General features: G+C 53.6%; 50 protein-coding genes and 1 riboswitch (2 of these 51 running past the window's edge). Of the genes, 20 read left to right on the top strand and 30 right to left on the bottom strand.

The features are described from left to right. The 5 genes from moaC to ytfE all read right to left on the bottom strand — a co-directional run. Positions 1-324, bottom strand: the 5' portion of a protein-coding gene (moaC, locus tag QWY20_RS12965) for a cyclic pyranopterin monophosphate synthase MoaC (protein ID WP_330129435.1). The gene continues 210 nt to the left of window position 1, outside the view; 324 of the gene's 534 nt are visible here — the first part of the coding sequence; its start codon is at positions 322-324; its stop codon lies off the left edge, out of view. After that, a complete protein-coding gene (gene moaB, locus QWY20_RS12960) occupies positions 324-866 on the bottom strand; it encodes a molybdenum cofactor biosynthesis protein B (RefSeq protein WP_330129434.1) in 543 nt (180 codons plus the stop codon). Before moaB ends, moaC begins: the two co-directional genes overlap by 1 nt. Further along, positions 859-1443 (bottom strand): molybdenum cofactor guanylyltransferase, encoded by a 585-nt coding sequence (gene mobA, locus QWY20_RS12955; RefSeq protein ID WP_330129433.1) that lies wholly within the window; start codon positions 1441-1443, stop codon positions 859-861. The genes moaB and mobA overlap by 8 nt, the downstream gene beginning before the upstream one ends. Positions 1444-1484: 41 nt before the next feature. After that, positions 1485-2456, bottom strand: coding sequence for a GTP 3',8-cyclase MoaA (gene moaA / locus QWY20_RS12950; RefSeq protein WP_330129432.1), 972 nt, complete (start codon positions 2454-2456; stop codon positions 1485-1487). Then, a riboswitch (molybdenum cofactor riboswitch) is annotated at positions 2445-2587 on the bottom strand. (Overlaps the previous gene by 12 nt.) A gap of 90 nt (positions 2588-2677) precedes the next feature. Beyond that, positions 2678-3358: an iron-sulfur cluster repair protein YtfE gene (ytfE, locus tag QWY20_RS12945; protein ID WP_330129431.1), complete on the bottom strand. Its 681-nt coding sequence runs from the start codon at positions 3356-3358 to the stop codon at positions 2678-2680. A gap of 161 nt (positions 3359-3519) precedes the next feature. Between ytfE and norR the strand changes: the two genes are divergently transcribed. The 3 genes from norR to QWY20_RS12930 are packed head-to-tail and all read left to right on the top strand — an operon-like array spanning position 3520 to position 6327. Continuing rightward, a complete protein-coding gene (gene norR / locus QWY20_RS12940) occupies positions 3520-5133 on the top strand; it encodes a nitric oxide reductase transcriptional regulator NorR (RefSeq protein WP_330129430.1) in 1614 nt (537 codons plus the stop codon). Continuing rightward, positions 5130-5555: a YbaN family protein gene (locus QWY20_RS12935; protein ID WP_330129429.1), complete on the top strand. Its 426-nt coding sequence runs from the start codon at positions 5130-5132 to the stop codon at positions 5553-5555. Before norR ends, QWY20_RS12935 begins: the two co-directional genes overlap by 4 nt. Then, positions 5539-6327 carry a HesA/MoeB/ThiF family protein gene (locus QWY20_RS12930; RefSeq protein ID WP_330129428.1) on the top strand — a complete coding sequence of 263 codons (789 nt, stop codon included), beginning with the start codon at positions 5539-5541 and terminating at the stop codon, positions 6325-6327. Before QWY20_RS12935 ends, QWY20_RS12930 begins: the two co-directional genes overlap by 17 nt. A 20-nt stretch (positions 6328-6347) precedes the next feature. On the opposite strand, the gene QWY20_RS12925 is transcribed toward QWY20_RS12930, so the two are convergent. The 3 genes from QWY20_RS12925 to QWY20_RS12915 all read right to left on the bottom strand — a co-directional run bounded on the left by QWY20_RS12925 (position 6348) and on the right by QWY20_RS12915 (position 9339). After that, positions 6348-6749, bottom strand: coding sequence for a putative zinc-binding protein (locus QWY20_RS12925; RefSeq protein WP_330129427.1), 402 nt, complete (start codon positions 6747-6749; stop codon positions 6348-6350). A 120-nt stretch (positions 6750-6869) separates the two neighbouring features. Continuing rightward, the gene (locus QWY20_RS12920) at positions 6870-8069 is read right to left on the bottom strand and encodes an NnrS family protein (RefSeq protein WP_330129426.1); all 1200 of its coding nucleotides are present in this window, start codon (positions 8067-8069) and stop codon (positions 6870-6872) included. After that, positions 8056-9339 carry an MFS transporter gene (locus tag QWY20_RS12915; protein ID WP_330129489.1) on the bottom strand — a complete coding sequence of 428 codons (1284 nt, stop codon included), beginning with the start codon at positions 9337-9339 and terminating at the stop codon, positions 8056-8058. Before QWY20_RS12915 ends, QWY20_RS12920 begins: the two co-directional genes overlap by 14 nt. 319 nt (positions 9340-9658) lie before the next feature. On the opposite strand from QWY20_RS12915, the gene QWY20_RS12910 reads away from it, so the two are divergent. The 8 genes from QWY20_RS12910 to QWY20_RS12875 all read left to right on the top strand — a co-directional run bounded on the left by QWY20_RS12910 (position 9659) and on the right by QWY20_RS12875 (position 19397). Then, complete coding sequence (locus QWY20_RS12910; protein ID WP_330129425.1) at positions 9659-11140, top strand: NarK family nitrate/nitrite MFS transporter; 1482 nt, start codon at positions 9659-9661, stop codon at positions 11138-11140. An 11-nt stretch (positions 11141-11151) separates the two neighbouring features. Then, the gene (locus QWY20_RS12905; RefSeq protein ID WP_330129424.1) at positions 11152-12882 is read left to right on the top strand and encodes a protein kinase domain-containing protein; all 1731 of its coding nucleotides are present in this window, start codon (positions 11152-11154) and stop codon (positions 12880-12882) included. 236 nt (positions 12883-13118) lie between these two features. Then, on the top strand, positions 13119-13643 hold the full coding sequence (locus QWY20_RS12900) for a hypothetical protein (protein ID WP_330129423.1): 525 nt from the start codon (positions 13119-13121) through the stop codon (positions 13641-13643). Positions 13644-13748: 105 nt separating this feature from the next. After that, entirely contained in the window at positions 13749-14600 is an 852-nt protein-coding gene (locus QWY20_RS12895) for a hypothetical protein (protein WP_330129422.1), read from the top strand. Positions 14601-15241: 641 nt separating this feature from the next. Continuing rightward, positions 15242-16732, top strand: a complete 1491-nt coding sequence (locus tag QWY20_RS12890) for a PGAP1-like alpha/beta domain-containing protein (protein WP_330129421.1) — start codon at positions 15242-15244, stop codon at positions 16730-16732. Positions 16733-16931: 199 nt separating this feature from the next. Beyond that, positions 16932-17465, top strand: a complete 534-nt coding sequence (locus QWY20_RS12885) for a hypothetical protein (protein WP_330129420.1) — start codon at positions 16932-16934, stop codon at positions 17463-17465. 279 nt (positions 17466-17744) lie between these two features. Further along, positions 17745-18665, top strand: a complete 921-nt coding sequence (gene bla / locus QWY20_RS12880; protein ID WP_330129419.1) for a class A beta-lactamase — start codon at positions 17745-17747, stop codon at positions 18663-18665. 12 nt (positions 18666-18677) lie between these two features. Beyond that, positions 18678-19397: a hypothetical protein gene (locus QWY20_RS12875; protein ID WP_330129418.1), complete on the top strand. Its 720-nt coding sequence runs from the start codon at positions 18678-18680 to the stop codon at positions 19395-19397. A gap of 45 nt (positions 19398-19442) precedes the next feature. Here QWY20_RS12875 and mog read toward each other — a convergent pair whose 3' ends face one another. The 3 genes from mog to ubiU all read right to left on the bottom strand — a co-directional run bounded on the left by mog (position 19443) and on the right by ubiU (position 21991). Continuing rightward, positions 19443-19973, bottom strand: a complete 531-nt coding sequence (gene mog / locus QWY20_RS12870; protein ID WP_330129417.1) for a molybdopterin adenylyltransferase — start codon at positions 19971-19973, stop codon at positions 19443-19445. A 111-nt stretch (positions 19974-20084) separates the two neighbouring features. Further along, a complete protein-coding gene (locus QWY20_RS12865; RefSeq protein ID WP_330129416.1) occupies positions 20085-20957 on the bottom strand; it encodes a U32 family peptidase in 873 nt (290 codons plus the stop codon). 41 nt (positions 20958-20998) lie between these two features. Then, entirely contained in the window at positions 20999-21991 is a 993-nt protein-coding gene (ubiU, locus tag QWY20_RS12860; protein WP_330129415.1) for a ubiquinone anaerobic biosynthesis protein UbiU, read from the bottom strand. Between the two features lie 139 nt (positions 21992-22130). Here ubiU and ubiT point away from each other — a divergent pair, with 139 nt between their 5' ends. Beyond that, positions 22131-22646: a ubiquinone anaerobic biosynthesis accessory factor UbiT gene (gene ubiT, locus QWY20_RS12855; RefSeq protein WP_330129414.1), complete on the top strand. Its 516-nt coding sequence runs from the start codon at positions 22131-22133 to the stop codon at positions 22644-22646. Positions 22647-22666: 20 nt separating this feature from the next. Here the strand turns inward: ubiT and QWY20_RS12850 are convergent, their stop codons facing one another. The 13 genes from QWY20_RS12850 to QWY20_RS12790 all read right to left on the bottom strand — a co-directional run bounded on the left by QWY20_RS12850 (position 22667) and on the right by QWY20_RS12790 (position 37817). Then, positions 22667-23143 (bottom strand): DUF6644 family protein, encoded by a 477-nt coding sequence (locus QWY20_RS12850; protein ID WP_330129413.1) that lies wholly within the window; start codon positions 23141-23143, stop codon positions 22667-22669. Between the two features lie 22 nt (positions 23144-23165). Then, positions 23166-23546, bottom strand: a complete 381-nt coding sequence (locus QWY20_RS12845; RefSeq protein WP_330129412.1) for a hypothetical protein — start codon at positions 23544-23546, stop codon at positions 23166-23168. Positions 23547-23728: 182 nt separating this feature from the next. Next, the gene (locus tag QWY20_RS12840; protein ID WP_330129411.1) at positions 23729-24256 is read right to left on the bottom strand and encodes a hypothetical protein; all 528 of its coding nucleotides are present in this window, start codon (positions 24254-24256) and stop codon (positions 23729-23731) included. Then, positions 24256-25134 carry a hypothetical protein gene (locus tag QWY20_RS12835; RefSeq protein WP_330129410.1) on the bottom strand — a complete coding sequence of 293 codons (879 nt, stop codon included), beginning with the start codon at positions 25132-25134 and terminating at the stop codon, positions 24256-24258. Before QWY20_RS12835 ends, QWY20_RS12840 begins: the two co-directional genes overlap by 1 nt. 366 nt (positions 25135-25500) lie before the next feature. Then, on the bottom strand, positions 25501-25902 hold the full coding sequence (locus QWY20_RS12830) for a ribonucleotide reductase subunit alpha (RefSeq protein WP_330129409.1): 402 nt from the start codon (positions 25900-25902) through the stop codon (positions 25501-25503). A gap of 112 nt (positions 25903-26014) precedes the next feature. After that, a complete protein-coding gene (nrdD, locus tag QWY20_RS12825; protein WP_330129408.1) occupies positions 26015-27850 on the bottom strand; it encodes an anaerobic ribonucleoside-triphosphate reductase in 1836 nt (611 codons plus the stop codon). Positions 27851-27865: 15 nt separating this feature from the next. After that, positions 27866-28315, bottom strand: coding sequence for an anaerobic ribonucleoside-triphosphate reductase activating protein (gene nrdG, locus QWY20_RS12820; protein ID WP_330129407.1), 450 nt, complete (start codon positions 28313-28315; stop codon positions 27866-27868). A gap of 424 nt (positions 28316-28739) precedes the next feature. Next, positions 28740-29948: an alginate export family protein gene (locus QWY20_RS12815; protein ID WP_330129406.1), complete on the bottom strand. Its 1209-nt coding sequence runs from the start codon at positions 29946-29948 to the stop codon at positions 28740-28742. A 205-nt stretch (positions 29949-30153) separates the two neighbouring features. Next, on the bottom strand, positions 30154-30921 hold the full coding sequence (locus QWY20_RS12810) for a peptidylprolyl isomerase (RefSeq protein WP_330129405.1): 768 nt from the start codon (positions 30919-30921) through the stop codon (positions 30154-30156). Between the two features lie 178 nt (positions 30922-31099). Further along, a complete protein-coding gene (gene narI, locus QWY20_RS12805; protein WP_330129404.1) occupies positions 31100-31798 on the bottom strand; it encodes a respiratory nitrate reductase subunit gamma in 699 nt (232 codons plus the stop codon). Next, positions 31795-32535 carry a nitrate reductase molybdenum cofactor assembly chaperone gene (narJ, locus tag QWY20_RS12800; RefSeq protein ID WP_330129403.1) on the bottom strand — a complete coding sequence of 247 codons (741 nt, stop codon included), beginning with the start codon at positions 32533-32535 and terminating at the stop codon, positions 31795-31797. The genes narI and narJ overlap by 4 nt, the downstream gene beginning before the upstream one ends. Positions 32536-32538: 3 nt before the next feature. Next, entirely contained in the window at positions 32539-34074 is a 1536-nt protein-coding gene (gene narH / locus QWY20_RS12795) for a nitrate reductase subunit beta (RefSeq protein WP_330129402.1), read from the bottom strand. Between the two features lie 20 nt (positions 34075-34094). Next, the gene (locus QWY20_RS12790) at positions 34095-37817 is read right to left on the bottom strand and encodes a nitrate reductase subunit alpha (RefSeq protein WP_330129401.1); all 3723 of its coding nucleotides are present in this window, start codon (positions 37815-37817) and stop codon (positions 34095-34097) included. 337 nt (positions 37818-38154) lie between these two features. Here QWY20_RS12790 and QWY20_RS12785 point away from each other — a divergent pair, with 337 nt between their 5' ends. Beyond that, positions 38155-39948, top strand: a complete 1794-nt coding sequence (locus QWY20_RS12785; protein ID WP_330129400.1) for a histidine kinase — start codon at positions 38155-38157, stop codon at positions 39946-39948. Here the strand turns inward: QWY20_RS12785 and QWY20_RS12780 are convergent. Beyond that, positions 39945-42485, bottom strand: a complete 2541-nt coding sequence (locus QWY20_RS12780) for an EAL domain-containing protein (protein WP_330129399.1) — start codon at positions 42483-42485, stop codon at positions 39945-39947. The two genes, QWY20_RS12785 and QWY20_RS12780, sit on opposite strands and share 4 nt — an antisense overlap. A 149-nt stretch (positions 42486-42634) precedes the next feature. Continuing rightward, on the bottom strand, positions 42635-44251 hold the full coding sequence (locus tag QWY20_RS12775; RefSeq protein WP_330129398.1) for an MFS transporter: 1617 nt from the start codon (positions 44249-44251) through the stop codon (positions 42635-42637). Positions 44252-44556: 305 nt separating this feature from the next. Here QWY20_RS12775 and narL point away from each other — a divergent pair, with 305 nt between their 5' ends. From narL to QWY20_RS12750, 5 genes are all read left to right on the top strand, one after another. After that, positions 44557-45210 carry a two-component system response regulator NarL gene (narL, locus tag QWY20_RS12770; protein WP_330129397.1) on the top strand — a complete coding sequence of 218 codons (654 nt, stop codon included), beginning with the start codon at positions 44557-44559 and terminating at the stop codon, positions 45208-45210. Continuing rightward, positions 45207-46424 carry a molybdopterin molybdotransferase MoeA gene (gene moeA / locus QWY20_RS12765; protein ID WP_330129396.1) on the top strand — a complete coding sequence of 406 codons (1218 nt, stop codon included), beginning with the start codon at positions 45207-45209 and terminating at the stop codon, positions 46422-46424. Before narL ends, moeA begins: the two co-directional genes overlap by 4 nt. 142 nt (positions 46425-46566) lie before the next feature. After that, on the top strand, positions 46567-47931 hold the full coding sequence (locus QWY20_RS12760) for an amidohydrolase family protein (protein ID WP_330129395.1): 1365 nt from the start codon (positions 46567-46569) through the stop codon (positions 47929-47931). A 1-nt stretch (position 47932) separates the two neighbouring features. Continuing rightward, positions 47933-48433: a gamma-glutamylcyclotransferase family protein gene (locus QWY20_RS12755; protein ID WP_330129394.1), complete on the top strand. Its 501-nt coding sequence runs from the start codon at positions 47933-47935 to the stop codon at positions 48431-48433. An 84-nt stretch (positions 48434-48517) separates the two neighbouring features. Then, on the top strand, positions 48518-48934 hold the full coding sequence (locus QWY20_RS12750; RefSeq protein ID WP_330129393.1) for a GFA family protein: 417 nt from the start codon (positions 48518-48520) through the stop codon (positions 48932-48934). A 6-nt stretch (positions 48935-48940) separates the two neighbouring features. Here the strand turns inward: QWY20_RS12750 and QWY20_RS12745 are convergent, their stop codons facing one another. From QWY20_RS12745 to QWY20_RS12735, 3 genes are all read right to left on the bottom strand, one after another. After that, complete coding sequence (locus QWY20_RS12745) at positions 48941-49933, bottom strand: AraC family transcriptional regulator (RefSeq protein ID WP_330129392.1); 993 nt, start codon at positions 49931-49933, stop codon at positions 48941-48943. Between the two features lie 85 nt (positions 49934-50018). Further along, complete coding sequence (locus QWY20_RS12740; RefSeq protein WP_330129391.1) at positions 50019-50972, bottom strand: alpha/beta hydrolase; 954 nt, start codon at positions 50970-50972, stop codon at positions 50019-50021. Next, positions 50972-53254: a TonB-dependent receptor gene (locus QWY20_RS12735; protein WP_330129390.1), complete on the bottom strand. Its 2283-nt coding sequence runs from the start codon at positions 53252-53254 to the stop codon at positions 50972-50974. The genes QWY20_RS12740 and QWY20_RS12735 overlap by 1 nt, the downstream gene beginning before the upstream one ends. A 241-nt stretch (positions 53255-53495) precedes the next feature. Between QWY20_RS12735 and trhP the strand changes: the two genes are divergently transcribed. After that, positions 53496-54839 carry a prephenate-dependent tRNA uridine(34) hydroxylase TrhP gene (trhP, locus tag QWY20_RS12730; RefSeq protein WP_330129389.1) on the top strand — a complete coding sequence of 448 codons (1344 nt, stop codon included), beginning with the start codon at positions 53496-53498 and terminating at the stop codon, positions 54837-54839. A 3-nt stretch (positions 54840-54842) separates the two neighbouring features. Beyond that, entirely contained in the window at positions 54843-55049 is a 207-nt protein-coding gene (locus tag QWY20_RS12725; RefSeq protein WP_330129388.1) for a YfhL family 4Fe-4S dicluster ferredoxin, read from the top strand. Here QWY20_RS12725 and QWY20_RS12720 read toward each other — a convergent pair. Next, positions 55019-56916 carry the 3' portion of an EAL domain-containing protein gene (locus QWY20_RS12720; RefSeq protein WP_330129387.1) on the bottom strand. Its footprint extends 565 nt past the window's final position, so 1898 of the gene's 2463 nt are visible here — the last part of the coding sequence; its start codon lies beyond the right edge, outside the window; the stop codon is at positions 55019-55021. The genes QWY20_RS12725 and QWY20_RS12720 overlap by 31 nt on opposite strands.

Raw genomic sequence — 56916 nt, 5'->3', positions numbered from 1 at the left:
GCCACTTGCGGCATTGAGTTCAAAATCGATGCTGACTTTGGACAGCGGCAATGGATGGCACAGTGGGATCACATCGCTGGTCTTTTTTGCCGCCATAATGCCGGCAATGCGGGCGGTGGCCAGCACATCGCCTTTTTTTACCAGCGCCTGCTCAATCAGCGCAATCACATCCGGCCGGGTTTGCACGCTGGCACTGGCAATCGCCTCGCGCATGCTGCTGGCTTTGCCGGAAACATCCACCATCAGTGCGCTGCCATCGGCATTCACATGGGTGAGCTGGGTTTCTTTGCTTGGGTTTTCTTTGTTTGGGTTTTCTGCAGACATCAGGCAATTCCTTCACAGCCAGTTGCTGTGCTGTTTTTAAGATGAGGCACAAAATTACAGGGGCCGGTGGCAGCATTAAGCTGCGGTTCGATCAACTGTTGCCAGGCCAGTTCACAGGCCGAGCCAGAGCCTGGCATGGCAAAGATCAGCGTCTGGTTGGCAAGGCCAGCGCAGGCACGCGATTGCACACTGGCACTGCCAATGCGTTGAAACGACAACTGGCGAAACAGCTCGCCAAAGCCATCGATGGGTTGATCAAACAGCGGCGTTAGCGCTTCGACGGTGCAATTGCCGGCGGCAAAGCCGGTACCGCCATTGACCAGCACCACCTGAATTGCCGGGCTGGCGATCCACTGGCTGATTTGGGCGCGCAGCTGATAACGATTGTTTGGCAGCAGTGCCCGCTCAGGCACCTGATGGCCAGCTTGCTCTGCCAGATGCTGCAGCAAATCGCCGCTGCTGTCATTGGCGCGGCTGCGGCTATCGGAAACCGTGAGAATGGCCAGTTGCAGTGATTGAAAAATACGGGGGGCTTTAGCCATGGCAAGACTCCTTCGAAGCCAACTGCTGGGCCTGCTGCCAGTCGGCCGGGGTATTGGTATTGCTCAGTGCGGCGACATGGCTGGGCTCACAGCTTTCCACGCCAATGGCACTAAGCAGCGCCTGCACCGAGCGATTGCTATGGGGCCTTGACAGCACCTGCTGCAAGTATCGGTGCACCGACAGCGTGTTGGGCAACACACAGGGCAGGGCATGGCCGGCAAAGCACACCGCTTTACGGGTATTTGTGGATACCAGTTGCTGAATGTCGCTGACGCTGAGCAGCGGCGTATCAATAGCCAAAACCAGCACCCGATCGCGGCGGCAGCGGTTTAAGCCGGCTTCGATGCCGGCCAGCGGCCCGGCTTTGGCAAAGCGATCGGCAATAAAGCCCGAGGCATTGCGACTGACGAACACGTCTGAGGCACCAGCCTCCAGCGCCAGCGCTCGCATGTACTGCCACAGCGGTTGGCCTTGCCAGTTTAGTTCGGCTTTATCGGTGCCCATGCGGCTGGATTTACCACCGGCCAGCAGGATGGCATCAAAGGGCATGGGCGTTGTTTTTTGCGGTACGGACATCAAAATCACCTCCAGCTAGCTACCAATCTCAACCGCCAATCTCAGCCACCAATCATGGCCAAATGACGGGTTGAGCCGCTGTTGCCCTGATGCAGCTCGTGGCTTGCGGCCTTGCCCAGCACCGCGCGCTGCAGGTAGTGCATCAAGGGCTCGGGGTTATCGTCTTGCAACAAGTGGCGCAGGTTCTGGTGCTGCTTGGTAAACAGGCACAAAAACAGCTGGCCACGGCTGGACACCCGCAGCCGGTTGCAGTCGGCGCAAAAATCCTTGCTGTAGGGCATGATCAGGCCAATCTGGCCCTGATAATCCGGGTGGCTGTACTCCAGCGCCGGGCCGGCGCTGCGGCCTTTGGCTTCGAGCTGCCAGCCTTGGTTCAGCAATTGCTGCTGAATGCTGGCACCGCTTAAATGTTGCTGTTGATAGTAGCTTTGATTGTCGTTGGTGCGCATCAGCTCGATAAAGCGCAGCGAGACGGCTTTATCGCGGACAAACTCCAGAAAATCGGGCAGTTGCAGCGCATTGTGCTGGCGCAGCAGCACGGTATTGAGCTTGACTTTGCCAATGCCGGCAGCCATGGCCTGATCGATGCCAGCAAGAATGGCTGGCAGGCGGTTCTCACCGGTCACCAGATGAAAGGTAGCCGCATCCAGGCTATCGACGCTGACATTGATGGCATCCAGCCCAGCCTGTTGCCAGCTGCTCAGATCGCGCTGCAGCCGGTAGCCGTTGGTGGTCAGCGCTACCTGCTCAATGCCGTCGGTTTGTTTGCAGGCAGCGATGATGTCGGTTAAATCTTTACGCAGTGACGGCTCACCGCCGGTGATACGCACCTTGCGGGTGCCGAGCAGGGCAAAGGCTTTGACCAGACGTTTGATTTCCGGTAGCGTCAGCTCGTCCTTGCGGGAGCTGCAATCCGGCCCGTCGGGCAGGCAGTAGCTGCAACGAAAATTGCAGCTTTCGGTAATGGACAGCCGCAAATAGGTAAAACGGCGCGCATAAGCGTCGATCAGCATAATTCACCTTTCCAAATCGGGAGGTAGGGCCGTTTCCCGCCATACCCGGTGGCCTGATTGCCACGGCATGCTGTTCATGGCTTGCTGCGTGCAGAAGCGGTAGAGCCAGCAGCTCGGTGTGTTTTCTGTGTAAAGCTTAAGAGGTTTCGCCCGGCATTGTTATTGCTCTGAAGGAAGGGGAATGCTACCTACAGAGAGGTAGCCGCTCCTGAAATTAGCTGCTACTGGCAGCTGCCACAGCAGAGGCCATCGCCATGGCTGGGTTGCATAAATAAAATCTCGTTTTCCAGCAAAATGTGCTCCATCAGATCCTCTTTTAATTCGCGCAGCCCCAGATACAGGGCGGTCCAGGTGTTGCAGGCACCCGGCGGCAGGCGAATGCCATCGGTCAGGCTATCCAGTTTTTCCAGTTCATCGCCGTGCTGCAAGTGCTCCTGTTGCATCACATGGATGGGGCCGGCCGGGTAGATGCCCTGGCGCAGCATCGGAAACAGGATTTGCTCTTCTTTTTGCATATGGCTTTCCAGCTCCTGCAGCATCGCATCCAGCTGATCGGCCAGGCCGGTCGGGCAGTCCGGGCTGTCGCCATGCACGTGTTCAACCCGGCGCGCCAGCCGGATCAATTCCGGCAGCTGCTGACGGTGTTTGTCGTGGTAGCGCTGCAAAATGTAGTCAATCAGCTCATGGGCCGGGGCTTGTCGCCAGTCTTTTGCCAGTGGCTTTTGCTGCAGCGCCTCCAAAGCTGCCAGTACCGGGCCGGTTTCCAGGCCACGCTTGTGCAGAGCTTCGGCCAGACTTTGCTGTCCGCCGCAGCAAAAATCCAGTTTGTACTGATGAAACACCCGGGTGGCACCACTGATTTGGGTGGCCAGTTTGCCAAGGGGTTGGGTTAGTAATTGCATGGGTACTCCTGCTATCGATTGGGTTGTCAGCTTGCTATGTGCTACTTGCTAAGAGCAAGCGCCATGCCAGCAACTACCACCTTTGATTCCTATAGCTTTTCTTAAGCGCATGGTATATTTCACCCAGTTCATAATGGTTTTATTTACCCTAAGTGGTGAACATGACGGTATTACCAACCATCTTACTGGCCGATCTGGTGACCGAGTTGCCGGCACCGGTCCGGCTGCAGCGGCTGGTCAGCAATCTGATGGCTGAGTTTGGCGGCGGCGCTGTGGTGTTGCTCCAAAAGCAGCAGGATTATTTGAAGCCGGTGGCGATGCAAGGGCTGGCTCGCGAAGCGCTGGGCCGGCACTTTGTGGTGGCGCATCATCCAAGGTTAGCGACCATTATGGCCAGCCGGCAACCGGTTCGGTTTGCACCGGACTCCAGCCTGGCCGATCCCTACGATGGTTTGCTGGACGCCCAGCCGGAGCAGCCCTTGGCGGTGCATGATTGCATGGGCATGAGCCTGTACCTCGAAGGAGAATGCTGGGGCGCCATTACCCTGGATGCGCTGGAAGCCGGCACCTTTGATGCGGCCAGTGAAGCACGTCTGCAGCACTACAGCTTTTTGATTGAGGCCATAATCCGGCTGTGCCGGCTGGAGCGGGACAACCGAGTGCTGCGGCAAAGCCGCAGCGACAGCGAACCCAGACTTGTCGCCAGCCAGGCCGACAGCGGCATTATTGGCCAGAGCAAAGCGCTGCAGCAGGTGTTGCGACAGCTCGATGTGGTGGCCGACTCCGAGCTGCCGGTACTGCTGCTGGGGGAAACCGGTACCGGCAAAGAGCTCTTTGCCAGACGTTTGCACCAGTTATCTCCCCGCAGCAAAAAGCCGCTGGTGTACATCAACTGCGCGGCCTTGCCGGAAACCCTGGCCGAGAGTGAGCTGTTTGGTCATGTCAAAGGGGCGTTTTCCGGTGCTGGCCAGGACAGGGCCGGGCGTTTTGAGGCTGCCGATGGTGGCACCTTGTTTTTGGATGAAGTGGGCGAGTTGCCACTATCCATTCAGGCCAAACTGCTGCGGGTGCTGCAAAACGGCGAGGTGCAGCGCCTTGGCACCGATAAGCCCTGCCAGGTCAATGTCCGTATTGTCGCTGCCACCAACCGTCAACTGGCTGAGCGGGTGCAGCAAGGCGAATTTCGGGCCGACCTGTACCACCGGCTGTCGGTTTATCCATTGCCTATTCCGCCACTGCGCGAGCGTGAGCTGGATATTTTGCTGTTGGCCGGTCATTTTCTGGAGCAAAACCGGGTGCGGCTGGGGTTTCGCAGTCTGCGCTTTGCGCCGGAGGCGGAGCAATTACTGCTGCAGTACCACTGGCCGGGCAATGTGCGGGAGCTGGAGCATGTGCTGAGCCGGGCAGCCATTCAGGCGCTCAGTCAGGGCGCCAGCCGACAAGACATTGTGACGCTGCAGGCCGACTGGTTGGGGCTGGCTGATACTCAGCAAACCGCCGCCACCGCGCTAACAGAGGTGGCAGCTCCAGCCGACTTGAACGGTTTAACGCCGAAACAAACAGTCTTGAACGGTTTAACACTAGAACAAACAGTCTTGAACGGTTTAACACTGAAACAAGCACTACAATGCACCCAGCGCCAGCTGATTCAGGCAGCTTTGCAGCAGCATCAGCAGTGCTGGGCCGATGCGGCCCGCAGCTTAGGGGTGGATGCCAGCAATTTGCACAAACTGGCGCAAAAGCTGGGCCTGAAAGCGAACCGGGGGCAGCCATGAGTACTGCAAAAGCCTGGCATTCGCTAAAGGTATTGCTTTGGCGCTTGCTGGCTATTAAAGCCTTGCTGCTGGGGCTGCTTGGGATCCCATTGCCAGGCCTGCCCACGGTGCCTTTTTTATTGCTGTCGGCCTGGGCTGCGGGCAAAGGCTGGCCGGCGCTGGAGCTGTGGCTGCTGCAGCACCCGCGTTATGGGCCGCCTATTTTAGCCTGGCGTCAGCACGGCGCTGTGTCGCGCCGTGCCAAATGGCTGGCCAGTCTGATGATGACTGGCTCGGTGCTGCTGCTGTGGTTTTCGGCGGCGCCTGTGCTGTTAAAAATTATCCTGCCTCTGTTTTTAGCCGCTGTAGCCACCTGGTTATGGTTGCGGCCAGAGCCGGTATCGGTCAATCCGATGGAGAACCCCCATGACCAAAGCACGTAGAGAAGCGCTTAAAGAACTGACCACCGCACAAAGCCTGCGCTACAGCCGCCACCTGATGCTGCCGGCGATGGATTTTGCCGGCCAGGAAGCCTTGCTGGCCTCGCGGGTTTTGCAAATTGGTGTCGGCGGCCTGGGCTGCGCGGCGGCACCGTATCTGGTTGCCAGCGGCATCGGCGCTTTAACCCTGGTGGATGATGATAGGATTGACAGCAGCAATCTGCAGCGGCAGATCCTATTTCGTGAAAGTGATTTGGGCCAGTTTAAAGCCGAGGTGGCGCTGCGTCATCTCAGCGGTATGAACCCGGATACGGAGCTGAGTGCTCTTACCCGGCGACTGGAGCAACAGGAGCTTCAGCAGATGCTGGCCGATTACGATTTGGTGCTCGATTGCAGCGACAACCTGAGTACCCGCAATGCCATCAATGCAGCCTGCTTTGCTACGGGCACGCCGCTGGTATCCGGTGCGGCCATCCGGCTGGAAGGCCAGGTGATCAGTTTCCCGATGGATGGCAAACACGCCTGCTATCAGTGCTTAAGCCAGTTGTTTGGCGAGCAGCAACTCAGCTGCATGGAGTCGGGCGTGTTATCACCTTTGGTGGGCGTGATTGGCAGCATGCAGGCGCTGGAAGCGATTAAGATCCTGGCCGGTGTGGGCGAGCCTGGCTATGGCCGCTTGCACTTGTTTGATGCGCTGCAAGGGCAGTGGCAGTCGTTTCAGCTACCGGCGGATCCCCATTGCGCGGTCTGTGGCCAGGGGGCTAGTGCCGGTTAGGGCTAAGCTGCTGGCCCGGATCAGGCTTTAGCATCAACAGCCAGCTGTGGCAGCACTTCGGTTTGCACCTGATGCAACAAGCGATAGGCATCGGTCATGCTGCAGTCGTCATGATCTTTTTTCTTGTAGCCTAAACTGGTTAGCTCCAGATGATAGGTCGGTACTATGTCGTGCTGCGCCAGGGTTTGGCGCACGCAATTGAGCGGGCAACCATCAATGGCCAGGATTGGCCGGCCGGATTGCGCTACTTTGAGCAACTGTTTGACATGGCCGCCCACTCCGGCAATGCAGGACATCTGGGCCAGCCCCTCACGATCCAGCACTACGGCCAGATCATTGGCCAACTGGGCGACATTGGAGCAGCCGGAGCAGGCATAGACCAAAGGTTTTTCTTCTGAAGATGTTGGTAAAGCCGGGTTCATAATCAGTACCTGTTTTCATCGATGAAGATCCTCAGTCTAGGTGCTGAAAACAAAAGCAATTTGATGTGCATCAAGTTTTACCGATGACTACTCCAACAGTGGTACGACCGGCCAACCAGGCTATCCCGGCCGGCCATCGGCTCTTGGCGTAGTGAGTACCGGCCAGTACACCAGGCAGTAACAGCCAAACGCCAGCACCCAGCCGCCAATGGCCAGCTGGTACCAATACAGGGCAAAACCCGGCAGCCACTGCGCCAGTACCCGCAGCAGAACGGCAGCAATCAGCAGCACAAAAGCCGCCGCCATCACCGGCCTGGGTTGCAGCATACGGCCGGTATGGCCCAGTGAGACCCGCGCCATCATCGCCAGGATCATCACCCCCATGGCGCCAGCCGTCAGGGCATGAATGGCGGTGCTTTGGCTGACGGCCAGGCCCGCTGCTTTGGCAGCGAACAGCGCCAGCCCAACAGGAATAAAGTAGCAGGCGATATGCAACGACCAGAGCAGGGGCACCCGAAAGGTCAGCCAGATTTTGACCCGAAGCAGTCGCCACAAGCAGAGCAAAGAGGCCGCTGCATACAGCAGCGCCATCAGGTTGGCCGGTAGCCAGTTGGTCAGCAGGAAAAAGTGCAGCACAAAAATCAGCCAGAGTGAACCAAGGGCTGCTTTATCCAGCCAGGGCTTGGCTTCGATGCGCGGTGTTTGGGTGCCATTGGCGGTAAACATCGGCAGCACCCGGCCAGAGACGATGGCCATCACCAGGGTTATCAACCAGATGGTATTCAGCATGCCGTGTTGGCTGTACAGCGGCTGCTCCAAAATGACCCCTGCGTGCATCAGCGCATTGCAGGCGGTCAGTAGCAGCAGTACCGGCACAAAAAACAGATTACGGCTTTGGCCGGCTTTTAGCAGAATGCGGCCAAACAGCAGTGCCGCCAGAGGTAAAAAAGCCAGATCAACCGCCGCTACCACAACGCCGGGCAGTGAACCACCAAACAGCATCAGGGCCCTGGCGGCCAGCCATACCAGGGTAAGCCAGAGCAGGGGACCACCATGGGTAGCACGCAGGCCGGTCCAGTTTTGTACGGCGGTCAGCAAAAAGCCGACAATAATGGCAGCGACAAAACCAAACAGCATTTCGTGCTGGTGCCAGAACAGCAAGTCGCCATAAGGCTGCAGGGTAATCAGACCGCTGAGCGCCAGCCCCCACAGCAGCATGGCCAGCAAGCTGAACAGGGCGCCGAATAAAAACAGTGGCCGAAACGCCTGGCGAAGCAGGGGTTTTAACGCTTCTTCCTGCTGTAAATCAGTGATTTGCATCGTCGTTGTCCTCAAAAAAATTACTGGTCAGGGCCGCTTGCAGTTGTTTTTGTACTTGCTCGCTGCGAATGGCAAAAAACATCATGGTCATGCACAGTGCCAATACGGCGTACAGCACCATAAAGCTGGCACTGGCAATGCCAAGCGCATCCTGAGCGGCACCAAAGGCAATCGGCAGGGTGCAGCCACCCAAAGCGCCAATGGTGGCGATAATACCGCCGACTGAGCCCATTTGCTGCGGGTAATGATCGTGGGTAATTTTCAGCACACTGGCGCGGCCAAAGCCCTGCGCCACGCCGATGACAAAAATCAGCGCGGTAAAAAGCCAGACATTGATTTCAATGGTCAGCTCGACATCGCGTTCCAGCCCATGAATGGTCATGGTGGTGGGCGGGTAGCTCAAAAAGAACAGGCAGACCAGGCAGACCCAGAACACGCTCCAGTTGACGGCGCGGCCACCGTAGCGATCGGCAAACCAGCCGCCCAGTGCCCGGGCCATGCTGGAGGTGGTGACAAAAAACAGCGTAAAAGCCATCGCCTGCTGCAGATCGAGCTGGTAGGCCTGCATGTAGTACTGCGGTAGCCAGAGGATCAGCGCCAAAAAACTGCCAAACACAAAATAATAATACAGGCCAAACCGCCAGACCTGGGAGTGATGCAGCGGCTTGAGCTGTTCACGCCAGGGAGGCTGATAGCTTTGCACATAAGCTGGCAGTTTTGGCGCCAGGCCAGCAAACAGCAATAGCATAAACAGCAAGCCAGCGGCATAGGCCGGCCCGGTCCAGCTCCAGCCCTGCCATTGCACCAACAAGGGCAGCAATATCAGCGAAATGGCAGCGCCGGCATTGCCAGCACCAAAAATACCCAGCGCCAGGCCCTGCTGCTCGCGGCTAAACCAGTCGGTGACATAGCGTATGCCCAGGGTAAAAGACACGCCACTGACGCCAATCCAGAGGCCAAGCCAGAGAAAGCCCTGAAAACTGTCAATCAGCGGCAGTAGCAACAGCGCTGGTATCGTCAGCGCCATTTGCCACAGCCACAAAGTGCGGGCGCTTTGGTACTCCGACAGAATACCCAGCGGAAAACGCAACAAAGCGCCGGATAAGATGGGAGCCGACAGCAAAATACCCAGCTCGGTCCCAGTTAAGTCCAACTTGTCCTGAAAATCGATGGCCAGTACCGCATACAGGGTCCAGACCGAGAAATTGGCAGCAAAAGCCAGGGTCGCCATAGTCAGGGCGCGCCAGGCATGGGGCAAGGTCGCATTCATAGCATAAGGCTCATCTGGCTGTGGTTCCCGCGTTGGGTGATCTTTGCCATGATACCCAGCTTTTATCCGGCTTGCCCGGCTCCCAGGGAATACCCCGAAGAAGCTTTTATTCATGCACTGCTTCCTGTGGCTACTCCGTTGGGGGTAGGGGGTTCAGTGGTGAGTGGTGCTGGCGCTTGCGTGCCGTTATCACCAAGGGGGTAATCCGGCTTTTCCTTGTAATTTCAATGGTTTTTCCTGTTGATGCAGATCAAGTTATGCTCTGGCAAAGGCGCAGAAACTGGCGCCAGGAATTGTCCTTTCACACCCGAGGTGAGTTATGTCTGACACTGGCAGTCTGAATCTGCTGCGATTCAGCGACCCGAAAATTAAAACCCTGCACCTGACCTGGTTTGCGTTCTTTTTAACCTTCGCGGTCTGGTTTGCCCATGCGCCTTTGCTGTCGTCGATCCAGCTCAGTTTAAGCCTGACCGATGCGCAGATTCGCGCTTTGCTGATTTTAAACGTAGCCATCACCATACCGGCGCGGATCGTGGTCGGGATGCTGGTCGATAAGTATGGCCCGCGTATTATTTATGCCTGCTTGCTGATTATCTCGGCCTTTTTGTGCATTGGTTTTGCTTTTGCTACTACCTACACCAGTTTGGCGATTTTCCGCTTCTTGCTGGGGTTTGTCGGTGCTGGTTTTGTGATTGGTATTCGCCTGGTCAGTGAATGGTTCCCGGCCCATCAGGTGGGCACGGCAGAAGGCATTTACGGAGGCTGGGGCAACTTTGGCTCGGCCGCTGCGGCCATGCTGCTGCCCACTATTGCGCTGATGTATGGTGGCGATGATGGCTGGCGCTACGCCATTGCCAGTGTCGGTGTGGTGTGTGGCCTGTACGGCCTGGTGTTTTACAAGTACGCCCGCAATACCCCCAAGGGCTCGATTTACTTCAAGCCGAAGAAAACCGGTGCCATGGAAGTCACCAGCTGGGGCGATCTCTGGTTGTTGATTGCGATGAACATTCCGATGTACCTGGCACTTGGGATCCTGGCTTGGCGCTTGTCGCCGGCTGGTGTGAACCTGTTTGATGAGAGCTGGATGTACATTTTCCTCGGCGTCCTGGTGGTGCTCTTTATCTTCCAGACCCAGCAAACCTGGCGCATCAATGCCGATCATTTGCGCGAGGGGGTGCCGGAAATGCAGAAATACTCCTTTAAGCAGGTGGGGATTTTAAATGTGGCTTATTTTGCCACCTTCGGCTCGGAGCTGGCGGTGGTGTCGATGCTGCCGCTGTTCTTCCTGCAAACCTTTGAGGGTTTAACACCGGTCACAGCGGGCTTATTGGCATCCGGCTTTGCCTTTATGAACCTGGTATCTCGGCCAATGGGCGGTTGGTTCTCGGATAAATTTGGCCGTCGCCGCAGCATGCTGGTGTTGATTGCCGGTTTGGCGGTGGGGTATTTCCTGATGGGGCTGATCGACAGCTACTGGTGGATCCCGCTGGCGGTGCTGGTGACCATGGCCTGTTCGTTCTTTGTGCAGGCTGGTGAGGGCGCGGTGTTCTCGATGATCCCGCTGATCAAACGCAGCATGACCGGCCAGATCGCCGGTATGGCCGGCGCTTACGGCAATGTTGGCGCTGTGGTCTATTTGACCGTGCTGAGTTTCGTCAGCTACAGTACCTTCTTCTTTGTGATTGCGGCTTCGGCGCTGGTGGGGCTGGTGGCGATTGTGTTCCTGGACAATCCGAAAGGCCATATCACCGAAGTGTTGCCGGATGGTACCGTTCACACCATCGACGTTGGCCATAAATAACGGGGATTGCATTGAGCGCACCGCTGCTGCAACTGACCATCGCCGCCAGCTCGGAAGCTGGCGGCAAAACCGGCAACGAGGATGCGGTGTGCTGGCAGCTGCCGGACGATCCTTACCTTCGTACCTACAAAGGCGCGGTGCTGGCGCTGGCCGATGGGGTCAGCAGTGCCGAAGCTGGTCGCGAGGCCAGCCAAACGGCGGTCACGTCTTTTGTGCAGGATTACCTCAATACCCCCGATACCTGGTCGGTGCGCCAAAGCGCCGAGCAGGTGCTCTCTACCGTTAACTTACGCTTGTACCGCCGCAGTCATGCCTTTGCCAATGAGCTGAAAGGCCATTTGTGCACCTTCAGTGCTCTGGTACTGAAATCCCATACCGCGTATTTTTTTCATGTTGGTGACAGCCGCATCTGGCACTGCCGAGGCAGCCAGCTCAGCCAGCTTAGCACCGATCACAGCACGGTACTGCAGGACAAACGGCAGTTTCTGGCGCGCGCGCTTGGCATGAGCAACCAGTTGCAACTGGATGCTGGCCGCCAGCAGCTGCAGCCAGGGGATTGGTTTGTGCTGAGCAGCGATGGCTTGCATGATTTTGTCACTGAGCAACAACTGCTGGAACAACTGCTTAGCGACAGCAGCGCCGAGCAAAAAGTGCAGGCCCTCACTGAGCTGGCGCTTCGCCAGGGCTCGGATGACAATATTTCCATTGTATTGGCCCGGGTAGAAGCACTGCCCGCCGAGAGCATCGACGATTACAACGAGCGCTTAACCCGGCTGCCGTTTCCGCCGGTGCTGGCGCCCGGGATGAAAGTGGATGGCTACCGCATCGAGCGCGAACTCTATGCCAGCGAACGCAGCCATCTGTATCTGGTGACCGATACCGACACGGAAAAGAGCCTGATTTTAAAATGTCCGTCGGTCAATTACAGCGACGACCCCAACTACATTGACCGCTTTATCCGCGAGGAGTGGATTGGCAGCCGTATTCAAAGCCCTTATGTGGTCAAAGTGATCCGGCAAAGCCGGCCGCGCAGTTTTTTGTACTATCTGATGGAGTACGTGCAGGGCCAGAGCCTGGAGCAGTTGCTTACGCAGCAGCAGCCGGTCAAACCTGGCCGGGCCATCAAGCTGGTGGAGCAAATTGCCAAAGGCCTGCAGGCATTTCATGATTGCGAGGCCATCCATCAGGATCTAAAACCGGGCAATATCCTGGTCACCGCCGATGATCAGGTGAAAATCGTTGATTTTGGCTCGGTCTTTGTTGCCGGGGTGGCTGAGATTTTTGTGCCGCTGGAGCACGAAGCGGCGCTTGGCACCGCCAGTTATTCCGATCCTTTGTACCTGCAAGGCCACAATTCCGGCATTCAGGGCGATGTCTATTCACTGGCCACCATCTGCTACGAGCTTTTTACCGGCCAGTTGCCTTATGGCAGTAAGATTGAAGATTGCCGCACCGCCAGCGACTTTGATCGCCTGCGTTATATCCCGGCCCGCGAGCACAACCCGCGCATTCCGCTGTGGTTCGACCGGGCGCTGGAAAAAGGCGTGGCCTTTGACCTGCAGCAGCGTTACACCACCTTGCAAAGCCTGCTGCGCGATTTAAAACAGCCCAACCCGGACTTTCTGCGCGAGGAAGTCAAACGCAATACCCGCACCAGCAGCCTGCTGTTCTGGCAGCTGCTGTCTGGTTTTTGGTTTATTACCTTGCTGCTGGTGATTTGGTTGTTTTTGTTGCAGCGTTAGGCAGGTAGTCGTTACCGAAGGCTATTGAGCCAGCCTCAGAAATGCACTTATGCTAAACAGGAATCGAGCCTGAGTTTTTTTGCAACAACTTGCGGGTTTTATGCTTGTAGGTTGTTGTAACAAAAAATCAGGCAGGAAAAAGCTCTTGATTTACATTCAGATGCAGGCCTAGACTGGAAAGATTGAACTGCGTGCCGGATAAAACACTAAGACGTTAGCTTTCAAGGAAGTATCTTATGGATGAAAAGTCAAAGGAAGAAGTCCTCGAAAGAGGAAAGCGATTTCGAAAAGAACTAGATAAAATCGCTATGGCTATAGGTCATCTGGTTATCCGTTTTAATAGACTTGATAGAGATCTTGGTGAGGTAATTTACCTAGTCGTTGGCTCCTATAAACCGCACATCCGAGAAGTTTTTACAGCATCTTTAAGCTTTGCCCAGAAAGTAGATATGCTTTCTGCATTGCTTTTAGAAAAACATAAAAACGACGCTAAGCACCTACAAACTGTCAAACAAAAAATTAAGAAAATACAAGAATTTGAAAAACAGAGAAATACCATTATGCATTCGTGGTGGGGGACGGAACAATTCGGTGACGATGAATTCATAAGTACTAAGCAACGGGTACGTGGTGGTAAAGGTTTGGTAAAGAATACGATTCCTGCTGATGCAGAAAAAATTATGCACATCTGCTCAGATATAGATAATTTCCTATGGCTTGAATTATGTCGTCTGCACACAATTGAAAATGATGAAAGCTAACAAGTTGCTAAATTTCGTTCCGGCCACAAAAAGCGTGGCCTCCACGGGACTGCCTACGCTGCGCTGCGGCAGCCCATTAGCAAAGCGTTAAGCATCTGGAGAGGCATGTTGAAATCACAGACTATTAGCTTTCATTATGATCCAAGTGAGGCAGTATGCGGTGGCTTTCTGACACCTGTGTATTTCAATAGAGAGGTGCTTACTCGGTATTTGTACGACTCTCGATTTTCTTGCGATTTCTCGAGTGAAACATACGGAACAGTTTTCGGGCCTGAATTTTATATTTCATTCGGTGTTAATAGAAACGGTACTGTGTTCGCATGGCTCGGTGATCTCGATAAGCTTCCGTTCCGTGAAAAACTGTATTGGCTCGTAGAAAACAAAGAGCCTGAGGATGAAATCGCATCACAATTTTTTGATGCCCAAATTCATGCCGAGCTCACTTCGCCGCCCGCAATAATTGACTGTTTAAATGATTTGTCGAAGCTGAACTCGGAATTCCATCAAAAATTTGGGGTTCACCTTTACCACGATCGTTCAATAGAAGAGCGAATTGATGAGACTCGCCGCTACAAGAGGTTAATATTAAACAATCAAGATGACCTGAAAAGATTTGTAAGCGGGCTCAATGAGATAATAAACGAAAATACTAATAATGTTGAGGTTAGGAAGTACCTAAAAGGTCATGGCATTGCGTTTGAGTCTGGCATGAAGGGTAATAAATTATTACAGTTGGTGTATCAAAATACATTGGGTGATGAAGACAATCTTATTGCACCGTTCTTTTACTTGTATGATCTCCGGCTTTGGGCTGATCATTCTACAGGAAGCAAGTATCTGACAGATGTTTCTGAAAAACTCGGTGTACCCTCTGATAGTTATTCGGATATTTTGGATGCTCTGGTTGCTCAGTTGCACGTATCCATTAAAGCGATAAAAGAGAAATTAAATGCTTAACACATATGAGCCTTCTCGGAGTCAATAGGTAAAACCGCTCTTCTGGCCGCGCAAGCGGCCAGTCTGTTTGTCCATCAGCAAGATAGACTGCTTCATCTGTCATCATGGTTGCCAGGCGATAGCCTGCAACAAACACATATCGGGGCTCTCTTATCTCATGCTCAATGAGAGCCTGCTGATTTCAGCATCCTTGCTGACAGCAGGGGCACCAGACATTCATCGGTTAACCTGTTGCTGGCGCTATTCAAGGCGTCGGGCTTAAAGCCCGTTAGTTTCAGGCTCAGCACAGGTGCAAACCATCTTGCTGATGGGTAATGCGCGGTGACAAGGTGTCTAATCAAGACGCTCTGGCTACGGCAGTGTGCTAGAAGACGGGTGTTCAGCTTGTTGCTACGGGCTACCCAGCCTTCATTTGAGCATCAGCCATGGTGTCCATAGACGTTCAGTGTAGCGGGCGCTACGTTTCTGAGCTAAGCAACTAAGGCATGACTGGGAAAGTAAAACAATGGAAACCGGGATGCCGGTGGAAATCTGGAATAGGGCGCCTATACTTCCTACTCACAACTTATATTCTGAAACTTAACCCAGAATTACATCACCCGATCAAACAGCACGTCAAAGCATCAGCGAGGCACACCACCATGGCAAAGATCAAAGCGCCTTTTTATCCGATCATTTACATACGCGGCTATGCGATGACGAAGTCTGCGATGGAGGATACCACTACTACGCCCTACATGGGATTCAATCTTGGTACTACCAAAATCCGGCAGAACCACAAAGGTGAGGTCATGCAGAAGTTTTTCGAGTCGCCGCTGATTCGTCTGATGAAGGACTTTGGCTACACCGATAATTATGCGGATGGGGATGTTATTGAAGGAGACATCCCGGCAAAGAGCGTGATCATACACCGCTACTACGATCAGGCAGACGGCGATTTTGGCACCGGAGATGGGGCGCCCTCCATAGAGCAGGCAGCGCAGGGGCTGAGCGAGCTCATTCTGAAAACCCGCGATCAGGTGTGTGGCGATGATGCGCAGGCCCGAATGGATTTCCGCGTGTATTTGGTTGCGCATTCAATGGGCGGACTTATCGCGCGCTGCTTCCTCCAAAATGATGAGATCGGCAGTGCTGAAGCCAAAGCGATGGTCGATAAGGTGTTTACCTATGGTACGCCACACAACGGCATTGAGGTTGGCAACCGCAATGTGCCGCGCTTCCTAAGCGGCTGGGATATCAATAATTTCAATCGGCGGCGGATGGCGGAATACCTCGCGCTGGATTCCCACAATCGGGTTGATACGCTGAACAATAAGTTTCCTGCGCACCGCTTTTTTGCGCTGGTTGGCACCAATCACCATGACTACAATTTGTCGAAGCTGGCGGTTGGGCCGATGAGCGATGGACTCGTGCTCATTCGCAACGCAAGTGTGCAGACTGCGCCGCGGGCCTACACGCATCACAGTCACAGCGGGGTGTACGGGTTGGTCAATTCCGAGGAAGGTTATCAAAATCTGACCCGCTTTCTGTTCGGCGATATCGCCGTGACAGGGGTACTGCACCTCGAAGCGCTGCCACTGCCCCCAAGTGTGCAGCAGGCTCTCGACAGTGGACGCGCGGTTAGGGCGTCGTACTACTTTGAAAACACGGTGATGGTGCGTGGGGAGATGTTTAAGCTTAGCGAGCGGAAGATTGACAATCAGTCAGCAGGCTTCAAGGAGTTCGACGAGCTGTTTGTCCGGGATGCAGCGGGCAAGTGGGTTCCTAAGCCGGGCAGTATGCCGGTGCTGTTCAGTGCATTTCTGGACTCATCAAAGATTCAGGCAGGCCGAACGCTTGTGTTTACGGTTGATCTTGCCGTGAAAACGACAGAGTATGAAATTGACGGCCGTATGTTCCGCAGTAAACGCATTCCCGGCGAGAACCTGTTCCGGGAGCAAATTACGATCAAGGCGACCCGAGCCGGCGATGGTGCAGGTGGCTTCAATCTGCGTTATACCCTCACCGATGAGGGCTGGGGCGAGTATCGCGGGAGTCTGGCGGAGACCCAGTCTGACAGTGGCTACTGTATTCCACTCAAATCAGGTAAGGGCTTTAAGGGAGCCCTCAAGCTCCGGATTGCGCAGCGCTAAGCTTTATTCTGTATAGCGCCAGATGCTCTTGCTCCTTTTCGGAGCAAAAAATTAACGCAGGGGAAGCTGTTGATTTTCATTTTGATTGGAGCGTAGACTTGAAACATCAAACCAATTAAGAAATATTCCTATAGTACTTCGAGAGTTTTTCTTTGCCGTTTGGAACGGAGCATTATCTTTAAAGGAATGTGTGGTCGCTATGTCAAAATTTGTTGTTGCTTTAATTGTCACTATTCTGAGTGGTTGTGCAAGTGTTCCTTTGGGAACGATGCTCGAATTTCGTTCATTCACAAAAGATGACTTCATCAATCTTCAGCCTCAAAACCTTAGAGCAAGAGTTCACATTGATGAGCCTGCTCGGGCAGATATTGAAAAAGCTGAACTAGCGTTAGAGCTAAATACTGAAAAAGGCTTGAGAATCTTTAACTTTCCATTAGAGCTGATCGACGAACTAAAGATCGAGCCTGTGTCGGGTTTATTTTCAAGGTCGCCAGGGAAAACTGAGTACACCCTTAAACTCTCTGAGGAAGCAATAGACAACTTCAGAGCAACACAGCAAATTATTCGGAATGAACAATCTGGACGTTTGAGTTTTTCGGTGAAAACCGGCTTTGAACAGTTGCCAAGTGACATCACCGAAATACGACTATCAATTTTTCTAAAGCTTTCCGAAGACAAAGGCTTTGTTACATTAATTAATAATGCAAAGTTAGAGATAAAACATGACGGCTAACGTGCACCGTTGCAAGTCATCACTATAGTGGCTTCGAACGCAGCTGCACCAAGGTTTTGGTTACGCTACGTGCGTTTGGAAGAAGTAAACAAGAAGGCTTAGATTTAGTTGCCTTGTTCTTTATTTATCTGCTAAACACTTGTCGATATGAAAATAAAATATGGAAATAGCTGATGGGATCAAATCCTGACTCTGGTAACTGCCTGCGACGAGCTTTTTACCGCAAACTGTCTGAGGCAACTGAGTTTGCTGCTAAAAATCAGCTCAAGGAGTAACTGCATGGTAACAAGACGAGAATTTTTAATGACATGCGCGGCGACCAGCACACTGCTGGCTGTCCCGGCACTTGGAGCAACGGCAGCAACTACAAGAACAGCCTCGCGCCGTTTTGATGCAGCAAAGAGGCTGCAGGCTCTGGAAGTGGGCCATGCGCGGCTTGGGGTTTGCTTCCTTGACACGGCAACCGGCGAAGTAAGCGGTAACCGTATGGATGAACACTTTGCGATGTGTTCGACCTTCAAGTTAGCGCTAGTGGCTGCTTATTTACGCGAAGCAGATCATGGTCGGATAGATGTGAATGAAATCCTGTCGTATTCCGAAACCGATCTTTTACCTTGGGCACCGGTGACGCGCGAAAATATTGCCAGGGGCGGTATGAGCATTGCTGCGCTTGCACAAGCAGCCCAAGAGGTGAGCGATGGGGTTGCCGCCAATCTTCTTGTGAAACGCTTGGGAGGACCTGCCGCCGTCACCGCGAAGTTTCGCGAAATGGGCGATATGGTGACCCGGCTTGATCGGTATGAACCCGATTTGGGCTTGGTGCTCTCCGCTGATCTTCGTGATACTACTTCGCCCTTGGCGATGGCACAGCTCGTTCGTCGAATCACGACCGGTGACATTTTACAGCGTGATTCACGGGAGCGTTTGCTGCACTGGATGGAGAACACAAAAACCGGTTCCCTGCGGCTTCGCGCAGGACTCCCTGCAAAGTGGCGTAGCGGTAACAAAACCGGAACCGGGCGAGCGGAGGGAACGACCAATAAATGCAATGACATTGCAATCACTTTCCCTCCCAACAGAAGCCCGATTATCATTGCGGCCTATTTTGATAGCGGCGAGTATACCGGGCAGACTGAGGCTCGGCATCAGGCAGTCCTTGCTGAGGTGGGAAGGATCGCAGCCGATTGGGCAATAAGTTAGGAAAAATTCATTATGCGTCCTACGTTTTATCTACTAACGGTTATGCTAATGGTGGCTGGGTGCAACACTGAGCCTGTGCCTGAGCGTCCTGTTGCAGTGCAGCCCGGGCAACCGCAGGGGGATGCTGCTAGCATTGATAGCGAGTACTCATCAGCGTGGCATGACAATCATCAAACGGTGCAAGATGATCCTGATAGCCAATGTCATCCAGCACTGGAGCCTTTGCGGCAAACATTACCTTCAGCAAATCAGATCGAAGGGCAGCCGTTAAAAAGCCAGACTTGTGGTGTCAATCTGGTGACCAAAGTCTATGGCCCGCTGGATGATTTTGCTCCCGGCGCTACGATTTTCTACAGCATCCATTCGTACAGCCGCCAATACGCTGATCTAACCGGTCTGACACACCAGGATGCAGATGCATTTTTGGCTCAGCAACGGCAGGGCTGGCTGGTTTTTTTAGAAAATCTGCGCGAAAAAGTACGTTGGGCGCAAGAGCCGGACATTTATACCGAAGCGCAGTTAGCCCGCTTGCCGCAAGAGTTGCTATGGCAAGACAGCATGCCTGCAGTACTGGATAATGGTACGGGCATCTGGGCACTTACGATTTGGCTAACAGAGTATATTGCCGCCAATGTGTCTGTCCATGATGAAACAAACCCGGACCCCACGGCGGAAGAAGCACTGCAGCGGTTAACCCCTCTGGCGAATGCGTTAAATTTCCAGCGGCTGTGAAGAGCTGAGCGGATCCGGTGGTCGCCGAAGCGTGATGGAGCTGCTTTAGCTTTTTGGCCGAAACGGCTTGATCACATCTTCGTTGCACTCCAGGTAGGGCCCTTCCATCAAATCAATGCAGTAGGGCACGGCCGGAAAGACCGCATCCAGGCACTGACGAATGGCTTTGGGCTTACCGGGCAGGTTGATAATGAGGCAGCTGCCGCGCAGGCCGGCGGTCTGGCGCGATAAAATGGCGGTAGGTACGTACTTTAACGATTCCTGGCGCATCAGCTCGCCAAAACCAGGCATCATCCGATCGCACACCGCTTCGGTGGCCTCTGGCGTGACATCCCGTTTGGCCGGGCCGGTGCCGCCGGTGGTGACAATCAAGCAGCAGCCTTCACGCGCCAGATCTTTCAGGGTTTGTTCAATCTGTGGCTGCTCATCCGGGATCAGCCGGTACTCGGCCTGCCAGTCGCTGACCAGGTAATCGCTTAAGGTATCGCGAATGGCCTGGCCGGACATATCTTCATAAACCCCGGCACTGGCCCGGTCGCTCACAGTAACTATGCCAATCTTTGCTTGCTGTCCCATCAAATCTCCACGCTAATCATTCAACACTCAACACTCAACACTCAACACTCAACACTCAACACTCAACATTCAACATTCAACATTCAACATTCAACATTCAACACTCAACACTCACCCCGCCACCATCCCAGCCAGCTGCAACCAATAACCATTGCAATCACCGCCAGGCAACGGCTGCGGCGCCTCACCATGCTGATTGGTTTTAAATTTAGCCAGCCAGTCAAAAGTCCCTTCATGCTGTGGGCTTAGTCGCACAATGTCAACCAGCCCATGCATCTGTGGTAGCTGGTTGATCAGGTTGTAGCGCTCACCGGATTGGGTTTGAATGCCATTGAGCACAAACACCTGCTTGCCATCCTGGCTGGTGACGGTGCGTCCTGCGGGGTACTTGATGCAGCAGAGTTCGCACTGATCCTTGCTGCGATTTTCCGAGCGGGCGGTAAAACAACGGCCCGACCAGGCCAGTGGCAAATGGCCAAAAGCCAGCAACTCGGTCTGAAAGCAATCACGAATATCCTGAATGCAGCTTTGGCTGAGCAAATCGCGCAGCCATTGCCCGGATAACTCCACCGGCAGCACCCAGCGCTGCAATCCCATGCCAACCAAACGGCGCAGTGCGTGCTGGTTGTAGCAGGAAATAGCCGGGCCACAGACAAAGGTAATGCCTTGCTCCTGCAGCATCTGGATGGCACCGACATCGTTGGCTTCCACCAGAAAATCACCGTTTTCGCAGTAACGGCGCAGTTCACGCAGCTCCGACGGGGCCTCCAGCAGCGTCATGGTCGACAGACAAACCTGCTTGCCGGCTTCACGCAGCATATGGGCCAGTTGCAGGTAATCATCCAGTTTCAGCTCACGGCGTTTGCTGCAGACGGTTTCACCCAGATAAACGATATCAATGGCGGACTCCGCCGCCTGGCGGTAAAACTGCTGCACCTGGGCTTTGGGCCAGAAATACTGGATCGGACCAAGCGAAAATTTCATCAAATAACTCCTTACTTCCTAGGTGCTTATTTCCTAAGCTTTTATTTCCAGGAGCGATGGTAAGCACCGAGCGTGGTCTGGCTGCCTTCGGATAAACCGGCCAGCACCTGTTGCCAGTTGGCCGCGACTTCAAAATGCGCTGGATCCTGCAGCAGGGTATCAATGGCCTGGCGCCAGACTTTGGTCAGCTGGGCAACATAGGCCGGGCTGCGCTGACGACCTTCAATCTTCAGCGAGACAATGCCTTCTTTGTAGAGCTCTGGCAGCAAGCCCAGGGTATTCAGGCTGGTCGGCTCTTCCAGCACATGGTAGCGCTCACCAGCCACATCAAAACGTCCTTTGCACAGGGTGGGGTAGCCGGCGGTTTCATCCGGGGCAAAACGGTCGATTAGCACGCCGTTTAAGCGCGACTCCAGCTGGCCGTCGTGTTCATCCCAGCGCACATAGGCCGCAGGTGAGCAGGCCCCGGCGGTATTGGGCGACTCGCCGGTGAAATAAGAGCTTAAATAGCAGCGGCCTTCCGCCATAATGCACAGGCTGCCAAAGGCGAAGACTTCCAGGTCGATGTTGCAGGTACGCGCCAGCGCCCGCACCTGCTGCAGCGACAGCACCCGCGGCAGCACCACCCGGGATACCTCGTACTGGCGGTAAAACTCAATGGCGGCAGCATTGGTGGCTGAAGCCTGCACCGACAAATGCCGCTCAACTTTGGGGTAGCGCTCGGCCGCATAGCCCAGCACCGCCATATCGGCCAGAATTAAGGCATCGGCACCGGCTTTGACCGCACTGTCTACGGCTTCCTGCCAGCGCTGCCAGCTGTTGGGGTGAGCGAAGGTATTGATGGCGACATGCAATTTGCGGCCATGGCGGTGCACATAGTCGGCGGCCTCTTTCAGTTTCAGCTGATCGAGGTTTAAGCCGGCAAAGTGCCGGGCATTGGTTTCGTCTTTCAAACCAACATAGACCGCATCGGCACCATGCTCGATGGCGGCTTTTAAGGCTGGCACGCTGCCAGCCGGGCAGAGTAATTCCATACGAACTCCTGCGCTTGCTGCTGCCGGAACTTACCCAGTGTGGCAGTGCGCAACGCATTAAACTTTGATGTAGATTAAACAAAGCCTGCTTGATTTCAGTATCATCAGTGTACCGGATTAACGGTTTGGAAGTTATTGAATGTTAAATAGAAAATGGGTTATCCAACAGGTGGTAGCGCGCGGACCTTTGTGGGTAGGGGCGGCATTGCGCTCTTTGCCAAAGCCGGTCAGCTGCTTTGGGCTTAGTCAGCATCTGAACTGGTTTTTTCGCCGGGAACTCACCGCCGGCGAGCTGGATTTTCTTGCCAGCAAAACCGTGAAGGTCGAAGTGGCTGATTTGAGTTATCAATTTTACCTGCAACTACAACAAGGCCGGTTAAACGTGCTGGCCGATGGGGCAGAGGATGTGCTGTTTCGGGCCAACAGTCAGGATTTACTGCAGCTGATCACCCAGCAAGCCGATCCGGACACGCTGTTTTTCCGCCGCAAGCTGGCCTTGCTGGGTGATACTGAACTGGCCCTGGCGGTGAAAAACCTGCTGGATACCATTGAGCTCAATGAGCGATTGCCCAAATCACTGGTTAGCTTGCTGACGCAATTGGCAGCAGCGGTACCGGCCATGGAGCAGGGCCAGTTAGCAGAAAAAACGGTTTAATGCGTACTGGGTTTGGGGGGCTAAACAAAAGCTATCCAGCGTCCGGCCAGCAAGATGGCAAGCCAGAGCAGCAGCGACAGCAGGGCGGTGACTTGCAGCAAAAGTGTTGGTTTTTGGCCTTCAAGCAGGGCTTGCCAGTGTGGTAGCCGGTGCACCAGCAGGATATTGAGCAAAGCCAGCAGCAATAAAGCGAGTTTTAGCAAAAAAGCCGTGTTGGCAAGGTAATGAGCCGGCTGCACACTAAACAGCAGAGGGCCGGTAGTCAGCGCAAGCAACAGACCGCCGGCTGCAAAGCGACTGAGTATGGGCGCCAGCATGCTCAAGTCGCCACGGTGGGTGATCCCCAGCAAACGCAAATCCAGTATCAGCACGGCCCCCAGTAACAAGGCGATGCCCAAAATATGGGCACTGCTGATCAGCGGGTAGCCGATGCTGGATTGGCGCAACCAACTGGCCAGCGTGGTATCAGCCAGGCTGACCAGCAGTTCAGTGAGCATGATGACCGTACTTTAACCGCGGTTATTGGTCTTCACGCAGCAGGCTTGGGTAGAAGGTGTACACTCTGTCGTCAATGGTAGCGCGGACCGCCTTGATAATGTGTTCATCCTTGTTGTTGGAGCGATGGCCCCGGATCAACACCTGATCGCCTACAGCGGCTTCCCCTTCGACAAAGCCAGCATCACGGGTTTGACGTGGGTTACCTAGATCCACCTGCCAGGGGCCGTGCTCTGTTTCAATCATCAGCCGTGGGTGTGGCGGACCAATGTAGATCTCGGTAATGGTACCGGTCATTTCGGTTTGTTCGCTTTCGGCCCAGTTCCAGCCGTGGTGTGCTGTCGCACTAAATGCCCAAAGCAGGGCAGTCAGCGTAACAGGTACTAAGAGAGCAAAAAATCGCATCACGGTATCCTCTTTATTCAGTCAGTAGTTACCAGTATAGGAAACAAGCAGTTCTGTGCCAAGCGACTAGCCGGCATCCGCCAATTACCTTGATTACATTACGTTCAGCTGCAGAAAAAGTTCATGTAAAAATCCCGCTGCTGTTTGCCGCGGGATACTGAAGCTGAATGTGGTGAAGCGTGTCAGGACATGGGTGGGGTTGGTTTGAACATAGGAAGCTTTTGGCATTTTTGCCGGTGTGGATTTGCAGTGCAATCAGCGATAGCAAGCTCCAGGCAGTGCTGAGCGGAATGAGTGTAAACCATTACTTTATCATGCAGCCATTTGCGTGATTGCAGTTCGCATAGTTGGTACCCATTAGCCTGCAAGTAGTTCTCGGTTGTATGATGGATCAGCTGTGGCAAAATAACGATTAGGCCAAGACCGATAAAAAAACCATAACTGGCAGTTTTGTTTTGTGCTTTGGTAACTGCTTTTCCTCGTAACTTGTTAATCCCAAAGTAGAGGAGGATACAACCCAGCATAGCCCCACCAAAACAATAAAAGGCGCCTTTATTCAGGGTAATCGCATCAGCGCTGGAGAAAAGACCATCTAGTAGCAGGTATAAGTAATACCAGAAATAGATGAAGCCAAAAATGGTGAGCGCTGTAATGAGTAACCACCCTGCTGCTACTTGCCAAGAGTTAAGATTAGTGTCTTGTTGCTTCATTAATAAAACCTTGGATTTATAAAGCGCTCTAAACGATGTTTTGCTGCATCAATAGCAGTTCTTCTAACTGAATCAACAATGTAGTCTAACACTGGTTTAGCGGCTCTGGAGGCAGTTTGTGTAGCTTTTTCTCGAACATTACGCCGAATTTGTTGTAAATAGCTCTGGGATTGAAGACTGAGTTCTTCTAAGCCTTGAACCACTTTTTCTGATATGCCGAAATACTCATCAAGTGAATTTAAGGCTGGAGTCAAAACAATACCTACTAAAACAACAGCAGCAATGGGACCGACAGCAATTCCAACAGCCGCAGCCACTGCTGCACTTGCAAGATATGCTGCACCAACAGTTATAGCAACCTTTACTACATCAACGGCTAAATGACCAATTAACTGAGTGAGTGTTGCTTCATCACGCAAAAAGAAATCAGTAACTCGGTAAGCTCCAACTAAGTAAAGTGTTAGAATACCACCTGATCGAGCAGCAGCTTGAGCTGCATGTTTGCCCAGGCCAAGAGCCATTACTTTTGTATTGTTAACAAGATAACGTGTGCCTGTCAGGATTCTTCGAAGCCCAGCTTGTCCTTTTAAGATGATATAGGATTTACCATTATAAGATTTCACATAAGCTTGGCCTAATCCCCCAAGAGCATAACCTAGTTGTGCGAGCTTTGTGATGTCCCCAGTTAAGGCGAAATAATTGGCTCCAAATTCCACTGTTCCCCTTATCTGCTCCCAAATTGTCTGGGCTTGAGAATTGCCTCGCTGTGCTTGAATCGCTACGATTTCATCCATCATATCTGGTGATATTACAAAGACATCGTGCTGGTTTTCTTGGATAACCCGTTGCATACAACCTTTCTGTTGCTCTGTTAGCATTGAAACCTCAAATTAATTTTTATTTTAACATTGCATTTTAATTTAACTTCACTTTTTTTCAAGCGCAATTTGCCCTAATAGTTTGTCTCTGCTGGAAGGGTCTTAAATGTCAAAAGAAGTCGAAGATCTGAAGGTTTTACAGAACCAAATAGAGTTACAAAAGCCCTTAGCTGCTTTGATCTGTAGAGGAGAAATTTTGCTCTAAATCTGAGTGTTTAGAGCAACTGCACCAAGAGGGTGATCTACAGGGTTTCAACCAAGAGAAGCCTATTCTTAGTTAAGCAGAACTATGTCCTGAACCAGAGCTTGAAGGGTACTCAAATACGGTTTTGTATTGGTAGCTAGTTGGTAGATCGTCATAAACCTTTACTGAAATTGTAAGAGTTCACCTTGCTTATTCACCGCCAGGAAATTCGCCACCTGGCCGGCTTCAATGCGCTGTACCATCAGCTTGAGCGGCTGTACCGCTTCGTCGGAGTTAGGCGCAAACCCAGCGCGGCCTTCCATGCTGGAAATAAAGGCGATGTCCCAATCCAGTTCAGTTTGTTTGGACTCGTCAACAAAAGCTGAAAAATCCAGCACTTCTTCCGGTAGTTTATCGACACAAAGTACCGACTCCAGATAACCACCTTCGCCCTGCTCAAAACGGGCTTGCTGCTCGGCGGTTGCTTCTTTGGGCAGCTGCATTTTGGTGAGCACAAACAACAATCGCTGCGGCTCGGCCTGATGACAGGCCATCTCGATAAACTGAGAATAGGTTGAAAACATAGGGCACCTGTTATCGGTTAACTTACTGTCGAGCAGTGTAGCAGCCAAAGAGTGCAGAGCCGACCAGGCAAAAGTGGCAGTGGCTACCCCGAATGGGGTAGCCGTTTGGTGATTAAGCCTCTGCGGCAACGACCTGAGCTATTGAGGGCTGAACGTTGAGCGGCTGAGGCGAACGATGGTAGTGCCGCAAGCCATGCTCTTTACGCCGGCCGCTGCTAAAGGCCGAGACCCGTTTTAAGTAACCAATCACCCTGGTGCCGTGATCCACGTCGCTGCTGCCGCAATGGCTGCAATGGTGCAGGGTGCGTTTATCGATGGCTTCGCACTGATTGCAGATGGTGATTTTGACATTGACGCAGAAGTAATTGCAGCCGGTATGGGCGGCTATGTTCAGCATTGCCAGGTAGCCGTCTTCATCCAGCTTTTCATCCAGGTTCAGGTGCAGCGCCGAGCCGCCATCCAGGTAATCCAGCAGCTCTTTGCCATGCAGCTGAAACTTATCCAGCGCATTGGTCTGCTCGTCTTCCACCACATAGAAATAGGAGTTGTAGCAATCGCGCGGTACCTTGTAGCCGTCTTCTTTGTCCCATTTGGCATTTTTAATCCCCAGGTTTTCCGCCGGCACAAACTCGGTGTTAAACAGATAACCGTACTCGGCTTTGGCGGCTTTGTTGGCATCATAAATGGTTTTTAGCTGCTCACGGACAAAGGCGATGTACGCCGGGTTGTTGCTGGCCACCAGGCCTTGCGATTCGGCTGCTTCGACCATGCCATTGATGCCGATGGTGAGAAACTGTTTATCCAGCGAGATAAAGCCAGCGTCGTACACGGTGAGCAGGCCTGCGGCCAGATACTCTTCCATCAGCTTGCGGTAGGCCACTTGGTACTTGTGGATCTTATCGACTTCGGTGGCCAGATCGCGGCCATCCTGCACCAGCCGGTTCATATTGATGGTAATCACATTGATGGAGCCGGTGGCGACGCCGCCTGCGCCCAGTGAGTAAGAAAAGGTGTTGTCGCTGATTTCGCTGCGCAGTCGACAGCACGAGGCCAGCGAATCGGCATTGTCCGACAGATAAACAAAAAAGGAGCTGTCGTTGGCCAGCTGTTTGGCCATGCTTTTAGCAAAGTGCTGATCTTTGCACTGACCCTGTTCGGTCAGCATGGCAACGGTAACCACCGGGAAGGTCAGGATGGTTTTTTTTCGCTCTTCATTAAACCAATCGAGAAAGAAGTGTTGCAGGGCATTCACCGACGACCAGTTGGGTTTGGTCAAGTCGTCATCCGGAAAGACAAAGTTGCCGAACATGCTGTCGAAGTAGTGCTGATCGTACACCGAAATGTTCCAGAACACGCTTTGATAACCGCGGGCGGCGGCAGGCTGGTTCAGCGCATAGACCACATGCTGCAGGTGGTTGGCAATCAGCTTCGGATGGGTTTGCAGGTAGTTGTCGCCGTAGTCTTTGCGGGCAAAGTAGTCGAAGTAGGTGATAAACTCGACGGTGGCGACGGCACCGGCAAATTGGCTGCTGATGGCAAACACAAAGTTAACGAAACAGCCGCAGAACGACTCCAGATGCTGGGGCGCTTTCGACTCACCGCCGAGCTTGGTCAGGCCATCGCGCAGGAAGGGGTACAGGGTGACCGAGACGCAGTAAGGCTTTAAGCTGGTTTCATCGTGCACATAGATCTCGTGCTGTTCGATTTGGCGGCCGTACTCTTGTGCCAGCTCAGGGCCAAACAGTTCTGCAATTTTCTGGCTGACTTTGCCACGATTGACCTGAATAAAGATGTCTTTCATCATTTCGGCTTCTAGGGTGGCGATGTTTTTCTGGGTGACATTGGCGTTGGCATCCATTTTCGAGCCATCGGCGGCGTTTTGGGCGCTTAAGTAATGGTCGATAAAATCCAGCTTTTGCTGCAGTTGGTCTGGTTGTAAACGTAACATAGTCAAGCTCCTTGCTTAGCGGATAAAACGGTGGTTCAGGCTTTGGCCTGTGCGTAAATCCACCAGTTGTTGGTTGGTAGTAAGGCTGTCCAGGCCGCCGCGCTCAGGCAGCCAGCGGCCGGTTTTTAAATAGGTCAGTTCGGCTTTCAGCTTTGGCTCGATATCATCCAGCCCGGTGTAGAGGCAGGTGTGAAGGCCGTGCCGGCGCGCCAGCTTCAGCTTGCGCTCTAGTTCCAGGCTCTGCCATTCCCCGCCCAAAAACAGCACACAGCTGATCAGGCCCCGGTACTGGTTCAGACGTTGCTCAAAGTACTCATCGGTCAGCAGGGTGCCTTGGCTGGCATCCCAGGTCTCGGTGCTGTGGCAGCCTTTGCAGCCAAGTGTGCAGCCGGTGATGGTGTAGGCCAGCGAGACTTCACCCGGAACCTCCTGCCAAACTACTTGTTCGATACTAAAACGCAGCATAAAAACCTACATCTAGTGTTATTATTTATTTTTGTGTCTATATCTTGTGTTTTAGGGTAGGCCTTCTGTGGATGCAAAGCTTGATCTGGATCAAGGTTTTGCTGCTGCTCAAAGCTGCCAACGCCTCAGAGCCGCATCTTTGCTGGATCCTTTACCTCTTCATGGATAGTGGTGCTGTAAGTTAAAAAAAACCGCCCACTGAAAACCAGGGGCGGTGCAGAGGAGCCAGGAAAACTGGCTGTGGAGTTGGTTAACCTTTAAATCGATAGGCTGCTTTACAACTAAACTCGAGGCTGTAGCGATCGGGTACGCTAAGCAGACCTTTGCAGCCCCGGACGGGCTGCACAGAGCCCCCAGGGATGGGTTTACGGCGTGTCTGAGTGCGCTACCCGGTCGATGCAGCTCTGCACAGATCCTTTTTGCGTTAAATCGAATAACTCAGCATCAGCCAGAATTTCCGGCTATCGACGGCAAAGCTGCTGGCCTGATAATCCGCCAGCTTTAGCATGCCTTGAAGCTGATTGCTAAAGCGGTAACTGGCCGTCAGGTTCCACTCGCTGCCATAGCGTCGGCCATCGGTATCGCTGTGATAGCGGTGGTAGTTCAGCGCCAGTTGCACCGGGCCGGCCGGATGACGCACTCCCAGCCACTGATCGCGCAAGCCATCGTTTGGTGTCACTAAAAACAAATCGGCAAAGCCCTGAAAGGCATGCAGGGTAGCCAGCGGTGTTTGAAAAGCGCTGCTGCCATCACCGGCCAGCCGCTCGGTGCCGGCAATCAGTTGCAGTTTGTGTTGCTGCCAGCTCAGTTGCAGCCGGTGGTAATGGTGTTGGTAACTGAGCGGCGCATTATGACGGTCTTGCTGCCTGGCTGCTGCTAAGTGTAGGCTCAAGCTTTGTTGCTCACCCAAGGCCCACTTGCCCTGATAATCCAGACCAAAGGTCAGGCTGCTGCGCACGGCCCAGTTGTTAAAGTCCAGATCGTAGCCATAGGCTGCCAGTTGCTGAGATGAGCTTAGTTGCCAGCTTAAAAGACCGGTATAAAACTCACCGCGCTGATTGGCGGCCGGACCTTTGGGGCCAAACACCCGGTTGACGTTGTGCAAACGGGCCAGGTCCAGTGTGATGGCCGGGGTAAAACTGTGCTGCAGCCGGTAACCATCAAAGGTCTGTTCGTTCTGTCGCCAGCCGACACCGCCTAAAAAGCGCTGATTCAGGTGATTGATGCGCTGACGGCCCATCGTAAAACTGGTGTCTTCACTCAGCTGGTATTTAAGGGCAGCCTGGTTGATATCGGTGCCTTTCGGATCGGCCACCACGCTGTACTGGCCGTTGCCATTGACGGTGCTGTTATAACTTTCCCCACCCAGTACACTGACGTTGTCCACTTCCAGTAAACCAGACAAGCCATAAGCCTGGCCGGTGGCCAAAGTTAAACGGCTGCGCAGGGTGGATGCAAGGGCGTCCTTTAACGCATTGTCCTGATCCACATGCTCGATGCGGTAACGAAAATTGGCATTGATCTGGCTATCATTCAGCACAGCGCTCAGGGTATTGGCGCTGCTATCTGCAGCGGCCAGTGCCAGGCTGGGAACCAGGGCGAGGCAAGGTAGGGCGAACAGTGGTGATTTCATGGTAATCTCCTGATGTGATTGCCTGAAGTGTACTGATGCCGGATGAGAAGAGCTTGATTAGGATCAACAAAATCAATGCCTTACCAATACAGGGCTAGGCCTTGTTGCCGAGTGGGTAGATTGAGTTTTTGGCTTTGCCACTTCAGGGGTATACATGCAAAAGGCGAGCATGGGAGCTCGCCTTTGTATCGGTAGAATCACAGTATTATTGCATTAATGGCGAGTCCGACAGATTAAAATCGTAGCCGTCAATCTCGGCCTGTACCACCAGGGTATGGATATACTGAGCGATGGCTTTGCGCCGCACTTTTTCATTCAGATAATCGGCGATTTTCTGCTCTACAGCTGCAAAGGGCAGCGGCTGGCCGGCGATTTTTTGCTGAATAAAGACCACATGAAAGCCATAGCGGCTTTCAACCGGTGCGGGCATCAACCCTGCTTCGGCTGCAAACAGCTGGCGCTCAAATTCCGGCACGGTCTGGCCTTTGCTGATTTGGCCTAAGCTGCCACCGGTCTGGCTGGAAGGGCAGGCGGAGTATTTGCGCGCCAGTTCAGCAAAAGATTGGCCTTGCTGAAGTTGTTGCAGCAATTCTTCGGCCAGTGCTTTGGCGTGCACCCGCTCTTGGTCATCATCCGGCGCTGCGGCCAGCAGAATGTGTTGCACTTCGAGCAAGGGCGAGCTGGTAAAGCGCTGAGGGTTTTGCTGGTAGTAGTGCTCGCATTCTTGCCGGCTGGCGGTCGGGATTGGTACTTCGCGTTCAATCAGCTGTTCCAGGTAATCGTGTTCGCTGGTGCTGCTTTGATTGGTGGCTACTTCCAACCCAAGCTGCTGGGCACGTTGGCGCAGTAGCTCGGCAATCACCAGCGACTCGGCAGCTTTTAGCATGGCAGCACGCTGCGAGTCGGCTGGGTGGTACTGCATTTCTGCCAGGATGGCCTGTTCAGAAATTTGGGTTTGGTTGACTTGGATCATTTGAAATTTCCTATGGACCAAAAGGTGCTTGTTTATACCGCGATCTGGCAGAGCTGGATGGTGGAGCAAAAATCAGGGCCTGACCAGCATCCATGCTGTTCAGGTCCCCTTTATTGCTTCCCCAGCATCGCCTTCAGACATTGGTGTAAAGTCCGGGCGCTTTTACTCCATTACTCCATTAAGCCTTACGGCCACCAAAGCGACGGCGTACCACCTGATAGTTGCGGCCAAAGTAACCAACCGGCACGCTCCAGATATGCACCAGGCGGCTGAACGGGAACAGCACGAACAAGGTCACACCCCAGAAGATATGGGCTTTGTAAATCCAGTGCAGATCCGCGACAAAACCAATGGCTTCAGCCGGACGGAAGGTCAGCAGGTAACGCGACCAGCTCATCAGATCTTTCATCACATAGCCGTCCATATGACCGGTGGAGACAAAGATGGTCAGGATGCCCAGGATCAGCTGCCAGTAAATCAGCAGCAAAATCAGTGTATCCATGGTCGAGCTGCTGGCTCGTACCCGTGGATTGAACAAGCGGCGGTAGACCAGCATGGTCATGCCGATAAAGCAGATCACCCCGAAGAAGCCACCGACACCCATGGCAATGAGTTGCTTGCCGGCCAGGGTAATGCCAAGGAAATCCCAGACTTCGTAAGGGATCACCAAACCTGCAAAGTGACCAAAGAAAATCATGATAATACCGACGTGGAAAAACACACTGGCCACGCGGAAGTACTTTTTATCCAGCATCTGACTGGACTGGGCTTTCCAGCTGTACTGCTCGCGCTCATAGCGCAGCAGGCTGCCCAGAAAGAAAATCACCGAAGCAATGTAAGGGTAGATCCCAAACAACAACATATCTGTAAAGTTCATGACGCAACTCCTGAGCGGACAGTGTTTCCGGGTGCCTGACTGGCATCGGTCCATTGCAGTGGTACGTGGTGATCGCGCCGCTGCTTTTCAGAGGGTTTGTGGCTGCTGCCGCAGCCATCCTGTTCTGAGCCCGGGCCAAAGGTCACCATTTCTTCTTCCCAGACTTTATCCAGCGCTTCTTTGGTATCGTCACGCTGCTCGTTTTTCAGCTGCTCACGCACCGAGTCCAGCTCCACATCAACCCCAGACAGTTCCAGCAAAGCACTGAACAGCACCTGATAATTGCAGTTGCGCTGCTCCAGCCGGCACAGCAGCACCGACAGAATATGCGCCACTTCAGCCAGGCCGAGGGCGGCATTCTCGTCGCCCTGAGTGCTTAAGAACTCCAGGTATAGCGGCAGATGATCCGGCAGCTCGCGAACATCAATCTGCAGGCCAGCCGACTTGTACTGGTTCATCAAATCGACCATGGCCTGACCGCGGTCGCGCGACTCACCATGCAGGTGTTCAAACAACAGCAAGGACAAGGAGCGACCGCGCTCGAACAGGCCGTCGTAATCGGACTGCCAGTCCATCAAATCGCCGCTAAAGCGTTGCTCGATAAAATCGAGCAGGCCTTGCTGCTGCGTTTCAGACAGCGGCGACTCGGCCACCAGCTGCCTGGCATCGGCTTTGGCCGCCAGCAGCGCTTCGGTCGGGTATTCCAGCAACAGGGAAATCAGTTGTAGTATGCGCATGCCTTACTCCTTTACCGTGACCGGGATCACTTTACGGACCCCTTTGCTGCTGCCACCAAAGATGTTCAGCTTGCTGTCACCACCGCCGCAGCCATTGCCGAAGCTAAAGCCACATTCGCCTTTTAAATCGTAAGCATTCTCGGCGTAAGCCCGGTGGCTGGTGGGGATCACAAAGCGATCCTCAAAGTTGGCCAGCGCCATGTAGCGGTACATTTCCTCGACCATCTCTTTGCTCAGGCCGACCTGCTTCAGTACTTCCAGATCTTCCACACCATCGACCTGCTGCGAGCGTTTGTAGGCACGCATGGCAATCATCCGCTCCAGCGCCCGTACTACCGGTGCCTCGTCGCCTGCGGTCAGCATATTGGCCAGGTAACGCAGCGGAATGCGCAGCGATTTCAGATCTGGGATTTCACCGTTCATACCGACATGGCCGGCTTCGGCCGCACTTTGAATGGGGGACAGTGGCGGTACGTACCAGACCATCGGCAGGGTGCGGTACTCCGGGTGCAGTGGCAGCGCCACTTTCCAGTCCATCGCCATCATGTAGACCGGCGAGCGCTGGGCGGCTTTTAACCAGTTATCCGGAATGCCTTCCTTGCGTGCCGCCTCTATCACCTTGGGATCGTGCGGGTCGAGGAACAGGTCCAGTTGCGCCTGATACAAGTCTTTCTCGTTGGCAACGCTGGCCGCGGCTTCAATTTTGTCGGCATCGTACAGCAGCACACCAAGGTAGCGGATGCGGCCGACACAGGTTTCTGAGCAGGTGGTGGGCTGGCCGGCTTCAATCCGCGGGTAGCAGAAGGTGCATTTTTCCGACTTGCCGGTTTTCCAGTTGAAGTAGATTTTTTTGTATGGGCAGCCGGACACGCACATCCGCCAGCCGCGGCATTTGTCCTGATCAATCAGCACAATGCCGTCTTCTTCACGCTTGTAAATGGCGCCACTCGGGCAAGAGGCAACACAGGTCGGGTTCAGACAGTGTTCGCACAGCCGTGGCAGGTACATCATAAAGGTCTTTTCAAACTGACCGTAAATGTCTTTTTGCACCACCTCGTTGAAGTTCTGGTCTTTTTTCCGTTTTTCGAACTCGGTACCAAGAATTTCTTCCCAGTTCGGACCCCACTCGATTTTTTCCATCCGCTGGCCGCTGATCAGCGAGCGGGGCCGGGCGACCGGCTGGTGCTTGCTGTCTTTGGCGTTGTGCAGATGCTGGTAATCAAAATCGAACGGCTCGTAGTAGTCGTCGATTTCCGGTAGGTCCGGGTTGGCGAATAAATTCGCCAGCACCCGCAGTTTGCCACCGATTTTTGGCACCAGCTTGCCGTTGCTTTTACGCTGCCAGCCACCTTTCCATTTGTCCTGGTTTTCCCATTCTTTTGGAAAGCCAATGCCCGGCTTGGTCTCAACGTTGTTGAACCAGGCGTACTCTACGCCTTCGCGCGAGGTCCAGACGTTCTTGCAGGTGATGGAGCAGGTGTGACAGCCAATGCATTTGTCCAGATTCAGCACCATGCCGATTTGTGCTCTGATTTTCATGATAACTCCTTACTCCAACCTTATTCGGTATCCAGCCAATCGACCTTGTTCATTTTGCGAACAATGACGAACTCGTCGCGGTTGCAACCGACGGTGCCGTAATAGTTAAAGCCATAGGCCTGCTGGGCGTAGCCACCAATCATATGGGTTGGCTTCATCACGGCCCGGGTCACCGAGTTGTGAATGCCGCCGCGGCTGCCGGTCATTTCTGAGCCCGGTACGTTCACAATCCGCTCCTGAGCGTGGTACATCATGCTCATGCCTTCAGGAACCCGCTGTGACACCACAGCCCGGGCCGAGATGGAGCCATTGACGTTAAAGATTTCGATCCAGTCGTTGTCTTCAATGCCGGCGGCTTTGGCGTCGATTTCACTTAACCAGACAATGGGGCCGCCGCGGGATAAGGTCAGCATCAACAGGTTGTCGGAGTAGGTGCTGTGAATGCCCCATTTCTGGTGTGGGGTGATCCAGTTCAGCACAATTTCCTTGTTGCCATTGGGCTTCTGGTTCAGCACCGGCTGCACCGTTTTCAGGTTGATTGGCGGCTTGTAGGCACAAAGGGTTTCGCCAAAGTCGCGCATCCACTCGTGATCCTGATAGAACTGCTGGCGGCCGGTGATGGTGCGCCATGGGATCAGCTCGTGCACATTGGTGTAGCCGGCGTTGTAGGACACATGCTCATCTTCCAAACCCGACCAGGTGGGGGAGGAGATGATTTTGCGCGGCTGCGCCACGATGTCGTTGAAGCGGATCTTTTCCTCTTCTTTCGGTTTGGCCAGATGGGTGTGATCGCGGCCGGTAATTTTACTCAGCGCGCCCCAGGCTTTTACCGCCACATGGCCATTGGTTTCCGGTGCCAGCGATAAAATCACTTCGCAGGCATCGACCGCCGACTCAATTTTGGCCAGGCCTTGATTGATGCCTTCGCCGGTGTGGGTGCGGTTCAGTTTGCGCAGGAACTCGACTTCTTCTTTGGTATCCCAGCCAATGCCTTTGCCGCCATTGCCGATGTTTTCCATCAGCGGGCCAAGCGAGGTAAAGCGGGCATAGGTGTTGGGGTAATCGCGCTCCACCACATTGATGTGCGGCATGGTTTTCCCCGGAATGGCTTCGCATTCGCCTTTCCACCAGGCTTTGACACCATAAGGTTGCGCCAGCTCGGCCGGGGTATCGTGGTGCATCGGGGTGGTGACTACATCGGTTTCTTTGCCCAGGTGGCCCACACAGACGCGGGAGAACTCTTTGGCAATGCCTTTAAAGATTTCCCAGTCACTGCGCGCTTCCCACACCGGGTCAATGGCGGCGGTCAGCGGGTGAATAAAGGGGTGCATGTCCGAGGTGTTCATGTCGTCTTTTTCGTACCAGGTGGCCGTTGGCAACACGATGTCGGAATACAGACAGGTAGTCGACATCCGAAAATCCAACGTCACGAACAGATCGACCTTGCCTTCGGCAGGCTGTTCGGTCCATTCCACATCTTCCGGTTTCTTGCCGCCAAACTCGCCCAGATCTTTCCCCAGCAAACCATGCTTGGTGCCCAGCAGGTGGCGCAGCATGTACTCATGGCCTTTGCCGCTGGAGCCCAGCAGGTTCGAGCGCCAAATAAACATATTGCGTGGGAAGTTTTGCGGATTTTCTGGCTGCTCGCAGGCAAACTTGACTTTGCGATCTTTCAGCTGCTGCAGCACATAGTCTTTTAGCTCCACACCGGCAGCTTTGGCTTCGGCTGCCAGGCCCAGTGGGTTCACCCCAAGCTGAGGCGCGGAAGGCAGCCAGCCCATGCGTTCGGCACGGCTGTTGAAGTCGATAATGCTGCCAGACCACTTGTCTTTGTTGGCCAGTGGCGAAATCACTTCGCTCATGTCCAGTTTTTCATAGCGCCACTGGCTGGAGTGGTTGTAGAAAAAGGAGGTACCGTTCATATGGCGCGGCGGACGCTGCCAATCCAGCGCAAAGGCCAGTGGTGCCCAACCGGTTTGTGGCCGTAGTTTTTCCTGGCCGACATAGTGCGCCCAGCCGCCGCCGCTTTGGCCCACACAGCCACACAGCATCAGCATGTTAATCAGCCCACGGTAGTTCATGTCCATGTGGTACCAGTGGTTCAGCGCGGCACCGACAATCACCATGGAGCGGCCACGGGTTTTATCGGCGGTGCGGGCAAACTCGCGGGCAATGCGAATGACATCGGCACGTTTGACGCCGGTAATGGCTTCTTGCCAGGCTGGGGTGTACGGCACGTTATCGTCAAAGCTCTTGGCGCGGCTGTCATCGCCCAGGCCGTTGTCGACGCCGTAGTGCGCCAGCATCATGTCAAACACCGTAGCCACTAAAGCGGTGCTGCCATCGGCCAGTTGCACCCGCTTGGCTGGAATTTTACGCAGCTGAAGGTCGCTGTGCTCGGTGTGCTGGAAGTACTGGTACTCGTGCGGTGCGCCGCCAAAGTAAGGGAAGGCGACTTCAACCAGTTCGTCGTGCTGATCTTTTAAGCTCAGCATTAAATCAACCTCACCCTGGCGGTCTTTTTGCTCCAGGTTCCACTTGGCAGCATCTTCGCCCCAGCGGTAGCCAATGGCGCCATTCGGGCTGGTCAAACGCTGATCTGCCGCGTTGATGGCAATGGTTTTCCAATCCGGGTTGTTGCTTTCACCCAGCTGATCAACCAAATCGGCCGCCCGCAGGAAACGCCCCTGGGTTTTATGGCTGCCGGTATCCTCCAGCATCACCAGCATCGGCATGTCGGTGTAGCGTTTGATGTAGTCGGTAAAATAAGTGCTTGGGTTATCGACGTGGAATTCTTTTAAAATCACATGGCTAAAGGCCATGGCAAGAGCCGCATCGGTGCCCTGACGCGGGGCCAGCCAGGTGTCGCCAAACTTGGAGGCTTCGGAGTAGTCCGAGGTAATAACGCAGGTTTTGGTGCCTTTGTAACGTACTTCAGTCAAAAAGTGCGCATCCGGGGTGCGGGTTTGCGGTACGTTCGAGCCCCAGACAATGATGTAGTTGGAGTTGTACCAGTCGGCCGACTCCGGTACGTCGGTTTGCTCGCCCCAGATTTGCGGCGAAGCCGGCGGCAGGTCGCAGTACCAGTCGTAGAAGCTTAAGCAATTGCCGCCAATCAAGGATAAGTAACGGGCACCGGCGGCGTAGGACACCATCGACATCGCCGGAATGGGCGAGAAGCCGGTGATGCGATCCGGGCCATAGGTTTTGGCGGTGTAGGTGTTGGAAGCGGCTATCAGCTCGTTCACCTCATCCCAGCTGGCGCGGACAAAACCACCCAGGCCGCGACGCTCTTTGTAGCTTTTGGCTTTGACCGGATCGCTGATGATGGACTCCCAGGCTTTAACCGGATCGCTGTGCTGCGCTTTGGCTTCGCGCCACAGCTTCATCAGCTGGCCACGCATCTTGGGGTACTTTAAGCGGTTGGCACTGTAGATGTACCAGGAGTAACTGGCACCCCGCGGACAGCCGCGTGGCTCATGGTTTGGTAAATCCGGCCGGGTGCGTGGGTAATCGGTCTGCTGGGTTTCCCAGGTGACCAGGCCATCTTTGACGTAAATTTTCCAGCTGCACGAGCCGGTGCAGTTGACGCCGTGGGTCGAGCGCACCACTTTGTCGTGCTGCCAGCGCTGGCGGTAGCCTTGCTCCCAGCTGCGGTCCTGATCGGTGGTAACGCCATGCCCGTCGGAGAAGGGCTCTTTGCGCGCAGTAAAATAGCGCAGTTTGTCGAGTAGGTGACTCATCGTACACTCCTGGTCTTGTCCTGCATGAACAGACGGTTTTTACTTATTCAGTAGGCACATCATAGAAAGAACCGCTTAATGATGCTTGATTTGGATCAAGGCTTCCACTGAGCTAACTTACTGATTAAGAAGGGTAATACCCACTAAGTGGTAGTGTATTTTGGGGCTAAATGCCTGAAAATGCTGGGGCTGAAATCACGGAACTACCCCCTTGGTGTGGCGCGCTCACCTGGGCGGGGCAAAGGGGGTAGCTCGATTGTGCCGGCTGCAGGAACAATCGCGGCTGCATGCTGCTGCTTTTCAGGTTATGCTTAGATGAATTCGCATTGGAGATACTATGCGCCCTTTTTCCGTCGTTACCCGTATCAACATTGCGCTGGCTTGCATCGTGACGCTGGCGCTGACCACCATGATGGTGTCGTACTGGTTGTCGGATAAAGCCGACAGCGATGCCCATGCGGTCAATGTGGCGGGCTCCTTGCGGATGCAAAGTTACCGGCTGGCCTGGCTGAAATTGCAGCAAGAACCTGAACGCTTAGCCGGGGCAAAACAGCAGTTAAACAGCAGTTGGCAGCATCCGGTATTTAAACGTTTTTTGCACCAGCCAGAGATCCAGACCAAGTACGATACCGCTTATCAGCATTGGCAGACGGTGGCACCGTTGCTGGCGGCCGAACAAACCGATATTGCTGAGCTGGAGTCCGTATTGACCGAGCAAGTCCGTTTGCTGGATGTGCTGGTACTTGCTATTCAGCAGGATGCCGAGCAAAAAGTGCGGGCCTTTCGCACCGTGCAGGTGGTGGCAGTGCTGGCGACCATTTTGCTGTCCATTGTTGTGATGTACTGGCTGCGGGTGATGGTGCAGGAGCCATTGCAAGAGCTGATTAAAGGCGCCAGGCGCATTGCGCAGGGTGATTTTACCCACCGCATCACAGCGCAGCAGCAAGATGAACTGGGTACTCTGGCCCACAGCTTTAATAAAATGAATGGTGCCATCGGTTATATGTACGGCAATCTGGAAAAGCGGGTGCAGCAGCAAACCGAAGCGCTACAGCACAGCAACACCCGTTTGCAGTTTTTGTTTGATATAGCCCGCAGCATCAGTGAGCACAGTCTGCACTCGGCGGACTTTTCCGAGCTGGTGACCGAGCTGCAGACCATTCTTCAAACCGATGAACTCGAGCTCTGCCTGTTAACCGAGCAGGGCTCCAGCCCCTACTTGCAGGTGCAGCCGGAACAAAATCCACACATGCACTGCGTGAAAACCAACTGCCAGGATTGTGTATCGCAGGGGCAGGATATCCGCACCGAGCACGCGCAGCTGGTGTATCGCTATCCTCTGGACAGGGAGCAGCACCACTTTGGCGTGCTGGTGGTTCGGCAGGCTAAGGATAAGCCTTTGCACGACTGGCAGCAGCAATTGCTGCAATCGGTGGCCGATTTATTAGCACTGGCGCTTAGCTTAAAAGGCGAAGAGGAGCAGGTACGACGTTTGGCCCTGATGCAGGAGCGCTCGGTCATTGCCCGTGAGCTGCACGACTCTCTGGCACAATCCTTATCCTACTTAAAAATCCAGGTAACGCGGCTGAATAAAGGCCTGGCCAGTGACAACAAAGCCATGCTGCAGGATGTGGCCGATGAGCTAAAAGAAGGCTTAAGCTCAGCCTACCGGCAGCTGCGCGAACTGCTCACCACTTTCCGGCTTAAGGTGGATGGAGCAGGGTTGCAGCAAGCTTTGCAAACCACCGTTAAACAACTGACTGAACAATCAACGCTTCGGATCCGGCTGGATTATCAACTAGAGCACTTGCCACTGACGCCAACGGAAGAAATTCACTTGCTGCAGATCATTCGCGAAGCCAGCCAAAATGCCGTGCATCACAGCCAGGGCTCAGAGCTGTCGATAGAGCTGCGTCAGGGCAAAGACAAAGCGATAGAGTTACGACTGGAGGATAATGGCGTGGGCTTGCCGGCACAGCCGGAAAAACTCAACCACTACGGCCTGGCTATTATGCAGGAGCGCAGCCGGCAGCTTGGTGGCAATTTACAGTTAAAAAACCGACCTGAAGGCGGCACCGGTCTGTATTTCCGCTTTATACCTGAGTGCATGGCGCAACTGGCCAGTGCTTAATGAGCTCTGGTCTCGCTGTTGGTCGTAGTGTGCAGCCAGCTATGCAATTCAGGCATCGCAAGCGCTGGTGCATACAAATAGCCCTGCGCCATGCTGCAACCTGCGTTGAATAAAAATGCCTGTTGTTGCGGGTGTTCGACACCTTCAGCAATCACATCCAGTCCCAGCGCTTTGGCCATCGCGATAATGGCCTGAGCAATTTGCGCGTCTTCGCTGTTGTCTGGCAGTTCATCCACGAAGCTACGGTCGATTTTCAAACAATCAATCGGCAAACGCCTCAGGTAAGAAAGCGACGAGTAGCCGGTGCCAAAGTCATCGATGGAAATACGAAACCCCTGTTGTCGTAAATGAGTTAACAGGGCGAGGGTCGCATCTGCCTGCTCAGGAATTAAGCAGCTCTCAGTCAGTTCCAGTTCTATGCATTTGGGAGCAATGTGGTATTGCTGGAGTTGGTGTTGCAGTCGTTGACTAAAAGTAGGCTCCAGCAGTTGCAGAGCGGAAATATTGATGGCAACCGGCATGGTTAGCTGGTAGTCCCGGATATCCCGACATACTTGTGCCAATACCTGATCACTGAGCAGTGAAATCAACCCCAGCTTTTCCGCCAATGGAATGAAACTGGCCGGGGAAATAAATCCATGCTCACGATGTTGCCAGCGAACCAGAGCTTCCAACCCGGTCACATGCTGCGTTTGCAGGCAAACCTTGGGCTGGTAAAATACCTCCAAGTGCTGTTGCTGCAAGGCCTGGCGCAATGCTTGCTCCAGTTTCAACTCATTCTGGGTTTGTTGGCCAACACTCTCCTGATAGAAACAGTATTGGTTGCGACCGGCATTTTTCGCCTGATACATGGCGACATCGGCATGTTTTATTAACTGGTCGGCACTTTGCGCATCTTTGGGATAGACGCTGATGCCGATGCTGGTAGTCAGGAAGAAATCCTGTTCCTGCAAGCGAAACGGCAGGTCGAATTGACTGACCAGGCGTTTCGCCAGACTCTCGAGCGAGCCGATATCGTTGATTTCCGGTAGCAAAATAGTGAATTCATCTCCGCCCAGCCGAGCCACCGACTCGCCTTCTCGCACTGTGGCTTGCAATCGTTTGGCCACTTCTTTTAAGGCATCATCGCCGGCCTGATGCCCTAGTGTGTCATTGATGCGCTTAAACAGATCCAAATCCAGAAACAGCACCGCCATCTGGTGCTGGTGGCGATGAGCATTGGCCAGTGCCAATTTTAGCCGGTCCAGGAACATCCGGCGGTTGGCAAGGCCAGTGAGCTCGTCCAGGTAGGCCAGTTGATGGATTTTACTTTCCTGGTACTTGCGTTCGCTGATATCGCTAAAAATAGCCGCAAACTGGCAGATATCCCCATGTTCGCCCCGAATGGCGGTAATGGACAGCCACTCCGGGTAAATCTCACCATTCTTGCGCTTGTTCCAGATTTCCCCTTGCCAATGACCTTGTTCCAGCAAGGTGGCCCACAATTGTTTATAAAAATCTTTATTGTGTAAACCGGAACTCAGCAAAGCAGGGGTTTGACCAATGGCTTCTTCGGCACTGTAACCGGTGAGCTGGCTGAAGCTGGGGTTGACGGATTCAATCACGCCATGCAGGTTGGTAATCATGATGCCATCCAGCGATGCATCAATCACTTTTTGTGCCAGCCTTAAGTAATCTGCCGAGGTGCGCAGCGCCTGATCGCGTAGCTGCAGTGCCTGTTTTAATTGCTCGACGTAGGCGTATTCAACATTGATCAAAATATCGCTGAACGACAATAAACCACAAATCTGCTCCTGGGCGTTACAGACAGCGATATGGCGGAAGTTTTTTTCTTTCAGTAAGTCGACCGCTTGCAGCAAGCTGCAATCTGCCGTTACCGTCAGCACCGGACGCTGCGCCAGTTGCCATAACTCCGCATGGCAGTTGCCATCGGCAATCAGCCGGATTAAATCGCGCTCGGTAATAATGCCTGCAATACCATCCGGGTAGTCGACGATGGCTGCTTCGGCATTGTGCTGGTGCATCATTTTAACCGCCTGATTCAGTGGCATACTGCTGGCTAGACAGAGCGGCGGTTTAGAGATGCTGGAGCCAACATCACGCAACCTCAGGTAGTGCTCAATGCGCTGTTGGCGAATGATATCGCTTTGTGTCAGCATGCCAAGCGGTCGTTGTGCTTTATCCAGGACCAGCAAGCGGCGGATACGCTTTTGCAGCATCAGGCTGGCCGCCTGATTGAGGGGGGTATCCGCCGACACATGAATCACCGGGCTGGTCATCAACTGGCTAATCGGCTGTTTGTAAGCATCGATTTGTTGGCAGTTCAGCCGCTTCGCGTCGGCCTCAGTCCAGATACCCAGTACTTTATTGCACTCGGTCACCAGAATGCAGCTGACCTGATGCTGATGCATCAGACGGGCGGCTTGTTGCACCGGTGTATCGGGTGGGCAGCTAATCAGCTGCTTGCTGATCAGTTTGGAGACACAAGGCTCAGGCTCTTGAGCGTTGACAAACAATTCGGTCAGATGAGCTACCACAAATCACCTTGGCTGAGTAAAAAATAGCCAGCAGTATAAGAGTGGCTTGGCAGTTACCATTTGATCCAGCGCAAAGCGCCATCCCAAAATAGGTAAATTGCGACCAAAGTCGCATAGGCAGCAGCCGTCAGGCTGCTGCCAGCTTGAGATCACGGGTTGTAAAACTCACCGGATTTACGCAGGTAGTAAAACCAGTTCAGCACCAGGCATAGCGCGTAGAACACGGCAAAACCGATCATGGCGTATTCTGGCGTTGCCGCTTTGATTTGTTCACCAAAGACCTGAGGAATGTAGAAGGCACCATAGGCAGCCACTGCCGAGGTCCAGCCCAGCACCGGGCCGGCTTGTTCTTTCGGGAAGACCACAGCGATGGTTTTAAAAGTAGAGGCATTGCCAATACCGCTGGCCGCAAACAACAGCAAGAACAGCAGAAAGAACGGCATAAAGTACTGCTCTGGGGTGGCCGACTGATAGGCCTGCTGCATAAAGTAGGCGGCACCGAGCGCAGCTATCACCATCACCACCGCACAGACTTGGGTCACCAGAGCTCCACCTAAGCGATCCGAAATCCAGCCACCAACCGGGCGAATCAAGGCGCCAATAAAGGGGGCTATCCAGGCATAGGTCAGGGCGCTCGGGCCATTCGGATTGGGCGTGTTGTGCGTCATCACACCATCGACCAGGATGTGGCTATAGCCAAATATCACCTGAATCGACAGCGGCAGGGCAGCGGCAAAGCCAATAAAGGAGCCAAAGGTCATCACATACAGCACGCTCATCACCCAGGTGTGCTTGTTATTGAAGATTCGGTATTGTCGCTCCAGGCTGGCACGAATGGCACCGGGTAGGAATTTCAGCGCCATCACGGTGGCCAAAGGCACCAAAACCAGCACCAGCTCTTTAGGAATACTAAAGCCAGAGCCATTGGCCGACTCAGGTAAAATCAGCCACAAACCCAGTACCGACGTTGCCAGACCAATGCCATACATCGCCAGTTGTATAGAAAAAGAGCCAACTGCGCTGGGTAGTTTGGGGGTCACTTCCTCGGTGTGAATGTTGTTCATGCCAAACCAGATGGCAAATGCCAGTGGAATCAGCAGCAACAACCACAAAAAGCCAGCGTTTTGCACCCAGGTCTCACTGCCTGCTGGGATACTGCCAATCAGGGTACCACTGGCTTTTTGCAGTATCATGGGTTCACCGCCGCCCACTAAAGTAAAGGCACCAAAGGTCATAAAGAGTGGGATCAGGATCTGCATGGTGGTGACGCCGAAGTTACCAAGACCGGCATTCATGCCAAGCGCCAGGCCCTGTTTTTTCTTCGGGTAGAAAAAGCTGATGTTGGACATCGAGGCAGCAAAGTTACCGCCGCCAATACCAGACAGCAAGGCCATCAGTTGAAACACCCAGAGTGGGGTATTGGGATCCTGCAGCGCCATGCCCGTGCCAAAGGCCGGGATCATCAACAAGCTGGTGGTTAAAAATATGGTGTAACGCCCGCCGCAGAGCCGGACGAAAAAGCTGGCCGGAATACGCAGGGTTGCCCCGCTAAGACCGGCAATAGCGGCTAGGGTAAAAAGCTCCGATGCCGAATAGGGAAACCCTAAATTAAGCATCTGCACACTGATAATGCTCCACATCATCCAGACCGCGAAACCACAGAGTAAACTTGGAATGGAAATCCAAAGGTTGCGGGTGGCGATGCGGTTGCCTTCTTGCTGCCAGAAGGTGTCGTTTTCCGGCTCCCATCGTTTTAGATCAGACATAGTCAGACTCCTGTTTGCTGATGTGCTAACTATGCGTGCAGTGCCCTTGAACAACAATGTAACTCTGGGGTTAGCTCCAATGCGCTATCAACTATACATGGGTACCTACAATTAGGTATTCGTCTGTAGTCTTAGAAAAATTAAGATTTAAAATCATGCAGTTAAATTAGCCTTTTATTCTTTGCTTGCCAGCCATTCATGCTTGTTACTTTAGCGTGAATAGACCAAACTATGACTTGAGTCAAAGAATCCAAGCCATAAATCACGGCTAATAGCCGGATTATACAGCACCGATGGAGTAACCCATGAATTCTGAAGCAGCCAGCGTCATGCTGATTGATGATCATCCTTTATTGCGCAAAGGTCTCAGGCAATTGTTGGAGTATGAAGATGATCTGGATGTGGTGGCAGAAGCCAGCAGTGGGAAAGAAGCCATCCCTCTTGCCGTCGAGCTGGACCCGGATTTGATCATCCTGGATTTAAACATGCAGGGTATGGATGGGTTGGCCACTTTGCAGGCATTGCGTAAAGAAGGGGTCACCTCCCGCATTGTGATGCTGACGGTATCGGATGCCGATGAAGATGTGGTGCAGGCCATTACGCTCGGTGCCGATGGTTACCTGCTAAAAGACATGGAACCTGAGCAGCTGCTGGAGCAAATTCGCCGGGCTGTGACCGGTAAAATGGTGCTCAGCGAGTCGGTCGCCGCGGTACTGGCTACGGCGCTTAGAAAACCAGGCCCCAAACCCAATGCCGAGCTGAATAGCCTGACCAACCGTGAGTACGAAATTCTGAGTTTGATAGCCAAAGGCATGAGCAATAAGGTGATAGCGCGGGAGCTGGATATCTCCGATGGCACCGTCAAAGTGCATGTGAAGCATCTGCTGAAAAAGCTGGGGCTGCGCTCGCGGGTCGAGGCTGCGGTCTGGATGGTGAATCAGCAAGGAGCTAAGGCATGAGCATGATGCCGGTGCAGGATGCGATTGATGTCATGTTAAGCCAGGTGAGTCCGCTGGTTGCTACCGAACACCTGGGTCTGGCAGCTGCGCTTGGCCGGGTACTGGCCAGTGATATCCGGGCCGAAGTGACGGTGCCTGCTTTTGATAACTCAGCGATGGATGGTTATGCACTGCGCGCAGTAGAGGCGGTACCTGGCAACACCTTGCCCTTGGCAGGCACTGCACTGGCAGGGCATGCTTTTGAGGGGGCAGTTCCGGCGAATAATTGTGTGCGTATCACCACCGGTGCTGTTTTGCCGGAGGGGTTGGATACTGTTGTGATGCAGGAGCAGGTAGAGCAAGCCGGGCAGGGTATTCGATTGCTGCATGCACCTAAGCCGGGAGAGCATGTCCGTAAAGCTGGCGAAGATATTGCCCCAGGGCAGCTGGTGTTGTCCAAAGGACAACGGCTGTCGGCGGTCGATTTGGGCTTGCTGGCTTCGATCGGCCAGGCCGAGGTAACGGTGCACCGGCAGATCAAGGCTGCGGTATTTTCAACCGGTGATGAGCTCATCGCCCCAGGCCAGCCATTGCCGGCAGGTCACCTGTACGACAGCAACCGGGTGGTGCTAACTGCTATGCTAAAGCGGCTGGATTGCGATGTGCTGGATTTAGGCTTACTGCCTGACAAGCCTGAGGCAATCCGCCAGGCTATTTTACAGGCCAGCGATGAAGCCGATGTGTTGATCACCAGTGCCGGGGTATCAGTTGGGGATGCAGATTACACCCGACAATTACTCAGTGAACTGGGCGATATCGGTTTTTGGAAAGTGGCAATGAAGCCGGGCAAACCCTTTGCCTTTGGTAGCTTGGGGACATGCTGGTTTTTCGGCTTGCCGGGTAATCCGGTGGCGGCAGTCGCTACCATGGATGTATTGGTACAGCCTGTGTTGCGACGCCTGGCAGGTGAGCCGATGGCGATGCTAAGGCAGCAACCATTGGCGGCAGTGTCCGCAGAAACACTCAGAAAAACACCGGGCCGGGCGGATTTTCAGCGCGGCTTTTATCAGCAGCTAGACGGTCAGTTGCAGGTAAAACCAGTAGGCCGGCAAAGCTCTGCCGTGCTCAGTGGCGCCGCCAAAGCCAACTGTTACATTGCGTTGGAGCAAGAGCGGGGTCCGGTGGCTGCTGGAGAAAAGGTCCATATCTTGCCGTTTTATCAGATGCTCCGTTAGTCTTACTGCCTGGAGCCAGCTTGAATGTGAATGACCGCACCCTGGTCGCAGCAGGTGGCTCTTTGACAGCAGCTGGCTTGCGAAAAAAGCAGTGACTAACCATACTTGGCGCATCGTTTTGGGACGAAAGAGGACCTTGTTTATGCTGCGCTCAGGCTTTTGTTACTGCCTACTACTGCTGGTGATCACATCCTTGTCTGCTTGGGCTGACAACACGTCGGAGCCAGAAGCATCGGTTACGGTGTTTGACCAGGTGCAGGTGCTGCCAATGGACTCGGACCAGGTGCTCTCCAATCAGCGGGTGCTGGTTAAAGGCGATCGCATTGTGGCGGTAGCAGCTGCGGCGGAGCTGGAAATCCCGCAAGGGGCAACGGTCATTGACGGTCAGGGCCGATACTTGCTGCCCGGACTGGCAGAAATGCATGGCCATGTACCACCTACCGTTGATTTCAGTGGCATGCCCGCCCGTTATCTGGATGATGTGTTGCTACTCTATGTCGCCGGTGGTGTAACTACCGTGCGTGGCATGCTGGGCCATGACCATCAGCTGCGGTTAAAAGACGATATTGCCACCGGCAAGCGGCTGGGGCCAACCTTGTATCTGGCGGGTCCCAGCTTTAATCAACATACGGTGACCTCACCAGAGCAAGCCCGCGAGCGCGTGCGCCAGCACAAAAGTGAGGGCTGGGACTTACTAAAAATTCACCCTGGTCTGAGCCTGGAGCAGTATCAGGCCATTGCCGATGAAGCCAAACAACAAGGCATTGACTTTGCCGGCCATGTGCCGGAAGCCGTTGGGGTGGAGCAAGCGATTCAACTAGGCAGCCGCACTATTGATCATCTGGATGGTTATATGGCGGCGCTGGGCGGTTTTGATACGCCATTAACCGAGCAGGATATGGCTGAGCTGGTGGCGCTGACCAAAACGTATCAGGTGGCTGTAGTGCCTACTCAGGCATTATGGGAAACCATTATCGGCGCTGCCGATAGGGAGCTGCTGGAAAGTTTTGACGAGCTGAAATACATGCCATCCCGGGTAATAAACGGTTGGCGCCGTTATCTGGACGCGGCCAGTGGGGCCTATTACACCGGAGAAACAGCCGCCATTCATGCCGAAAACCGCCAGCGCTTGCTAAGTGCATTGTATCAGGCAGGGGTGACTATTCTGATGGGCACGGACGCACCGCAGCTGTACAGTGTACCGGGTTTATCCTTGCGCCGTGAGCTGCCTATGATGGCAGCTGCGGGCATGAGCCACTACGATATCCTGCGCAGTGGCACTGTGCTGGTGGGGGAGTACTTTGCCGAGCAGGATACTTTTGGTCTGGTAAAAGCTGGTCACCGGGCCGATCTGCTGCTGGTGGATGCGAATCCTTTGGATGACTTGTCGGCGCTGTACCAGCCAGCCGGTGTGATGGTGCGCGGGCAGTGGCTAAGCCGGGCAGAGCTGGATGCGAAACTGGCTGAAATAGCCGCCGCCCGTAGTGCCGAACAGCGAGGGCGTTAAGATGCTGTACTTTGCTTATGGCTCCAATTTATCGCTGGCCCGGCTGCGCCAGCGGGTACCGAGCGCTGAGCGGCTTGGCGTGTATCGGCTGCCCGGCTATCAGCTGCGGTTTCACAAAGCCAGCACCGATGGTTCGGCCAAGTGCGATGCCTTTTTTACCGGTGATAGCAGCCATCAGGTGCTTGGTGCCGTCTACAAGATGGATCCGGCCGAGCGGCCGGTGCTGGATCAGGCAGAAAGCTTAGGCACCGGTTACAACGCCAAACCGGTTTGGGTGCAGCACAGCGATGGTCACAGCCTGGAAGCGTTAATCTACTACGCCATCCGTATTCGGAATGATGTGATCCCATACGACTGGTACAAACATCATGTGCTGGTGGGGGCGCAAGAGGTGCAACTGCCAGATTACTACATTCAGGCCATCGAATCGGTGATTGCAGTGCCAGATCCAGACCGGCAAAGAGCCCAAAAGGAGTGGGCGGTGCATGGGTTATCATGTTAACAAGCATTACTTTTAGTAACAAAATACACTGGCGCATGACTTGATTTCATTTATAGTGAAAAGACACTTTATGGAGGCATGTCTATGCAAGCACAGTGTTTATGTGGTTCTGTCAAAGTAACCGCAAAGGAGCAACATCAAGTCAGTGTCTGTCACTGCGGTATCTGCCGCCGCTGGGGCGGTGGACCTTTGTTCGCCGTGCATTGCGGCCAGGATGTTCAATTTGAAGGCCGGGAGTTTGTGACCGATTATTCGTCTTCTGAATGGGCCAATCGCGGCTTTTGCCGTCGTTGCGGCACTCATATGTATTACCACTTGCTGGATGCCAACGAATACATTCTGCCTGCTGGCCTGTTTCAGGATGAAGCAGGGATGGCCCTGACGGAGCAAATCTTCATTGATCAGAAGCCGGCTTTTTACAATTTCCGAGAGCAGACCGAGAATCTGACCGAGGCCGAGGTATTTGCTAAGTATGCACCTGCATCAGATAGTACCGGTTGAACCACATCAACCTTTCCGTTCGGCGTACTGCCGTGGGCTGATGCCATTCCAGTTGCGAAAGGCGCGTTTAAAGCTGCGGGCATCGGAAAACGATAGCTTGTGGGCAATGTCTTCCAAGGTTAGTTGCTGCATCAACAGCAACTTGGCTTCCTGGTTTAATAACTGCTCTTTGTATTGGCGAAAGCTGGTTCGGTGCGCTGCCAGGCGCCGGCGCAGCGTGGCAACGCTGCAGCCTAAGGTGCGGGCGACACTGGCCTGATCGCGTAAACCTGACTCCAAAGCCAATCTGACTTTAAGCGGAAAGCTGGTCGCGCTCTGGCCGCAAGGCTCCGTGCCAAGGCGCTGCAATTCACTGTAGACCAAAGACGAGTTCAGGATTTGGCCGTCAGGTCGCTGAATGGCACGCGTTGCCAACTCGGCCGGGTAGTGCAGCTCAAAACAGCTGGCGGAAAAGCTCAGTGCCGTTTCGGTAAAGGTGGCAGGCAAGGGGGATTGGCTGGCCGCTTGATTCCGACTTTTGATCTTCAATAAAGGCACCGCAGAGCCTGCCAGGGTGGTGATCACGCCATGAATAAACACCAGTACCATATCCAGGTTAAAAGCAATGTACTGGCGCGCATCGGCGGTATAGGGAAAACTGCGATCATCAATGCGGTAAATCAAGTGGCGCTCAGTGCATTCCAGCTGATTGTAGTTGCCAGCATGAATAAAATTATACGCATTCGCCAGTTGCTGCAATGCCTGCTGAATCGTGGTGCAGTGGCAAAGGCTGGACAGCACATAGTCATTGGTCCCCGGCATTAATGGCCGCTCCGACAAGTGCAGCGACTCATCCTGTACTTCGATGGCAAAACGTTCAAGCAAGCGCAGCATACTGGCAGGGCTGCCTGTATCCCCAGTCTCTGTATGCTCAATCAGCCCATCCATGCAGACACCATGCGCTGCCATCATCTCAGATAACATCTGCCAGCTGTCTTTGGTTGCATGCTCTGTGGTCATCATTGTTCGCCGCGGCTTAATCCTGTAATGACTAAAGCATAACCTGGCTCAGCTGGCAACAGTACAAAAGTGCAGTATCCTATCTCTAAACAAGAGCCAGCAAATCCTCACGCAGTTGCTTTGCCAGCCGGGTTCTGGCGAGCTGTGAGATAGGTAAGATGCCGAAAGAGACAAAAGCATGGATGCTGTCGTAGCTATCCAGCCGCTTTAGTAAGCCAAGCGCTTGAAGCCGCTCTGCCAGTATTTTGCCCTCATCCAGCAAAGGATCGAAGTTGGCCAGCAACAAAGAGGTTGGGGGCAGATCATCCAGTCGGGACTGCAATAAGGGCGAGATTTCCGGGTTATCGCTGCGTTCTTCATCGGTAAGATACCAGTTGCGGGTATCGTCAATGGCAGATCGTGCCAGCAGATAATCGCCATTGCCAAATTGCAGCCGGGATGGGTAGGCATCGTGTAGGCTGTGTACATCCAGTACCGGATAAATCAGGTACTGGCCCGCAATGGGCAAGTGCAGACTGCGGCTGGCCCTCATACTGAGCGCCAGCGCCAGGTTGCCACCGGCACTGTCGCCCATCACGGCAATTTTAGTGGCTGAAATGCCGAGCTCAGCCGATTGTTGATGCAACCAGCGCAGCGCAAGACATGCATCGTCCAGCCCAGCCGGGTAGGGGTGATCTGGTGCTAACCGGTACTCAACGCTTAAAAAACGCACACCGCTTTGCTGGCACAGTGAGCGAACCAGCGCATCGTAACAATCCAGATCACCAAGGCTCCAGCCACCGCCGTGTAAAAACAGTACGATGGCATCCGGCACCTGCAACTGCTGCGGCTGATACAGCCGGGCAGGGACGAAATGGTTGGTGGCGGCCAACTGCAGCGACTCAACCCGGCAGTCTGGGTCGCTGTCACCGGCCAGTGATAAAAACATGGTCCGCGCGCCAGCACGCGAAGCTTCAATGGTTGGTTTATGTGGCTGCAGCGCAGCCGCTTGTTGGTTAAACTGCTCAAGAAGGGCTGCAGTTGCTTGATCCATGCTCATTAGAAATACCTGTAAGTCAGTTGCAGGCCAAAGGTACGGGGATCGCCGTAATAACCCAGTTGCACCCCCGGTGAGGCACTTAAATCAAATCCATGCTGGCGATAGCGTTTATCGGTCAGGTTTTTGCCAAACAGATTCAGTTGCCACTGCTCATCCTGGCTTTGCCAGCTTAGGTACAGGTCGTACAGAGCGAAGCCGGGCTGTGCCAGTACATCACTGCTACTGACGGTCAGATAGGTTTTGCTTTTGATACTGACACCAGCATTGAGTGACAGGCTGCCTTGGTTGCCTAAATCAAACCAGTAATCCAGCCCCAGCCGGCCATTCCAGCGCGGTGCATTCACCAGCTCCCGCTCATCGCTGATTTCCTGCTCAAAATCGCCCAGCAGTTCATCGTAGCCACCGGCCAGGTAGCCCAGATTCAGGTTCAGCGTTAAGCTGTCGCTAAGCAGAGCCTGTAGCTCCAGCTCAGCACCATAGGTGCTGGCTTTACCGGCGTTTTCAAACAGCGATAAAAAGGCCCCCGTATCCGGATCAATCGAAAAACGACTGAGCTGGAAGTTTTTGTAATCGTTGTAGAATAAAGCCGAATTTAGCCGCACTTGCTGGCTAAGTAACATCGACTTGGAACCGACTTCATAGCTCCACAGGGTTTCCGGATCGTAGGGCTGGGCAAACGAGGTTAAACGGCCATTGAAACCACCGCTTTTAAAGCCTTTGCTGATGCTGCTGTACAGCATGGTTTGGGGGGAGTATTGGTAGTTCAGCACGGCGCGTGGGGAGAAATCATTCCAGCTTTGGCTGGCATCGTAGCCAGTCAGGCTATGGCCAATACCGCTGCCAAACACGGCTTTCATGCCTTGGGGTGTAGTCACACCGGTACCTGCGAATTCCTCACCACGATTACTGACCTCTTTTTTCTCCCGGGTCCAGCGAGCACCCAGTGTCAGGCTGAGTGGCTCGCTTAGTTGCAGGGTCAGGTTGCTGTAGATGGCATGACTGGTATTGGTTTGGTCACGTAAGCCGGCACTGATCACTGGAAAAGGAAAGAAAATACCGTTGCCCAGTGGCACAAAAAAATCCGGTGCAATGGCACCACCAAAGCTCCAGGAGTTTTCCTTAAAGTAAAATAGCCCTGATACCAGCGATAAGCGCTCGTTGCGGTACAGCCACTGCAGCTCCTGGCTAAGCTGATCCTGATCTTCATAGCTGTAAATACCAAAGCTATCATCTGGTGACCCATCTAAGTCCAGATGTGTACGGTAGGTCATTTCCCGGTACGCCGTGATGGATTTCAGGGTAGATTGCTGAAATTGATAATCCAGTGTCAGGGCTACCCCTTTGGTGCGCAATTCTTCACGGTCGTTGAAGTTGGCATTGACCACGAAGGGATCATCGCCCACCGGCAAGAAATCCCCTGTTGGCAGGGAGTAAATAGGCGTTTCCCGGTGCGGGGTACGGGAAAAATCCGGGTTTTGGTTGGAGCCATCCAGCACCAGATAGGCCGAAAAATCATCGGTTGGGGTATAAAGCAGACTGCCACGCCAGGTGAGCGAGTCTTTATCGTAATCGCGCTGACCGGTGTGTTGGTTGAAACTAAAGCCATCGCGGCTGTTTTTGGCAATGGCAAAACGAGCCGCCAGTTGATCTTCGAGCAAAGGGCCGGTCAGACTGCCTTTTACGCCACGCTGATTAAAGTTGCCTGCCATCAGGCTGAGATAGCCTTCCGTGATGTCACTGGGGCGGGCGCTGGTAAATTTTACCGCGCCACCGATGGTGTTGCGGCCGTACAGAGTTCCCTGCGGACCGCGCAGCACTTCAATTTGTTGCGGGTCGACCACATCCAGAAAAGCGCCTTGCACCCGGCCCAGATAGACATCATCCAGGTAAATCCCAACGCCGGGATCATTAAAGGAAATCGAGTCCAGCTGGCCGACACCGCGAATATAGACCACCGCATTGGCGGCATCGCCGACATGCAGGTTCAGGTTGGGTACCAGGGCTTCCAGTTGGCCCAGGTTTTGAATTTGGTACTGCTCCAGCTCGGTGCTGGATAAAGCGGTAACGGCAATCGGCACTCGCTGCAGGTTTTCGGTTTGCCGGGTTGCTGTTACTTCAATGACTTCGATACTCCGTGTTGGTTCAGAAGTGTTGTCGGTTGTGTCATTGTTGGCCAGATCGGCGTAGGCCCAGGGGGCAGCCAGAGCCGTTAGAATTGCTAGCGAAAGCATGCCTGGGCGGCCTGGTAATGAGCTGTTTTTTTGTCGTTGTTGTGCAGTCATGGCGTTGTCCTTACCTTGTCGTAGGCTTTCATACTAAAGAGAGACGCTACAAGTACAAGGACAGAAAAAATCAATGTAGGGGGTTAAATTCGCTCAGGTTATTGCATGGAATTTTGCTGAGTAAGACTAATCAGAGTGTGTTTGCATGCTAAAACAGTTGTCGCAGCGAAAATTACCACTTGTTTGCGCTGGATCAAACGCTGCTGGTTCTGAATAAGTAGACTGCGCAGCAGTTTGACCGATGAGCCTTAGCATGCAACAACAGCAACCAGAATTACTTTCCCCGGCGGGTAGTTTAAAAGCCATGCGTCTTGCCTTTGCCTATGGTGCGGATGCGGTCTATGCCGGTCAGCCGCGTTTTAGTTTGCGGGTACGCAACAATGAATTTGACTTGCCCACCCTGGCCACCGGCATTGCCGAAGCGCATCAGCTCGGTAAGAAGTTCTATGTGGTTGTCAATATTGCGCCGCACAACAGCAAGTTGACCCGTTTTGTCGAGGACATGGCGTCTGTGGTGGCGTTGCAGCCGGATGCGCTGATCGTATCGGATCCCGGTGTGATTTACCTCTTAAAGCAGCATTTCCCGCAAATGCCGCTGCATTTGTCGGTGCAGGCCAATACTGTGAACTGGGCGGCAGTCAAGTTTTGGCAGGCTCAAGGTGTGGAGCGGGTGATTTTATCGCGTGAGTTGGCCGTAGAAGAAATTGCGGAAATCCGCCGCCAGGTACCCGACATGGAGCTGGAAGTGTTCGTGCATGGTGCCTTGTGCATGGCCTACTCTGGCCGCTGCCTGTTATCCGGTTACATCAACAAACGCGACCCGAACCAGGGCACCTGCACCAATGCCTGCCGCTGGAGCTATCAGGTGCATCCGGCCACCGAAGATGCGGTTGGCCAGTTTACTCCTGTTCAAAAGCAGCCGGTCAGTGAGCCGGTGTTGATTGAAGAGCAGGGCCGCCCCGGTGAACTGATAGCGATGGAAGAAGACGAGCACGGCAGCTACATTCTGAACTCGAAAGATCTGCGGGCTGTGGCGCATGTTAAAGCGCTGACCGAGATGGGGGTGCATTCGCTGAAAATCGAAGGCCGCACCAAGTCGCCTTACTACGTTGCTCGCACCGCTCAGGTGTACCGCCGGGCCATTGATGATGCAGTGGCCGGCAAAGACTTTGATGCCAGCTTGCTGCAGGAGCTCGATGGCATGGCCAATCGCGGTTTTACCGAAGGCTTTTTACGCCGCCACCTGCCACAGGATTTACAAAACTACCAAACCAGCCACAGTGTTGGTCAGCAGCAATTGGTCGGTGAGTTTATTGGCGAGCCTGATGCGGAAGGCTATGCGCTGGTGGAGGTAAAGAACCAGTTTGCTGTTGGTGACCAACTGGTGCTGATGAGCCCGCAGGGCAATCAAGCCTTTGTGCTTGAAGCACTGCGCGATCAGCAAAACCGAGATCTGCTGCTCGCCCCAGGGGCTTGTTACCAGCTGAAAGTGAAGTTACCGCAGCACCAGCCATTGCACCATGCCATGTTATTGAAACAACTGCAGCCAGCTCAGTCAGAGCCGTTGCAGCATGCTGCAGGCTAACGCATGACTGCGGTGATTGAAGTCAGTTGCATCAATTGTGACATGTGCGTGCCGGAATGTCCGAACGAGGCCATTTACTTTGGCGAGCGTCATTATGAAGTGGATGCCAGCCGCTGCACCGAATGCGAAGGGTTTTACGACCAGCCGACCTGCATCGCCGTGTGCCCGATTGATTGCATCTATTTGGCAAAGACCGATGTTCTGGCCTGAAACCACGATGTATGTTCGATATCAACGGCCTTCAGCGGCTTGCTAAATAAATAGCCCTGGTAGCGCTGGCAACCAAAGCGTTTTAAATAGTCAAACTGCAAGGCTGTTTCAACACCTTCAGCAGTGATTTCCAGTTCCAGATCATTGGCCAGATGGATGATAGCCGGGAGCAATTTATCTTCCTGGTTGTCGTCAATCCGTTGCACAAAGCTACGATCGATTTTAAGCCGGCTGACTGGAAGCTTATCCAGGTAACTCAGAGAAGAGTAACCGGTGCCAAAGTCATCCAGTGAAATGGCAAAGCCTTGAGCAGCTAATTGGCGTAACTGTTCAAATGAGCCGGAACCTGCCTGGATCAAAATGCTTTCGGTGATCTCAATGATCAGTGCTGTAGTTGGGAGCTCATACTGCTGCATTCGCTCCAATAGCTGCTCACAGAGCTCGGGATCTGCCAGGTCCTGGGCGCTGACGTTGATGTTCAGGCACAGCTCAGGCCATTGTTGGCGCCACGCTTTTAATTGCGGTAGCCCCAGATCCAGCATTTGACGGGTTAGGTAACTGATTAAACCTTGTTCCTCGAGCAAAGGAATAAACAGGGCCGGTGAAATAGGCCCTTGTTCGGGATGTTGCCAGCGTGCCAGTAATTCGAAACTAGTGAGTTTACTGTTGGCAGAGAATATCGGTTGAAATACGCAGGAAAATTGTTTTTTGCTGATGGCCTGGCGAATGGTTTGGCTTAGTTGCTGCCTTAGATCAATCTTCTGTTGCTGTTGTGGATCATAAAATCGGTACTGATGACCGGCTTTTTTTTTAGCTTCATACAGAGCTGAGCTGGCATGCTGCAGTAACTCATCGGGTGATTGAGGTTCATTCACCAGGCAAATACCGACGCTGGCGGTAAAGTGAATGCTAACATCAAAGTTACTGGATATGTGTTCCAATACCAGTAGCATGTGTTCGGTAAACTCAGCGGCTTGCTCCAGTGTTGTCAATTGCCGGCACAGCAACCAGAACTCATCACCACTTTCCCGATATAAATGGTCCTGTTCACTGAGCAACTGTGCGAGTTGCCAGGCAACGGTTTGCAGCACCAGATCACCGGTTTCCCTGCCGTAAACATCGTTGATCAGATGAAATTGATCCAGATCCAGCTTCATCAGGCAGAGTGGGCTTTGTTGTTCTGAGTTTTTCTGCAATTCACGTTTCAGCTGCCACAGCGTAGGCAGTGCGGTCAGAGTATCAATATGTTGCATCAGTTCAGGCCGTTGAATAACAGCCCGCTGTTCTTGCTTAAGCAAACGACTGCGCTTTACTTTGGCTTCTACCGTCATCAATAAACGCCAGGGGGCAATTGGCTTTTGAATGTAATCATCCCCGGCAAGAGCGGCTACAGTGCTATCATGGCTGCTATCCTGCTGTTGGAACATAAAAATCAGCGGTGTATTTGCAAGCTCCGGATGTTGCCGTACGATCTTGCCGAGCTCAATTCCGTTACAGCCCTTTAGATTTAAATCTATCAGCATAAGTTCGGGTTTCACTTGTACCGCAAGCTCAAAAGCTGTTTTGCTGTCAGTGGCTGTCGTTACGGTATAGCCCCCCATGCCAAGCGCATGCCGATAGAATCGCAGTACGTCTGTATCCGAGTCTACCAACAAGATGTGATAGGGTTCATTTTTCTCTTTGTGAATGAGTTTATTCAGTTGGTATAGCACTTGTTTCGAATCTACGGGTTTGAGCATAAAATGCTGGCAACCCAGCCGGGTTGCGGCTAAGCGTGCTTCAAATGAGTCATGTTCGGTAAAACAAATCACAGCAGGCTTCTGGCTAAGCTGATGCAGGCTGCTACGGATAGCATCGATACTAAGAC

The organism is Alkalimonas cellulosilytica (genome assembly GCF_036325985.1).
GTDB classification, from domain to species: Bacteria; Pseudomonadota; Gammaproteobacteria; order Enterobacterales; family Alteromonadaceae; genus Alkalimonas; species Alkalimonas cellulosilytica.
Note: the sequence above shows the minus strand (reverse complement) of the source record. Positions and strands in the feature narration are given on the sequence as shown.

Excerpts from the sequence above, each read along its gene's own strand:
- moaB (WP_330129434.1), bottom strand. The coding sequence starts at position 866 with ATGGCTAAAGCCCCCCGTATTTTTCAATCACTGCAACTGGCCATTCTC.
- mobA (WP_330129433.1), bottom strand. The coding sequence starts at position 1,443 with ATGTCCGTACCGCAAAAAACAACGCCCATGCCCTTTGATGCCATCCTG.
- moaA (WP_330129432.1), bottom strand. The coding sequence starts at position 2,456 with ATGCTGATCGACGCTTATGCGCGCCGTTTTACCTATTTGCGGCTGTCC.
- ytfE (WP_330129431.1), bottom strand. The coding sequence starts at position 3,358 with ATGCAATTACTAACCCAACCCCTTGGCAAACTGGCCACCCAAATCAGT.
- norR (WP_330129430.1), top strand. The coding sequence starts at position 3,520 with ATGACGGTATTACCAACCATCTTACTGGCCGATCTGGTGACCGAGTTG.
- QWY20_RS12935 (WP_330129429.1), top strand. The coding sequence starts at position 5,130 with ATGAGTACTGCAAAAGCCTGGCATTCGCTAAAGGTATTGCTTTGGCGC.
- QWY20_RS12930 (WP_330129428.1), top strand. The coding sequence starts at position 5,539 with ATGACCAAAGCACGTAGAGAAGCGCTTAAAGAACTGACCACCGCACAA.
- QWY20_RS12925 (WP_330129427.1), bottom strand. The coding sequence starts at position 6,749 with ATGAACCCGGCTTTACCAACATCTTCAGAAGAAAAACCTTTGGTCTAT.
- QWY20_RS12920 (WP_330129426.1), bottom strand. The coding sequence starts at position 8,069 with ATGCAAATCACTGATTTACAGCAGGAAGAAGCGTTAAAACCCCTGCTT.
- QWY20_RS12915 (WP_330129489.1), bottom strand. The coding sequence starts at position 9,339 with ATGAATGCGACCTTGCCCCATGCCTGGCGCGCCCTGACTATGGCGACC.
- QWY20_RS12910 (WP_330129425.1), top strand. The coding sequence starts at position 9,659 with ATGTCTGACACTGGCAGTCTGAATCTGCTGCGATTCAGCGACCCGAAA.
- QWY20_RS12900 (WP_330129423.1), top strand. The coding sequence starts at position 13,119 with ATGGATGAAAAGTCAAAGGAAGAAGTCCTCGAAAGAGGAAAGCGATTT.
- QWY20_RS12895 (WP_330129422.1), top strand. The coding sequence starts at position 13,749 with ATGTTGAAATCACAGACTATTAGCTTTCATTATGATCCAAGTGAGGCA.
- QWY20_RS12890 (WP_330129421.1), top strand. The coding sequence starts at position 15,242 with ATGGCAAAGATCAAAGCGCCTTTTTATCCGATCATTTACATACGCGGC.
- QWY20_RS12885 (WP_330129420.1), top strand. The coding sequence starts at position 16,932 with ATGTCAAAATTTGTTGTTGCTTTAATTGTCACTATTCTGAGTGGTTGT.
- bla (WP_330129419.1), top strand. The coding sequence starts at position 17,745 with ATGGTAACAAGACGAGAATTTTTAATGACATGCGCGGCGACCAGCACA.
- QWY20_RS12875 (WP_330129418.1), top strand. The coding sequence starts at position 18,678 with ATGCGTCCTACGTTTTATCTACTAACGGTTATGCTAATGGTGGCTGGG.
- mog (WP_330129417.1), bottom strand. The coding sequence starts at position 19,973 with ATGGGACAGCAAGCAAAGATTGGCATAGTTACTGTGAGCGACCGGGCC.
- QWY20_RS12865 (WP_330129416.1), bottom strand. The coding sequence starts at position 20,957 with ATGAAATTTTCGCTTGGTCCGATCCAGTATTTCTGGCCCAAAGCCCAG.
- ubiU (WP_330129415.1), bottom strand. The coding sequence starts at position 21,991 with ATGGAATTACTCTGCCCGGCTGGCAGCGTGCCAGCCTTAAAAGCCGCC.
- ubiT (WP_330129414.1), top strand. The coding sequence starts at position 22,131 with ATGTTAAATAGAAAATGGGTTATCCAACAGGTGGTAGCGCGCGGACCT.
- QWY20_RS12850 (WP_330129413.1), bottom strand. The coding sequence starts at position 23,143 with ATGCTCACTGAACTGCTGGTCAGCCTGGCTGATACCACGCTGGCCAGT.
- QWY20_RS12845 (WP_330129412.1), bottom strand. The coding sequence starts at position 23,546 with ATGCGATTTTTTGCTCTCTTAGTACCTGTTACGCTGACTGCCCTGCTT.
- QWY20_RS12840 (WP_330129411.1), bottom strand. The coding sequence starts at position 24,256 with ATGAAGCAACAAGACACTAATCTTAACTCTTGGCAAGTAGCAGCAGGG.
- QWY20_RS12835 (WP_330129410.1), bottom strand. The coding sequence starts at position 25,134 with ATGCTAACAGAGCAACAGAAAGGTTGTATGCAACGGGTTATCCAAGAA.
- QWY20_RS12830 (WP_330129409.1), bottom strand. The coding sequence starts at position 25,902 with ATGTTTTCAACCTATTCTCAGTTTATCGAGATGGCCTGTCATCAGGCC.
- nrdD (WP_330129408.1), bottom strand. The coding sequence starts at position 27,850 with ATGTTACGTTTACAACCAGACCAACTGCAGCAAAAGCTGGATTTTATC.
- nrdG (WP_330129407.1), bottom strand. The coding sequence starts at position 28,315 with ATGCTGCGTTTTAGTATCGAACAAGTAGTTTGGCAGGAGGTTCCGGGT.
- QWY20_RS12815 (WP_330129406.1), bottom strand. The coding sequence starts at position 29,948 with ATGAAATCACCACTGTTCGCCCTACCTTGCCTCGCCCTGGTTCCCAGC.
- QWY20_RS12810 (WP_330129405.1), bottom strand. The coding sequence starts at position 30,921 with ATGATCCAAGTCAACCAAACCCAAATTTCTGAACAGGCCATCCTGGCA.
- narI (WP_330129404.1), bottom strand. The coding sequence starts at position 31,798 with ATGAACTTTACAGATATGTTGTTGTTTGGGATCTACCCTTACATTGCT.
- narJ (WP_330129403.1), bottom strand. The coding sequence starts at position 32,535 with ATGCGCATACTACAACTGATTTCCCTGTTGCTGGAATACCCGACCGAA.
- narH (WP_330129402.1), bottom strand. The coding sequence starts at position 34,074 with ATGAAAATCAGAGCACAAATCGGCATGGTGCTGAATCTGGACAAATGC.
- QWY20_RS12790 (WP_330129401.1), bottom strand. The coding sequence starts at position 37,817 with ATGAGTCACCTACTCGACAAACTGCGCTATTTTACTGCGCGCAAAGAG.
- QWY20_RS12785 (WP_330129400.1), top strand. The coding sequence starts at position 38,155 with ATGCGCCCTTTTTCCGTCGTTACCCGTATCAACATTGCGCTGGCTTGC.
- QWY20_RS12775 (WP_330129398.1), bottom strand. The coding sequence starts at position 44,251 with ATGTCTGATCTAAAACGATGGGAGCCGGAAAACGACACCTTCTGGCAG.
- narL (WP_330129397.1), top strand. The coding sequence starts at position 44,557 with ATGAATTCTGAAGCAGCCAGCGTCATGCTGATTGATGATCATCCTTTA.
- moeA (WP_330129396.1), top strand. The coding sequence starts at position 45,207 with ATGAGCATGATGCCGGTGCAGGATGCGATTGATGTCATGTTAAGCCAG.
- QWY20_RS12760 (WP_330129395.1), top strand. The coding sequence starts at position 46,567 with ATGCTGCGCTCAGGCTTTTGTTACTGCCTACTACTGCTGGTGATCACA.
- QWY20_RS12755 (WP_330129394.1), top strand. The coding sequence starts at position 47,933 with ATGCTGTACTTTGCTTATGGCTCCAATTTATCGCTGGCCCGGCTGCGC.
- QWY20_RS12750 (WP_330129393.1), top strand. The coding sequence starts at position 48,518 with ATGCAAGCACAGTGTTTATGTGGTTCTGTCAAAGTAACCGCAAAGGAG.
- QWY20_RS12745 (WP_330129392.1), bottom strand. The coding sequence starts at position 49,933 with ATGACCACAGAGCATGCAACCAAAGACAGCTGGCAGATGTTATCTGAG.
- QWY20_RS12740 (WP_330129391.1), bottom strand. The coding sequence starts at position 50,972 with ATGAGCATGGATCAAGCAACTGCAGCCCTTCTTGAGCAGTTTAACCAA.
- QWY20_RS12735 (WP_330129390.1), bottom strand. The coding sequence starts at position 53,254 with ATGACTGCACAACAACGACAAAAAAACAGCTCATTACCAGGCCGCCCA.
- trhP (WP_330129389.1), top strand. The coding sequence starts at position 53,496 with ATGAGCCTTAGCATGCAACAACAGCAACCAGAATTACTTTCCCCGGCG.
- QWY20_RS12725 (WP_330129388.1), top strand. The coding sequence starts at position 54,843 with ATGACTGCGGTGATTGAAGTCAGTTGCATCAATTGTGACATGTGCGTG.